The following is a 43,411-nucleotide window of genomic DNA, read 5'->3' as shown; positions in this document are numbered from 1 at the left end:
CTACGTTGTTCATGGCAATGATCTCCGATGAGCCCCCGGTGAAAGCTTAGTGGGCGATCACAGGGGGGGAGGCGGGGGTAGCCATTTCATTAGGTATGTGTTGTTTTTACTTCTTCATCAGTGCCGAGCACGCCGCCTTGTACGCCTCATGCTGATACTTGTTCAGCGTCTGCGGCAGGGCAAAATCGAACTTCTTGTTCTGCGCATTGATGGTCTGGGGCGACAGCAGCGTCACTTCGCAATTTTCCAGCAACTGGAAAATCCCCTCGATCTTGAACGTGGTCGGCCCACCGGCGAATTCGCCTTTCTTGCTGCGCTTCTTGATCACGACCCGGTCGATGGAATTCTCGCGAACAAACGACGCCACCTGAGCGGCAAAGATTTTGACATTGGCGGCTTCGTCATCCTCGTCGAGGGCGATTTTCCTGGTGGCAAGGGCGACGTGACTGAGCGCCTGACCGTCGAGGGAGGCCACGGCGATGATCGCTTCGCTGCCTTTGATTTCAATGCCGCAGATTCTCATTTCAGTCCCTTTTCCTGGCGTTCAACTTACAACTCTAGTTGGTTGGCAGTAATGCCAAAAGCAGCGGCAATTTTTTCACGGGTTGCCTTGCGGGGCTTGGCGACCGTCTCTTGCTGGGCGAAAGCCGGTTGGGAAATGCCCATGCGCTTGGCAACTTCATCCTGCGTAAGGTTCAGGTATTCGCGCCAGGCGCGAATGGGTGTCGCGCCATCGACGATGCGACTGACCACTTCGTGGGGGATCAGATCGGGCTCGATCTTCTGCGCCACATACTGCGCGTAAGGAATGACCACGAATGCCGGTTTTCCCTCCGCGTCGTTGATGATTTGAATTTCAGTAGGTGCGTTCATCGCGTTTTTTGACCTCTTGAATACTGACCACTTTGATCGCGCCATCCCAGTTGAACATGACCCGATAACGACCGACTCGCAGTCGATAGGCGTAATCATGACCAACCAGTACTTTGACATTGCCTACATCAGGCATGCCAGCTAGCGCCGTGATGGCATCACGAACCTGGATCTGATGAACGGAATGCAATTTCAAGAGCTGCTTTACGGCCTTTCGAGTCCAGTGAATGCTGTTCATGGAGAATATAAGTCTTTTATAAGATTTTGCGAATCTTTACTTATATTTTTCAGGTGGCCAATAAACGAAATTTGTCGGGATGTTGCTCGAAAAAAACTGCTTTAACCCTTACTCAGCGAGAGTTGTAGGCATGCTCGGTGACACCTGTGGGAAAGATCTTAATTGAAGGTAAAAAAGCTGGTGGGGCTACCAGCTTTCGACGGACGATTCAGGATCACTCCTGCCCAATCGACTCCAAAAACTCCGACCGCTCGTCACTCATGCGTGCCACGCAATCATTTTGCGCGATGGTGAACGCCTTGCTACCGCTCGTCGCCGGGAATGCTTCGACTGCACAATCCGCGTCGCGGGTTTTCAGCCATTGCTGTTGCGCGGTTTTGATTTTGGCGGTGATGTCGGTCAGTTGCGTCTTGTTGTTGCCGTAAAGCGTTTGCATGCGCTCGGTCAGGCTTTGGTAGTTTTCGCTCAGCAGTTGTTCGGCGGTGGTTCTGCTGTAGGCGGAGCATTCCAGGGTCTGGATTTCGTTTTCGACGGCGTCGCAGGGGTTGTCGTCGGCTTCTTCAGCGGCTTGTACGCCCGTCGCTATCAGTGCCAAAGCCAGGAAGATCGATTTCATTACGCCGCCGCCCCTTAATCCAGTCATGCATTCAGTAAACATCCAGTGCGGCGAATTCTGGCCCAAGCGGGCGACATTGGATAGGTAGGCAACGACGCCTATTGACGACCCTTTGTCGCGGATTGACGCTTTCGGCAAACCCCCTGTCGTTTTTGCACCCGGCTACCCCTGCACCGAGGCATATGCTGGCCCCAAAGCGCCGGCACACGATTCGGCGCATGAATCGCTAATAGGGGACAGCCTGATGAGCCCAGCCGAATTGCACGCCGACAGCATCGTTATCGACGGGCTGATTATTGCCAAGTGGAACCGCGAGTTGTTTGAAGACATGCGCAAGGGCGGTCTGACCGCGGCCAACTGCACCGTGTCGGTGTGGGAGGGCTTCCAGGCCACTGTCAACAACATCGCCGCCAGCCAGAAGCTGATCCGCGAGAACAGCGACCTGGTGATTCCGGTGCGCACCACCGCCGATATCCGCAAGGCCAAGGAGCAGGGCAAGACCGGCATCCTCTTTGGTTTCCAGAATGCTCACGCGTTTGAAGACCAGATCGGCTATGTCGAGGTGTTCAAGCAGCTCGGCGTCGGTATTGTGCAGATGTGCTACAACACCCAGAACCTGGTCGGTACCGGTTGCTACGAGCGCGATGGCGGCCTGTCGGGCTTCGGTCGTGAAATCGTCGCCGAGATGAACCGTGTCGGCGTCATGTGCGACCTGTCCCACGTTGGCTCGAAAACTTCCGAAGAAGTCATCCTCGAGTCCAAGAAGCCGGTCTGCTACTCCCATTGCCTGCCGTCGGGTCTGAAAGTGCACCCGCGCAACAAGTCCGATGAAGAGCTGAAATTCATCGCCGATCACGGCGGTTTCGTCGGCGTAACCATGTTCGCGCCGTTCCTGGCCAAGGGTATCGATTCGACCATCGACGACTACGCCGAAGCCATCGAATACACCATGAATATCGTTGGCGAAGACGCCATCGGCATCGGCACCGATTTCACTCAAGGCCATGGCCAGGACTTCTTTGAATACCTGACCCATGACAAGGGCTACGCCCGCCGTCTGACCAGCTTCGGCAAGATCATCAACCCACTGGGCATTCGCACCGTGGGCGAGTTCCCGAACCTGACCGAAACCCTGCTCAAACGCGGCCACTCCGAGCGGGTGGTGCGCAAGATCATGGGCGAGAACTGGGTGAATGTCCTCAAGGACGTCTGGGGCGAATAAGCCACCGCATTTCTGAATCCTTTCCCCCGGCCGTCCGTGCCGGGGGCAACACAACGAATTTTCTGGAGTTAAGTTTCCATGGCCAAGATCGCCCCGCAATTGCCAATCGAAGTCGACAGCGAAACCGGTGTCTGGACCTCCGACGCCCTGCCGATGCTGTACGTGCCGCGCCATTTCTTCGTCAACAACCACATGGGCATCGAGGAAGTACTGGGCGCCGACGCTTACGCCGAAATCCTTTACAAGGCCGGCTACAAGTCCGCCTGGCACTGGTGTGAAAAAGAAGCCGAATGCCATGGCCTGGAAGGCGTCGCAGTGTTCGAGCACTACATGAAGCGTCTGTCGCAACGCGGCTGGGGCCTATTCAAGATTCAGGACATCGACCTCGACAAAGGCACCGCCAGCGTCAAGCTCGAACACTCCGCATTTGTCTACGTGTACGGCAAGGTCGGGCGCAAGGTCGACTACATGTTCACTGGCTGGTTCGCCGGTGCCATGGACCAGATTCTTCAAGCCCGTGGCAGCTCGATCCGCACCGTTGCAGAACAGGTTTACGGTGGCTCCGAAGAAGGCCACGACGACGGTTTGTTCACCGTCAAGCCGTTGTAAGTCGAGGAACCCGCCATGGCTTTCGAAGCAATGTTTCAACCGATTCAAATCGGCAAACTGACCATCCGCAACCGCGTGCTCAGCACCGCGCACGCCGAGGTCTACGCCACCGACGGCGGCATGACCACCGACCGGTACGTCAAGTATTACGAAGAGAAAGCCAAGGGCGGGATCGGCCTGGCGATTTGCGGCGGTTCTTCCAGCGTGGCCATCGATAGCCCGCAAGGCTGGTGGAAGTCGGTCAACCTGGCCGACGACCGGATCATTCCGCACTTCCAGAATCTGGCCGACGCCATGCACAAGCATGGCGCCAAGATCATGATCCAGATTACCCACATGGGTCGTCGTTCCCGTTGGGACGGCGAGCACTGGCCAACGCTGCTGTCGCCGTCGGGCATCCGCGAGCCGGTGCACCGTGCCACCTGCAAAACCATCGAGCCGGAAGAAATCTGGCGGGTGATCGGCAACTACGCAAGCGCAGCCGCGCGGGCCAAGGCCGGTGGCCTGGACGGCGTCGAGCTGTCTGCCGTGCACCAGCACATGATCGACCAGTTCTGGAGCCCGCGGGTCAACAAGCGTACCGACGAATGGGGCGGCAGCTTCGAAAACCGCATGCGTTTCGGCCTGGAAGTGATCAAGGCTGTGCGCAAGGAAGTGGGGCCGGACTTCTGCGTCGGCATCCGCCTGTGCGGTGACGAATTCCACCCGGACGGCTTGTCCCACGAGGACATGAAACAGATCGCCAAGTACTACGACGACACCGGCATGATCGACTTCATCGGCGTCGTGGGCTCGGGTTGCGACACCCACAACACCCTGGCCAACGTTATTCCGAACATGAGTTATCCACCGGAGCCGTTCCTGCATTTGGCCGCCGGTATCAAGGAAGTGGTGAAGGCTCCGGTTTTGCACGCGCAGAACATCAAGGACCCGAACCAGGCGACTCGAATTCTGGAAGGCGGTTACGTCGATATGGTCGGCATGACGCGCGCCCACATTGCCGACCCGCATTTGATCGCCAAGATCAAGATGGGCCAGGTCGACCAGATCAAACAGTGTGTCGGCGCCAACTATTGCATCGACCGTCAGTACCAGGGCCTGGACGTCTTGTGCATCCAGAACGCCGCGACTTCCCGTGAATACATGGGCGTGCCGCACATCATCGAGAAATCGACCGGTGTGAAGCGCAAAGTCGTGGTGGTCGGTGCCGGTCCTGCCGGGATGGAAGCCGCTCGGGTGGCGGCCGAACGTGGTCACGACGTGACCCTGTTCGAGAAGAAAGAATTCATCGGCGGGCAAATCACTACCGCATCGAAAGCCCCGCAACGGGATCAGATTGCCGGTATCACCCGCTGGTTCCAGCTGGAACTGGCACGTTTGAAAGTCGACCTGCGCCTGGGCGTGGCGGCGGATGCGGCGACCATTCTCGACCTGCGTCCGGACGTGGTGGTGCTCGCCGTTGGCGGTCATCCGTTCCTGGAGCAGAACGAACACTGGGGCGCGGCTGAAGGCCTGGTGGTCAGCAGTTGGGATGTGTTGGACGGCAAAGTCGCACCGGGCAAGAACGTGCTGGTATACGACACCATTTGCGAGTTCACGGGGATGTCGGTTGCCGACTTCCTTGCTGACAAGGGCAGCCAGGTCGAGATCGTCACCGACGACATCAAGCCGGGCGTGGCCATCGGCGGTACGTCGTTCCCGACTTACTACCGCAGCATGTACCCCAAAGAAGTGATCATGACCGGCGACATGATGCTGGAGAAGGTCTACCGCGAAGGCGACAAGCTGGTGGCGGTGCTGGAAAACGAATACACCGGCGCCAAAGAGGAGCGGGTGGTGGATCAGGTGGTCGTCGAAAACGGCGTGCGCCCGGACGAAGAAATCTATTACGCGCTGAAGGAAGGCTCGCGCAACAAAGGCCAGATGGACATCGAAGCCCTGTTCGCGATCAAGCCGCAACCTTCGCTGAGCCAGGCGGGCGACGGCTACTTGCTGTTCCGCATCGGCGACTGCGTGGCGCAGCGCAACACCCACGCCGCCATTTATGACGCACTCCGGCTCTGTAAGGATTTTTGACGGCGTAGCTGCAAGCCGTAAGCTGCAAGCCGCAAGTAAAAGCTCAGCCTCGCCGCTGCTCTTTCTTGCAGCTTGTAGCTTGTAGCTTGCACCTCGCCAGAGGTGACTCTGATGTTGAACACCCTTCTTCCAATCCTGTTGTTCGCTGCCTTGGGCCTGGCTGTCCTGGGCGCGTTGCGGCGGGTGGCTATGTGGCGCCGAGGCCGGGCTTCGAAAGTCGACCTGATCGGTGGCCTGTTCGCCATGCCCAAACGCTACATGGTCGATTTGCACCATGTCGTCGCGCGGGACAAATACATTGCCAATACCCACGTCGCCACGGCTGGTGGTGCGGTGGCTTCCATTGTGCTGGCGATTCTGGTGCATGGTTTTGGCCTGCATAACCGCATCCTCGGTTATGCACTGCTGTTGATGTCGGCGGTGATGTTTGTCGGCGCGATCTTCATGTTCCTGCGCCGTCGCAACCCACCGGCGCGCTTGTCCAAAGGGCCGTGGATGCGCCTGCCGAAAAGCCTGATGGCGTTCTCGGCATCGTTTTTCCTGCTGACCCTGCCGGTCGCCGGCATCCTTCCGGAAAACTTCGGTGGCTGGCTGGTCGCCGCGATCCTCGGCGTCGGGGTGCTCTGGGGCGTGTCGGAACTGTTCTTCGGCATGACCTGGGGCGGGCCGATGAAACACGCCTTCGCCGGGGCCTTGCACCTGGCCTGGCACCGTCGCGCCGAGCGTTTTGGCGGCGGCCGTTCCACCGGTTTGAAGCCGCTGGACCTGAATGATCCGGACGCGCCACTGGGCGTGGAAAAACCCAAGGATTTCACCTGGAACCAGCTGCTGGGCTTCGACGCCTGCGTGCAGTGCGGTAAATGCGAAGCCGCGTGCCCGGCGTTTGCCGCTGGTCAGCCGCTGAACCCGAAAAAACTGATTCAGGACATGGTCGTTGGTTTGGCGGGCGGTACCGACGCCAAATTCGCTGGCAGCCCGTATCCAGGCAAAGCCATCGGCGAACACGGCGGCAATCCGCATCAACCGATTGTCAATGGTCTGGTGGACGCTGAAACCCTGTGGTCCTGCACCACTTGCCGTGCCTGCGTCGAGGAATGCCCGATGATGATCGAGCACGTCGACGCCATCGTCGACATGCGCCGTCACCTGACGCTGGAAAAAGGCGCAACCCCGAACAAGGGCGCCGAAGTCCTGGAAAACCTGATCGCCACCGACAACCCGGGCGGCTTCGCGCCGGGCGGGCGGATGAACTGGGCGGCGGATTTGAACCTGAACCTGCTCAGCGAGAAGAAATCCACCGACGTGCTGTTCTGGGTCGGCGACGGGGCCTTCGACATGCGCAATCAGCGCACCTTGCGTGCCTTCGTCAAAGTGCTGAAAGCGGCCAAGGTCGACTTCGCGGTGCTGGGGCTTGAAGAGCGCGACAGCGGTGACGTGGCACGACGCCTGGGCGATGAAGCGACCTTCCAGCTGTTGGCCAAGCGCAACATCCAGACCTTGGCGAAGTACAGCTTCAACCGCATCGTCACCTGCGACCCGCACAGCTTCCACGTGCTGAAAAACGAGTACGGCGCCTTCGACGGCAACTACCTCGTGCAACACCACAGCACCTACATGGCGGAGATCATTGGCGATGGCGCCCTGAACCTGGGTCAGCACAAAGGCAACAGCGTGACTTATCACGACCCGTGCTACCTCGGCCGCTACAACGGTGAATACGAGGCGCCGCGTGAAGTGCTGCGTGCCCTGGGCATCGAGATCAAGGAAATGCAACGCTCCGGTTTCCGTTCGCGCTGCTGCGGCGGTGGTGGCGGTGCGCCAATCACCGACATTCCGGGCAAACAGCGGATTCCCGACATGCGCATGGAAGACATCCGCGAAACCGGCGCCGAACTGGTGGCCGTGGGTTGCCCACAGTGCACCGCGATGCTCGAAGGTGTGGTCGAACCGCGCCCACTAATCAAGGACATCGCCGAACTGGTGGCTGATGCGCTGCTCGAAGACGCCGCGCCGGGAAAGCCATCGGCACCGGCCAAACGTGAACCTGCGGAGGTGCATTGATGAGCGACATTATCCGCCGCGACCCACGCGCCGAATGGATCGCCCGCAACCGCCTGCACCCGCTGCATGCGGCCATGCAACCGGCGCAACACAGCTGGATGGGGCCTAACGGCATCATCCGCAAGAACCCTCACGGGATCGGTTTTATCGGCCCCAACGGTATCAAACGGATCGACCGCAGCGGTGCTCAGCAGGGCGGGGCGACCAAACGCTCGGCCGCGGTTGAAGTGCAATTGCCGCTGCATCAAGTGGCTGCACCTGCGTTCTACATCAGCGTGGTACCGGACATGGTCGGCGGCCGCTTGAGCAGCCACGACCGCGACTTGCTCGGCCTGGCCCATCAGTTGGCCGGCAAGGACGGCGCGGTATTGGCTGTGGTGTTCGGTGAGCACAAGGAAAACGCCTTCGCCACGGCTGGCGTTGACCGCTTGCTGGTACTGGAAGGCGACGAGTTCAGCGGTTATGCACCGGAACAACGGGTTCAGGGCCTGCGAGCTGTGGATAACCAGTTCAGCCCCCGCCACTGGTTGCTGCCGGACAGCCGCAGCGGTGGTGGCGAATTGGGTCGACGCTTTGCCGCCGCATTGGGCGAACGCCCGGCCACGCGGGTCTGGCAGGTCAAGGATCAGGAGTGTATCGGCCGCGCCGGTGCTGGTTTGCAAGACCTTGCGCGTCCGGTCGCCCGCCTGATTCTGGCGGCTGCCGAATGCGCCGAACCGGTCAGCGAAACCCGTCACGAAGCTTTGCCAGTGGAGTTATCCACAGCGGTCGCCCGCAGCCTGTCGCGGATCGAAGATCTGGGCGCGGTGGCGGTGGACCCGGCGGCGATTCCGATGGCTGAAGCGGAGTTCATCTTCTCCGGGGGCAACGGGGTCAAGGACTGGGAACTTTTCCACAGGACGGCCGAGGCGTTGGGCGCGACCGAAGGGGCATCGCGGGTGGCGGTGGACGACGGCTTCATGGCTCGCGACCGTCAGGTCGGTGCGTCCGGCACTTGGGTCACGGCACGGGTTTACGTGGCGGTGGGCATTTCCGGGGCGATCCAGCACCTGCAAGGTATCGGTGCCTGCGACAAGGTGGTGGCGATCAACCTCGATCCTGGTTGCGACATGATCAAACGGGCCGACTTGTCGGTGATCGGCGAAAGCGCCGAGCTTCTTCAAGCCTTGATCGATGCGGTAGCGGCTTACCGTAATGAAGCCAAGCGCGATGCGGCTTAAGGAAAGGAAAGGGTTATGAGCACGAAAATCATCAGCCTGGTGTCCATCGGCGCCCACCCGACCTCCGGCCGGCCACGTCGCGCCGAGCAAGATGCGCGGGCGGTTGAACTGGGTTTGCAACTGGCTGGGGATAACCTGCAAGTGTTGCATGCCGGCGACGTCGCGGAGCCGGCGCTGCGCGCTTATCTGGGCATGGGCCTGGAACAGCTGCATGTGCTGGAGCAACCGGAAGGCGCGGATGCGCTGCCGGCGTTGACCGCGTATTTGCGCGATGCGGGCGCTCAAGTAGTGCTGACCGGCAGTCAGGCGGAAACCGGCGAAGGCTCGGGCATGTTGCCGTTCCTGTTGGCCGAAAGCCTTGGCTGGCCGCTGGTGGTGGGGTTGGCCCAGGTCGAATCCATCGACGGTGGCTCGGCGCTGGTGCTGCAGGCGCTACCTCGCGGGCAGCGTCGGCGCTTGAAAGTGCGCCTGCCCTTTTTGGCGACTGTGGATAACGCCGCCCCCAAGCCTCGGCAGAGCGCCTACGGTCCGGCACGTCGCGGGGTATTGCAGGCGGATGAAGTCGAAGTGATCGACGATGAACTGCTGGCGATGGCCACACTGCAACCGGCCAAGCCACGGCCCAAACGCTTGAAAGTAATCAAGGCCAAGAGTGGTGCGGACCGCATGAAAGCCGCGACGGCCAAGGCCAGTGGTGGCGGTGGGCAGGTGCTGAAAGGCGTGACCGCGCAAGCGGGCGCTGAAGCCATTCTCAAGTTGCTGATTGAAGAAGGCGTGGTTCGCTGATAAGTCGTCACCATAGATGTAGGAGCCTCTGTGGCGAGGGGGCTTGCCCCCGTTGGGCTGCGCAGCAGTCCTGAAATCTCTGATGTACCAAAGATCATGTGAGTGCTGCGCACTCAAACGGGGGCAAGCCCCCTCGCCACAGAGGTTCGCTCCCACAGAGTGCTCGTGCCGGGCAGATGAAATACCGGAAACGCAGAACCTGAAAATCATCTCACCGAAGTTTATTGGGGAAATAATGGCTGTTGAATTTCGTCCGGCGGTGCGTGCGGATGCGCGGGAAATTGCTCGCTTGTTTCAGATTTCATCGGAAGGTGCGGCGGATTACATCTGGAGCCAACTGGCGCAACCCGGCCAGGACCTGCTGGAGGTTGGTGCCAGTCGTTACGCTCGTGAAGACGTCGACTTCTCCTATCAGAACTGCCTGATCGCGCAGGCCGAGGGAGAGGTCATCGGCATGCTGCACAGCTATGCGATGCGCCACGATCCTCAAGCCGCTCCCGTGACCGATCCGGTTTTGGCGCCGTACGCCACGATGGAAATCCCCGACACCCTCTATATTTCGAGCCTGGCCCTGCATGAGGGCTGGCGCAATCAGGGCTTGGGTCAACAATTCCTCGCCTACGCCTACGACCGTGCCAATCAGCTGGGGCTCAACGGCTTGAGCCTGATCGACTACGCAGTGAACACCGGCGCCCGACGATTTTATGAGCGCCATGGCTTCCGGATCGTCGATACTTGCCAGATCACGCCCCACCCGATGATTCGGGTGACGGGGGAGGCGTATTTGATGTATCGGCCGTAAGAATATCGAACACCTGCGACAAGCGAGCCTGCTCGCGATGACAGACTGACATTCACCATCGATGTTGCCTGACCCAGGGTTGGGCATTTACCCACAATCCCTGTTAGCGCTTCTGTGGATAACATGTTCGCCCCTCGCTACACCCCATGCCCAGCAAGCCCTGCAGCCTTCCGTACAAAAAATAACCAGCCTAAGCCACGGTTTCTTCGAGCTTTTTCCACAGAGTGATGGCGCTTGCAAGCTGATACTTGCCCCCAATCTCTGTTGGCGCTTCTGTGGATAAGATGTTCGCTGTCCGCTACAAGCTATACAAACCGTGGCTTACAGCGAGTTGATCAAATAATGTTCAATTGCTCGTTTTCCTTCATTGATTCTTGCGCAAACCCGCAATTCTTGCGGCTTTCAGCGGTTTTCCACAGAACCTGCAAAGTTGCCCCCAAAGTCTGTTGGCGCTTCTGTGGATAAGGTGTTCGCCGTCGTCTACGCGCCATATAAACCGTGCCTTGCAGGCTTCTGATTAAAAAATGATCATCGCCTGCATAAAACCCTGCTTGCGGATAAGTCACGGTTTTTCTTCCTTTTTTGTGAATAAATTTGCGCTCTCGTCCACAGTTGTCCCCAATAGCTGTGGGTGGAGATGTGGATAACTTGTTCGCTAAACCCTGCAAGCCACGGCCCCTATAGGCCACAACGCGATAGATCAGATTTCATACAGTTCTAAGGCGCTTCTTGACTTCGATCTGTCGCCTGTCTTCACTCTCATGGCACAAAGGATAGCCGTCACTTATCCACATCTGGTTCAGGGAGAACGCGTGATGGATAGCCAGCCACGTCAGCACCCAAGCCCTTGCGTGACCTGTGTCCCGACACCCGCCACCTTGCTGCGTAAACGGATTCACCGTCGCGCTACCAATCAGCGCGCTCGCCTATAGCACCCGAAGCCTTTCCATACCCTGACGCCGCTGCCGTTGAGGCTCGACCGTGCCCGGCGACCAGGTGTTTGTTCGTTTATCGATTGCAGGCAACCACAGAGTTGCCCACCTGCCTGAGAGGAAATGACCCATGCCACGGATCGCCACGCCCATCAGCGACATCAAGGAACATTACGACGTGATTGTCATCGGCTCCGGCTACGGCGGCGGGATCGCGGCCTCGCGACTGTCCCGGGCCGGCAAGCGGGTGTGCCTGCTGGAGCGGGGCCGGGAAATCCAGCCCGGCGAATACCCCAATACGATGTTGGCGGCCACCGAAGAGTTGCAAGTCCATGACCCGGACGGGCACATCGGTTCGCGTACCGGGCTGTTCGACCTGCACGTCAATGCCCAGCAAAACGTGGTGGTCGGTTGCGGCCTGGGCGGCACGTCGCTGATCAATGCCAACGTTGCGCTGGAACCGGAGCCCGGCGTGTTCGACGATCCGCGCTGGCCGCTGGCAGTGCGTGAACACCGGGACACGTTACTCAAGGATGGGTACGCCCGCGCTCGGGAAATGCTCAAGCCCAATCCCTACCCAAGCACCTCGCCGGTGCTGCCGAAACTGGAGGCCAACAAAAAATCTGCGGAGTATCTCAAGCAAGGGGCGCATTTCTACAAACCGCCGATCAACGTGACCTTCGACAAACTGCCGAACAATCTCAACCACGTCGGCGTCGAGCAACTGCCATGCAACCACTGCGGCGACTGCGTGTCGGGCTGTAACAACAAGGCCAAGAACACCACGCTGATGAATTACCTGCCGGATGCCTGGAACCACGGCGCAGAGATTTTCTGTCAGGCCGAGGTGCGACATCTGGAACGCGACGCCGACGGCTGGGTCGTGCATTTCCAGTACCTGGACAGCGGCCGCGAGAAGTTCTCGGCACCGACGCTGTTCGTCAAGGCTGACGTCGTCGTGGTTTCGGCGGGCACCCTGGGTTCCACCGAAATTCTCCTGCGCTCGCGGGACAAAGGTTTGTCGACGTCCAATCAGCTCGGCGAGAACATGAGCGGCAACGGTGACATTCTCGGCTTTGGCCACAACTGTGACCAAGCGATCAACGGCATCGGTTTCGGCGCCCATCCGGCCAGTGAAATGAAACCGGTCGGCCCGTGCATCACCTCGATCATCGACATGCGCACCGAAGGCGACTGGCGCAGCCGCATGGTCATCGAAGAAGGCTCGATCCCCGGCGCACTCGGCCGGCCGATGGTGCCAAGCATGGCCGCATTCGCCGGTTTGATCGGCAAGCCCACCGATGACAGCTTCGCCGGCAAGCTCAAGTACGCCGGGCGCGAAACCGAAAGCTTCCTGCGCGGCCCGTATCACGGCGCTCTGCACAACATGCAGACCTACCTGATCATGAGCCACGACGACGGCAAGGGTCGCATGGTGCTCGACAGTAAGGATCAGTTGCGCATCGACTGGCCGGGTGTTGGCGAGCAGGAAAACGTCAAACTCGGTAACGAGCGACTGCACCAGAGCACCAAGGCATTAGGCGGGATCTGGGTGGAGAATCCGATCTGGACCGAGCTGCTCAAACACAGCATCGTTTCCGTTCACCCGTTGGGCGGTTGCGTGATGGGCGAGGACGCGGAGCAGGGCGTGGTCAACCACAAGGGGCAGGTATTCAGCAGCACCCGTGGCACCGATGTCTACGCCGGGTTGTACGTGGCCGACGGTGCGGTGATTCCGACTTCCCTGGCGGTCAATCCGCTGCTGACCATTTCTGCCGTGAGCGAGCGCAACATGGGGCTGCTGGCGGCCGATCGCGGTTGGCACATCGACTACACGCTGCCTTCGGCACCGCGCAAACAGGTGGCGCCGCCGACCCTCGGCGTGCAGTTCACCGAAACCATGAAAGGCTATTTCTCCAAAGCGTTCACTCAGCCTCAAGGCACAGATCTCAAGCTCTACGAAGCGGCGGCCAAACGTGGCGAGTCGGAGAACTCGCCGATCGAGTTCACTTTGACCATCACCGCCAACGACCTCAACCGCATGATCAAGGAACCGGAACACGCCGCAACGTTGGTCGGCACGCTCGATGCGCCGGCTCTGTCACCGGAACCGCTGACCGCCAGCAATGGCGTGTTCAACCTGTTCGAGGAATATCAGGAACAGGTGGGCGTGCGGCACATGAATTACGACATGAAACTGACCGCCGAGGACGGCAGCGATTATTTCTTCAGTGCGTTCAAGACCGTGCCCGAAGACAACGGCGTGCTGAATGTCTGGCACGACACCAGCACCCTTTACGTGACGCTGTATCGCGGGTCGGCCAAGAGCGGTGAAGTGCTGGGCTCGGGGGTGATGCACATCCATCCCGCCGATTTCGCCAAGCAGATGACCACCATGAAGGTGCTCAACGCGCGCAACGAACGCGAGCGCATCGAAGGTCTGGCGCGGTTCGGCAAGTTCTTCGCCGGCATCTTGTGGGAGAGCTACGGCGGGGTATTCGCTGGCGACATTTACTTCAATCCCGATGCACCGCCGCGGCAGAAACGCCCATTGGATGCGCCGGTGCCCAGCGTGCAGTTCTTCCAGACCGAAGACGACGTACAGCTACGCCTGACCCGCTATCAGGGTGGCAGCAAAGGGCCGGTGATGCTGGTGCATGGCTTGGGGGTGGGTTCGAATATTTTCTCCACCGACACCATCCAGACCAACCTGCTGGAGTACTTGTGCAAGCATGAATACGACGTCTGGTTGCTGGATTTCCGGGTCAGCATTCTGATACCGGCCAGCAAGCACGAATGGAACGGCGATCAGATTGCGCAGTACGACTTCAAGGCCGCCATCGCGCAGATCCAGCAAGCGACCAAGGCCGCGGACGTGCAATGCGTGGTGCATTGCTACGGGGCGACGACTTTCTTCATGTCGCTGCTGGCCGGGTTGCAGGGCGTGCGGTCGGTGGTGTGTTCGCAGATTGCCGCGGATACGGTGGTCGCCACGGCAACCGGGCTCAAGGCCGGCCTGCACCTTCCGGGGATGCTTGACGCCATCGGCATCAAATCCCTCACCGCGTATGCCGACAACAAGGAGAGCTGGTTCAACAAACTTTACGACAAGGCCCTCAACGGCTACGCCCGCATCGAGGCCCAAGGCTACTGCACCAACCCTGTGTGCCATCGCATCACTTTCATGTACGCATCGCTGTACCGCCACGACACGCTCAACGACACCCTGCACGACAACCTGCATGAGCTGTTCGGCGAATCGAACATGCAAACCTTCGAGCACCTGGCGTTGATCCTGCGCAAAGGCCATCTGGTGGATTTCAAAGGCCAGGACGTCTACATGCCGCACTTCGACCGGCTGACCATGCCGATCTGTTTCATCAGCGGCGAAGACAACCAGTGCTACCTGCCGGAAAGCACGCTCAAGACCTATGAGCGCGTGTGCAAAGCCCATGGACCGGAGCGCTACAGCCGGCATGTGGTGCCGGGTTACGGGCATATCGACTGCATGTTCGGCAAGAATGCGGTGCTCGATGTGTACCCGATCATCCTGCAGCATCTGGAGAAAACCGCCCTCGGCTAGCACTGCTTACCTGTGGCCGGGTGCTTGTTGTGGCGAGGGGGCTTGCCCCCGTTGGGCCGCGAAGCGGTCCAAAATTGGCAAATGCGGTCATTCAGGAACACCGCGATTGCAGGTTTCACGACTGCTTCGCAGCCGAACGGGGGCAAGCCCCCTCGCCACAAAAGCCTCTAGCCACAGGTATGTGCCCACTCAAGATTTGTTGGTGGATTGGGTCAAAAGGAAATGGATGCCATGGACAGTTACATCCGCTGGTTTCAACGCTTCATCTGGCTAGGCATTGTGATGAACATGGTCTTCGCAATTCCGGCGCTGTTCGCGCCGGCGTTGCTGACCTCGATGCTCGGGATGCCGCCGCAACTCTCCGATCCATGGCTGGAAAACGCCGGCATGCTGCTGGTGGGGATCAGCCTGTTCTACATGCCGTCAGGTTTCAACGCGCCAAAATACGTCGTGCATTCATGGCTGTGCGTGCTGTCCCGATTGGTTGCCGTGGCGTTCTGGATCTACCTGATCAACACCAGCAACCAGGCTCAGGTATTCGTGCCAATGCTGCTGGGCGATCTGAGCCTGTTCCTGATCCTGGGGGGTCTGCTGTACCTGGGTAGCGCGCCGGCCAATCGACCCTGGGCATTGCTCCGCGACGGCTGGCATGCGTGGCGCGCAGCCTGGGCGCGACGCTGGCAGCGGCACAGCTTCAAAGTCGCCACACTGGTCGTGGTGCTGGCGCTGGGATTTATCGGTTACGAAACCTGGTACCAGATGCTGCGGGTGGTGCCGGCAGAGCAATACGCCTCCGATGAGGACCACTACAAATACGGCGCCATCGGCCTGGGCATCGAAGCGCGGATTCCCTATTACCTGTTCGCCGTATTGCCACAGATGTGCCCGGATAAGCTGCCGAAACCCGGCGGCTACGAAGTTTTTGGTTTCCTCTATGAGAACGGCAAGGACCTGCCGATCGGCATGGCCAAGCGGCAGATCGGTTACCCGACCGTGGAACCCAACTGTGCCCTGTGCCACACCGGTTCCTACCGGGCCACTACCAGCGACGTCGCCATCCCGGTGGCCACCGCGCCGGCCAATACCCTGCAGCTGCAGGCCTTCCAGTGGTTTGCCTACAATTGCGCCAGTGACCCGACATTCACCCCTGAGGCGGTGATGACGGCGATCAACAGCAAGTTCCAGCTCGGATTCTTCGAGCGCCTGTACAACCGCTACGTGATCATTCCGATGGCCACGAGCGCGCTGGTCAAGCAGAAGCAGGCCTATGCCTGGCAACGCCTGCGCGCCCCGCAAGGGCCGGGGCGCACCGACACGTTCAACCCGACGAAAATGGTGGTGTTCGGCTTCCCGGATGACTCGACCATCGGCACCGTCGACTTGCCGCAAGTCTGGAACCAGAAGCCTCGGGAATCGCTGTACCTGCACTGGGACGGCAACAACAACGACATCCATGAGCGTAACTACGCGGCGGCCATGGCCGTGGGCGCAACGCCCGAGTCGGTGTTGCCGACCAGCTTCAATCGAGTGACCAACTGGCTGCTGGGCCACAAGGCGCCGGCCTGGCCGTTCGCGCTGGATCAGGCCAAGGTCGCACGGGGCAAACCGGTCTGGGAAAACAACTGCGCCGGTTGTCATGATTTCGGCCGCACCGACACCGGCCAGGTCACCACCAACATTGAGGAACTGGGCACCGATCCCCATCGGCTGAACTCGTTCACCAATGGTTTGGTGACGGCTTTCCATGGCTTCAAGAAATCGCCGTTCGACTTTGGCGCCTACCGCAAGACCCAGAGCTATAGCAACACACCCACCGACGGCGTCTGGTTGCGCGCGCCGTACTTGCACAACGGTTCGGTGCCGACCCTGTGGGATTTGTTGCAACCACCGGAAAAGAGACCGCTGGTGTTCTTCACCGGCTCCGATGTGTACGACCAGGACAAAGTCGGTTTCGTCACCAGTGGCCAGCAGATGAAGGCCTCGGCGGACTTCAAATACGACACGCGCCTGGAGGGCAACCACAACGGCGGCCACCTGTACGGCACGCAACTGTCGGAGCTCGATAAGCGGGCGCTCATCGAGTTCATGAAAACCCTGTAATTCCACTACGGATGGAGGAACGCGACATGTCATTGGTCAGTCATTGGGAGCACGAGTACGATAAGGTCAAGCTGCGTCTGCACGGCGTGGTCACTCGTCTGGAAATGGCCTGGAAGAAGCTCGTCAGCGAGCTTGAACCCAAGGAGTACGAGGCCATCGTCGCGCTGTTGAAACGGGGCCACGATCAGGCGCACTACGTCCTCAAAAACGGCGACTTGCCCGACGATCAACCGAGTGTGCCGTGGGAGTTGGCCCACGGATTGTCGATCCTGCATATCGGTAACGCCACTCCCTTGCCGCAATCGGCAGACGAGCTGCAAACCCGAGTGCTCAAGGACGGCAGCTTGCTCGGTTGTCGCAAATGGGAACTGCTGGATCTGTTGTGGAGCGAGGCGCTGCTCAAGTGGATCGAGAACCTGCGGCATCACGCACCGTTCGCCACCAACCCGGCGTTGATGCGCATGGACAGTGACGTGACCCTGGCCATCGCCGGCGACTGGGGCACCGGGCCGTTCGACAGCCATGCGCCGGCGGTATCGGTGGCCAACCAGATGCAACTGGCCCAGGCCGATTTCACCGTTCATCTGGGGGATGTGTATTACGCCGGCACCCACTCCCAGGAAGACGTCGACATGGTCGGCTGGCCCATGGGCAAGCAGGGCTCGTTCACCCTCAACTCCAACCACGAGATGTACAGCGGCGCGCATGGTTATTTCAAGGAATTGGCCAAGCGTTTTCCGGCGCAGCAGGGCACCAGTTATTTTGCGTTGTACAACGATGACTGGCTGGTGATCGGCCTCGACACGGCGTATGCCTCGGATCCGATTAACCTGTACATGGACGGTGCGCTGAACCAGGAGCAGATCGACTGGATGAAGGGGCTGCCTCAGCGCAAGAAAATCATGGTGCTCAGTCATCATCAGGGGTTCGACATTACCGGGCACAACAAGACGGCGCTGTACCAACCGGTGTGCGATGCCTTGGGGCGTGAGCCGGATTACTGGTATTGGGGGCATCTGCACAACGGCATCTGCTATGCCGCACAAGGCGGGCTGCATGCGCGCTGCGCCGGGCACGGAGCGATTCCCTACGGCAATGCCAGCGAGCTGAACGGGCATTCGCGGGTGCTGTGGTCGGAAACGCAAAATGCGCGGGATGAGGCGTACCCGGATCGGGTGTTGAACGGTTATGTGAAGGTGCGGCTGGTGGGGGAAAACATCGAGGAGACGTTTATTGGCGAGGATGGATCGGTGCGGTGGTGTTCGTCAGCCCATTGATCATTCCCACGCGGAGCGTGGGAACGATCAGCGTGACAGGTCAGCCTTGAACCGGAACCCCTTTGAGGTACGGCGCAGGCTCGGCCCCAAGGTTGTTCAGCATGCGCTCGCTGTACCAATCCACAAAGTTCACCACGCCAAACTCATAGGTCTTGGAGTAAGGCCCTGGCTGGTACGCGGTGGAGTTGATGCCGCGCTGGTTTTCTTCGGCCAGGCGACGGTCCTGGTCGTTGGTCGCATCCCAGACCTGGCGCATGCGCTCCACATCGTAGTCCACGCCTTCGACCGCGTCCTTGTGCACGATCCACTTGGTGGTGACCATGGTTTCCTGAGCGCTGATCGGCCACACGGTGAACACGATGATGTGGTCGCCCATGCAGTGGTTCCACGAGTGCGGCAGGTGCAGGATGCGCATCGAGCCCAGATCCGGGTTCTTGATGCGGCCCATGAGTTTGGCGCAGCCCTGTTTGCCATCCATGGTCATCGACACGGTGCCCTTGAGCAGCGGCATGCGCACGATGCGGTTACGCAGGCCGAAACTGGCGTGAGCGTAAGGAATCTTCTCGGCTTCCCAGGCGGCGGCCGACGCAGCGACGTGGTCCTTGAAGGCCTGGTCGGCACGCGGGTCGGTGACGTCGTCCCATTCCAGCAGGGTTTTCAGCAGTTCCGGGTGCGACGCGTTGCAGTGGTAGCACTCGCGGTTGTTTTCCAGCACCAGTTTCCAGTTGGCTTTCTCCATCAAGGTGGTTTGCACCGCCACCTTGGTGTTTTCCATGTCGTACGGTTCCATGTAATGGTTCAGCGTCGACAGGAAGTCATCAATGGCCGGCGGGTTTTCCGACAGGCTGATGAAGATGTAGCCACCCGCGGTCTTTACGTTTACCGGCTTGAGGCCGTATTGCTTCATGTCGAAGTCGGCGCCCATCTCGGTGCCGGCGAACAGCAGGCGACCGTCCAGCTCATACGTCCACTGGTGATAGTGGCAGACCAGCTTGGCGACTTTGCCTTTTTCGCTGGTGCACAGCCGTGAACCACGGTGACGGCAGACGTTGTGGAACGCATGGACCACGCCATCGGCGCCACGAATCACGATGATCGGGTTCTTGCCGACTTGCAGGGTCAGGTAGTTGCCCTTGGTCGGGATCTCGCAGGTCATGCCGGCGATCAACCACTCTTTCTGAAAGATTTCCTGCATGTCGATATCAAACAACCGCTCGTCAGAGTAAAACGGCTGCGGCAGCGAGAAAGTGCGCTCGCGCTCTTGCAGCATCTGCGCGGTGGCCTTGCGTGCGGGTTCCAGTGGATCGCCCAGGCTCAGGGTAGTGGTGACGTCCATCGTGTGTTTCCTCAAGGCCATCTGCGTGGCCGCGAAAGTGGCTGATCAGGTTTGCTACGCAAGGTGTAAAGGTTATCTCTTGGTATGGGGCGAGTGTGGGGCCGGCGCTCGCCAGAACCTTATCCATGGGCGACATGGCCCAATCTGTTCCCGACGCGTAACCCCCGGTAATTGGGGGCTGGTCGCGATAAGTATGTGAATGTCGCAGATAGGTAAATGGAGGGGCTGCGCTATAAGCAGAATCGCCAACATAAAGGCCGGTAGTCGGCCGTGGAGAACAGCATGTCCAACAGCTTCCTGAATCCGGTAACCACCCAGACCTGGGCCAATGGTCGACACATCGTCCGTTGCGTCAAAGTCATCCAGGAAACCTGGGATGTGCGCACCTTCTGCTTTATGGCCGACCAGCCGATCATGTTCTTTTTCAAGCCGGGGCAATTCGTCACCCTGGAGCTGGAAATCGAGGGCGTGCCGATCATGCGTTCGTACACCATTTCGAGCTCGCCGTCGGTGCCATACAGCTTTTCGGTGACCATCAAGCGCGTGCCGGGGGGCAAAGTCTCCAACTGGCTGCACGACACTCTGCATGAAGGCCAGGAGCTGGCGGTGCACGGGCCGGTCGGGCTGTTCAACGCCATGGACTTCCCTGCGCCGAAAGTGCTCTACCTCAGTGGCGGCGTCGGTATTACGCCGTGCATGTCCATGGCCCGTTGGTTCTACGACACCAACGGCAATGTCGACATGGTATTCATCCACAGCGCCCGTTCACCGAAAGACATCATTTACCACCGTGAGCTGGAACACATGGCGTCGCGGATCGACAACTTCAGCCTGCACCTGATCTGCGAGAAGCATGGTCTGGGCGAGCCGTGGGCCGGTTATCGCGGTTACCTGAACCACAAGATGCTCGAACTGATGGCGCCGGACTTCCTTGACCGCGAAGTCTTCTGCTGCGGCCCGACCCCGTACATGAACGCGGTCAAGCGCATGCTTGAGGCGGCGGGTTTCGACATGAAGCGTTATCACGAGGAATCCTTCGGCGCGACGCCGCCGGAAGCCCGCGCTGATGCAGTGGAGCAAGCCGAACAAGCAGCGGATGCTCCGGAAGTCGATGCGGCGGATCTGCATCAGGTGGAATTCACCGCCTCCGGCAAGAGCATTCGCGTGGCGCCGGGCGAAACCGTGCATGCGGCGGCGGCCAAGCTTGGCTTGCTGATCCCGAAAGCCTGCGGGATGGGGATCTGCGGGACGTGCAAGGTAATGAAGCTGGGCGGCGAGGTCGAAATGGACCACAACGGCGGGATTACCGAGGAAGACGAAGCCGAAGGGTTCATCCTGTCGTGCTGCAGCGTGCCGAAGGGCGACGTGCGGATCGAGTACTAAATAACGCTTCATCTTTGATGGCTGCCGACCTGTAGGAGCTGCCGAAGGCTGCGATTTTTTGACCTTTTTTAAGATCAAGATCAAAAGATCGCAGCCTTCGGCAGCTCCTACAGGGGCCGGCAAAAAAAGGGGGGCGCTTCAATCAGTCGACAAACAGATCCGTCATCAGTTTGTCGGTGGAATCAGGCGCAAACCGATACCCTTCAAAATCCGTCACGCCATGCTCCCGCAGAATCTCCTCATCGATCAGCAACCGCCCGGTGATGCTGCGACCACCGCTGTCCAGAATCACATGGGCGGCATCTGCCATGATCGCCGGTGTGCGCGCATGTTTGAACGACTCGCGTGACCCCAACTGAAATTCAATGGCCGCCGTGGCAATCATGGTCTGTGGCCACAGGGAATTGACGCTGATGCCGTAGTTGGCGAACTCCTCGCTCATGCCCAGGGTCAGCATGCTCATGCCGTATTTGGTCACCGTGTAGGGGCTGTATTGGGCGAACCACTTGGTGGCCAGATTCAGCGGCGGCGACAGGTTGAGGATGTGGCCGCCAGTTATTTTCAGATAAGGCAGGGCGGCCTGGCTGCACAGCAGCACGGCGCGGGTGTTGATCTGGTGCATCAGGTCGAAGCGCTTGAGTTCAATGTGTTGCACGCCGGTCAGCTTGATTGCCCCGGCATTGTTGATCAACGCATCGATGCCGCCGAAATGCGCGCTGGCGTCGGCCATGGCCTGGCGCACGGTAACTTCATCACGCACATCCACCTGCAAGGCCAGTGCCTTGCCTCCCGCGGCTTCAACTTCCGCCGCCACGCTGAAAATGGTGCCGGGCAGTTTGGGATGAGGGGCGGCACTTTTGGCGGCAATCACGATGTTGGCCCCATCGCGGGCGGCCCGCAGCGCAATCTCACGCCCGATACCACGGCTGGCGCCGGTGATGAACAGGGTTTTGCCTTGTAATGACATGCGTACGCTCCTGATTGTTGTATCGATGCGGATCGAAACGGCTCGCCAGTCAATGTAGACCAACCTTGCGGGATCATTGATCGTTCCCACGCTCCGCGTGGGAATGATCAGGTTTGGGGGGCTATGAGCCTCAATACCAACGCTGTATTTCGATCAGCCCCTCCATCCCTGCATGATTCCTCGCACTGGAATAGCGCCAATGCTCCGGCAGATCTACGTACCCACGCTTAACCGGGTTGTAGTGGATGTAATCCAGCTTTTGGCGCATCACCGTTTCGCTGTACACCATCTCTGCGTGTGAACCTTCCTGCCACAACTGATAAACCCGATCTTTCTTATGAGCGCGCTTGCTGAAACGCAGGCGCTGCAACGCGCGCTCTGCGCCTTTGTTTTGCAGATCGTCGATGATTTGGCGGGCGGTGAAGGATTTGAACTGGCGCAGGCATTTGCTCAGGTCTGGAGCTTCGGCAACGAAATGCAGATGGTTTTCCAGGACGACGTAACCATACAGCTTTAGACCTTGGCAGGTTTGTTGATAGCGCCAGCAATTGAGCAGGTGATCGACAATGTAGGGGCGGATAAACAGTGGGAGCCATTCCATGATTGTGCAGGTCAGGAAATGGGGTTTGTCGGGTTCGGTGATGGTGTAGCGGCTTCGGCCCATGGATGCATTCCTTTGCGGGGGAATGACTAGGGTGAACGGGGTTGCGTGAGGGGGCTAGAGGACAGCGCCGCGCAGTGAGTAAGAAATTGCGATGCGCCACCGTGATCGTTCCCACGCTCTGCGTGGGAATGCAGCCCGTGACGCTCTGCGTCACTGCGGTATTGGGCATTGCGTCGGCGTTGAGGCAGGAACGCGGAGCGTCCCAAGAGGCATTCCCACGCAGAGCGTGGGAACGATCAGTACAATCAGGTCGACATGACGTGCCGAATATCCGTCGCCAATTCCCGTACGCGTTCTTCTTCGGTGTCCCACGAGCACATGAACCGTGCGCCGCCGTTGCCGATGAAGGTGTAGAAGCGCCAGCCCTTGGCGGTCAGTGCGGCAATGGCCGGTTCCGACAGTTGCAGGAACACGCCGTTGGCCTGCACCGGAAACATGAGTTCCACGCCCGGAATGTCGCTCACCAGTTCGGCCAGCAGCTGTGCGCAGTGGTTGGCGTGGCGAGCATATTTGAGCCAGGCATCGTTTTCCAGAATCCCGACCCACGGTGCCGAAAGGAAGCGCATCTTCGACGCCAGTTGTCCGGCTTGCTTGCAGCGGTAATCGAAGTCTTCGGCCAGTTTGTGGTTGAAGAACAGAATCGCTTCGCCCACCGCCATGCCGTTTTTCGTGCCGCCGAAGCACAGCACGTCAACGCCGGCCTTCCAGGTCAGGTCGGCTGGCGAGCAGCCAAGAAACGCGCACGCATTGGAGAAGCGAGCGCCGTCCATGTGCAGGTTCAGGCCCAGTTCTTTGCACGTGACGCTGATGGCGCGGATTTCTTCCGGGGTATACACGCTGCCGACTTCGGTGGCCTGGGTCAGGGTCACGACACGGGGTTTGGGGTAGTGGATGTCCTGGCGCTTGAGGGCTATTTCGCGGATCGATTCCGGCGTCAGCTTGCCGTTTTCGGTGCGGGCAATGAGCAGCTTGGAACCGTTGGAGAAAAACTCCGGTGCACCGCATTCGTCGGTTTCGACGTGGGCGGTTTCCGAGCAGATCACGCTGTGGTAACTCTGACACAGTGAAGAGAGCGCCAATGAGTTGGCCGCGGTGCCGTTGAAGGCGAAGAACACTTCGCAATCGGTTTCGAACAGTTTGCGGAATTGATCGGCCGCGCGGGCGGTCCACTCGTCGTCGCCATAAGCGCGTTGGTGGCCGTGGTTGGCCTGTTCCATGGCAGCCCAGGCTTCAGGGCAGATACCGGAATAGTTGTCGCTGGCGAATTGTTGGCTCTTGTCGGTCATGGCCGGCTTCCGTGGTCGAGGCTCTTATGGTGAAGAGCATCGTGGTCAATGATGGTGCGCACTTTACCCAAGATCGTCAGGAGAGCACACGGGATGATGCTGTCAGAAAAATACGGGCAATTATGCACATGACGCAACGGGACGGGGCGCTGGATCTGCTCAAATGGCTGGCGCTGCTGAGCATGGTGCTCGATCACCTGCGATATGTCGGTTACTCCGTCGATCTGCTGTATGTGCCGGGCAGAATGGCGTTCCCCTGGTTCTGCCTGGCGATGGCGGCGAACCTGTCGCGGGCTCGCCCGGTAACCACTGACGGGCAGTGGCGCTACTTCGGTTGGTTGTTGCTGTTTAGCGCGGTCAGCGAAATCCCTTATCGGATGTACATTCCGGATCACAACACCTTAAACGTGTTGCCCACGCTGATTCTGGGGCTGTTGGTCGCCCTTGGCTGGCAGAACCGGATGCTTGCGTCGCGTCTGTTGGCGGCCGGTGCCTTGTTGTTGGCGGCACTGTTCCCGGAGCGACTGATGTTCGGTTTCTTTGGCGTGCTGTTGCCGCTGACGATGTTGTGGGTGATTAACCGCCCGTGGTATTTCAGCCTGCTGCCGGGGCTGGTCTGCCTGGCGGCGAATCAGTGGCAAGTGCTGTATTACGCTGCGCGACTTCACAGCAATCCAGCCATCCTCGGGATTGCCGCTTGTCTGATCGCGCCATTGCTGGGGCTGTTGCTATTGCGACACGCCCAAGACATTCGGCCGCCGCCGATGCGCCGTTGGGCGTATGGGCTCTATCCCGCACATTTCCTCGTGCTTCTGGCCTTGCGCCAGCTTATCGCCTGACCCCTGGGCTTCTAAAGAGGGGCGCAAAACCCCGTGGGAGCGGGCTTGTCCGCGATGGCGGCATCCTATCCAGCATTGATGTCAGATGACCCACCGCTATCGCGGGCAAGCCCGCTCCCACAGGGATCCTTTCTGATTTGAAGGTTGTGTTCGGCATGCCATTTCTCGCCATGTCGTAAACGCACCTTTGCGTGGCGTCCATAGGCATTTGACCTGTCTGCGCCGGTCATACCATCGCTTCCAAAGGGCACTGCCGTAATGCCAGGGCCTTACCGAGACGAATGGCGCATAGATGCCGCTGGGAGAGACGCGATGTTCAGCAAGCAAGACCAGATCCAAGGTTACGACGATGCACTGCTGGCGGCGATGAATGCCGAGGAGCAACGCCAGGAAGATCACATCGAACTGATCGCGTCCGAGAACTACACCAGCAAGCGCGTGATGCAAGCGCAAGGCAGCGGCCTGACCAACAAATACGCCGAAGGCTATCCAGGCAAGCGCTACTACGGCGGCTGCGAGCACGTCGACAAGGTGGAAGCCCTGGCCATCGAACGCGCCAAGCAACTGTTCGGTGCCGACTACGCCAACGTCCAGCCACACTCCGGCTCTTCGGCCAACAGCGCCGTGTACCTGGCCCTGCTGCAAGCCGGCGACACCATTCTGGGCATGAGCCTGGCCCATGGCGGTCACCTGACCCACGGCGCCAAAGTGTCGTCCTCGGGCAAGCTGTACAACGCCGTGCAGTACGGCATCGACACCAATACCGGTCTGATCGACTACGACGAAGTCGAGCGCCTGGCCGTCGAGTGCAAGCCGAAGATGATCGTTGCCGGCTTCTCGGCCTATTCCAAGACCCTCGACTTCCCGCGCTTCCGCCAGATCGCCGACAAGGTCGGTGCACTGCTGTTCGTCGACATGGCGCACGTTGCCGGTCTGGTCGCTGCCGGCCTGTACCCTAATCCGTTGCCGTACGCCGACGTGGTCACCACCACCACCCACAAGACCCTGCGTGGTCCGCGTGGCGGCCTGATCCTGGCCAAGTCCAACGAAGAAATCGAGAAGAAGCTCAACGCTGCCGTGTTCCCTGGCGCTCAGGGCGGCCCGCTGATGCACGTTATCGCCGGTAAGGCGGTGTGCTTCAAGGAAGCGCTGGAGCCAGGCTTCAAGGCTTACCAGCAACAAGTGATCGACAACGCCCAGGCGATGGCCGGCGTATTTATCAAACGCGGCTACGATGTAGTGTCCGGCGGTACCGATAACCACCTGTTCCTGGTCAGCCTGATCCGTCAGGGCCTCACCGGTAAAGAGGCGGACGCAGCACTCGGTCGCGCCCACATTACCGTGAACAAGAACGCTGTCCCGAACGATCCACAGTCGCCGTTCGTGACCTCGGGCCTGCGCATTGGCACCCCGGCGGTGACCACTCGCGGCTTCAAAGTGGCCCAGTGCGTTGAGCTGGCCGGCTGGATCTGCGACATCCTCGACAACCTCGGCGACGCCGATGTCGAGGCCAATGTCGCGCAGCATGTGGCAGCCCTGTGCGCGGACTTCCCGGTTTATCGCTGAGCGCGGTTTTGGAGTAAATGACTATGCAACGCTATTCGGGCTTCGGCCTCTTCAAACACTCCCTCAGCCATCACGAAAACTGGCAGAAGATGTGGCGCACGCCGACCCCTAAAAAGGTCTATGACGTGGTCATCGTCGGCGGTGGCGGGCATGGTCTGGCGACCGCCTACTACCTGGCCAAGGAACACGGCATCACCAACGTGGCCGTGGTCGAGAAAGGCTGGCTGGGCGGCGGTAACACCGCGCGCAACACCACCATCGTTCGCTCCAACTACCTGTGGGACGAGTCGGCGCACCTGTACGAACACGCGATGAAATTGTGGGAAGGCCTGTCCCAGGACCTGAACTACAACGTGATGTTCTCCCAGCGTGGCGTTTACAACCTGTGCCACACGCTTCAAGACATTCGTGACTCCGAGCGTCGGGTCAGCGCCAACCGCCTCAACGGCGTCGACGGTGAACTGCTCGATGCCAAACAGGTGGCCGACGAGATTCCGTACCTCGACTGCTCCAGGAACACTCGCTACCCGGTGATGGGCGCAACCGTCCAGCGCCGCGGCGGCGTGGCCCGTCACGATGCCGTGGCCTGGGGCTTTGCCCGTGCCGCCGACGCACTTGGCGTGGACCTGATCCAGCAGACCGAAGTGATCGGTTTCCGCAAGGAAAACGGCGTGTGCATCGGTGTGGAAACCAATAAGGGCTTCATCGGCGCCAAGCGCGTCGGTGTGGTCACTGCCGGTAACTCCGGGCACATGGCCAAGCTCGCCGGTTTCCGTCTGCCGATCGAATCCCACCCGCTGCAAGCGCTGGTGTCGGAGCCGATCAAGCCGATTATCGACAGCGTGATCATGTCCAACGCCGTACACGGTTACATCAGCCAGTCCGACAAGGGCGACCTGGTGATCGGCGCCGGTATCGACGGCTACAACGGCTACGGCCAGCGTGGTTCGTACCCGGTGATCGAGCACACCATCCAGGCCATCGTCGAAATGTTCCCGGTGCTGTCGCGCGTACGCATGAACCGTCAGTGGGGCGGCATCGTCGACACCACGCCGGATGCGTGCCCGATCATCTCGAAAACCCCGGTCCCGAACATGTTCTTCAACTGCGGTTGGGGCACCGGTGGCTTCAAGGCAACACCTGGCTCGGGCAACGTGTTTGCCGCAAGCCTGGCCAAGGGTGAAATGCACCCATTGGCCGCACCTTTCTCCATCGACCGTTTCCATAGCGGTGCGTTGATCGACGAACACGGCGCTGCAGCAGTCGCCCACTAACAGGAGAAATCCCTATGTTGCATATCTTCTGTCCTCACTGTGGCGAACTGCGCTCCGAAGAGGAATTCCATGCATCCGGCCAGGCGCACATCCCGCGCCCACTGGATCCGAACAGCTGCACCGACGAGGAGTGGGGCGACTACATGTTCTTCCGCGATAACCCTCGCGGTTTGCACCACGAACTGTGGGATCACGTCGCCGGTTGCCGTCAGTACTTCAACGTGACCCGTGACACCGTGACCTACGAGATTCTCGAAACCTACAAGATCGGCGCCAAGCCGCAGTTCACCGACAAGACCGACAGCCCGAAAGCGGCCGCCACGGCTCTGGGAGAGAAGGTATGAGCCAGATCAATCGCCTGTCCAGCGGCGGACGCATCGACCGCAACAAAGTGCTGAGCTTCACCTTCAACGGCCAGATCTACAAAGGCTTTGAAGGCGACTCCCTGGCCGCAGCCTTGCTGGCCAACGGTGTCGACATCATCGGCCGCAGCTTCAAGTATTCGCGCCCTCGCGGCATCTTCGCCGCCGGTGCCGAAGAACCGAACGCCGTGCTGCAGATCGGTGCGACCGAAGCCACGCAAATCCCTAACGTACGCGCCACGCAACAAGCGCTGTATCAAGGCCTGGTCGCCACCAGCACCAACGGCTGGCCGAGCGTGAACAACGACATGATGGGGATTCTCGGCAAGGTCGGCGGCAAGCTGATGCCGCCGGGCTTCTACTACAAAACCTTCATGTACCCGCAATCGTTCTGGATGACCTACGAGAAGTACATTCGTAAGGCTGCCGGCCTTGGCCGCTCGCCGACCGAGAACGACCCGGACACCTACGACTACATGAACCAGCACTGTGACGTGCTGATCGTCGGCGCGGGCCCAGCGGGTCTGGCGGCTGCACTGGCGGCTGCCCGTAGCGGTGCGCGTGTGATCCTGGCCGATGAGCAGGAAGAGTTCGGCGGCAGCCTGCTCGATTCCCGCGAAAGCCTCGACGGCAAGCCTGCCACCGAATGGGTCGCCAGCGTCATCGCCGAGCTGAAAAACACCCCGGACGTGCTGCTGTTGCCCCGCGCCACGGTCAACGGTTACCACGACCATAACTTCCTGACCATTCACGAGCGCCTCACCGATCACCTCGGTGACCGTGCCCCGATCGGCCAGGTGCGTCAGCGCGTCCACCGGGTTCGCGCCAAGCGTGTAGTGCTGGCGACCGGTACTCACGAGCGTCCACTGGTTTACGGCAACAACGACGTGCCGGGCAACATGCTCGCCGGTGCTGTGTCGACTTATGTTCGTCGTTACGGCGTGGCTCCGGGCAAGAAACTGGTGCTGTCGACCAACAACGATCACGCCTACCGCGTGGCACTGGATTGGCTCGACGCCAGCCTGCAAGTGGTTGCGATTGCCGACGCCCGCAGCAACCCACGTGGTGCGCTGGTGGAAGAGGCTCGCGCCAAAGGCATCCGCATCCTGACCGGCAGCGCCGTGATCGAAGCCCGTGGCAGCAAGCACGTCACCGCCGCTCGCGTTGCCGCGATCGATGTAAAAGCACACACCGTGACCAGCCCGGGCGAATGGCTCGATTGCGACCTGGTCGCCAGTTCCGGCGGTTACAGCCCGGTGGTTCACCTGGCCTCGCACTTGGGCGGCAAGCCGATCTGGCGTGAAGACATCCTCGGTTTCGTACCGGGCGAAGCACCGCAGAAACGCGTATGCGTGGGTGGCATCAACGGCGTCTACGGCCTCGGCGATTCGCTGGCCGATGGTTTTGCAGGCGGTGCTCGCGCTGCCAGCGAAGCCGGTTTCAGTGTGGTCGAAGGCACCTTGCCGAAAGCCCTGAGCCGTCTGGAAGAACCGACGCTGGCGCTGTTCCAGGTGCCTCACGAAAAAGCCACTGCACGGGCGCCGAAGCAATTCGTCGACCTGCAGAACGACGTCACCGCTGCCGCCATCGAACTGGCGACCCGCGAAGGCTTCGAATCGGTCGAGCACGTCAAACGCTACACCGCACTGGGCTTCGGCACCGATCAAGGCAAGCTCGGCAACGTCAACGGTCTGGCCATCGCCGCCCGTTCGCTGAACGTGACCATCCCGCAGATGGGCACCACCATGTTCCGTCCGAACTACACGCCGGTGACTTTCGGCGCCGTGGCCGGTCGTCACTGTGGGCACATCTTCGAGCCGGTTCGCTTCACCGCGCTGCATCACTGGCATGTGAAGAACGGCGCCGAATTCGAAGACGTCGGTCAATGGAAACGTCCTTGGTACTTCCCGAAAAACGGTGAAGACCTGCACGCCGCGGTAAAACGCGAATGTAAAGCCGTGCGCGACAGCGTCGGCCTGCTGGACGCTTCGACCCTGGGCAAGATCGACATTCAGGGCCCGGATTCCCGTGAGTTCCTCAACCGCATCTACACCAACGCCTGGACCAAGCTCGACGTGGGCAAGGCGCGTTATGGCCTGATGTGTAAAGAAGACGGCATGGTGTTCGACGACGGCGTGACTGCATGCCTGGCCGACAACCATTTCGTGATGACCACCACCACCGGCGGCGCTGCACGCGTGCTGCAATGGCTGGAAATCTACCATCAGACTGAATGGCCAGAGCTGAAGGTGTACTTCACTTCCGTGACGGATCACTGGGCAACCATGACCCTGTCGGGGCCGAACAGCCGCAAGCTGCTCAGCGAAGTTACTGACATCGACTTGAGCAACGAAGCCTTCCCGTTCATGACCTGGAAAGAAGGTCTGGTCGGTGGTGTGCCGGCGCGGGTATTCCGGATTTCGTTTACCGGTGAGCTGTCGTACGAAGTCAACGTGCAGGCCGACTACGCCATGGGCGTACTCGAGAAAATCGTCGAGGCCGGCAAGCAGTACAACCTGACTCCGTACGGCACCGAAACCATGCACGTGCTGCGGGCAGAGAAGGGTTTCATCATCGTCGGTCAGGACACTGACAGCTCGATGACCCCGGACGACCTGAACATGGGCTGGTGTGTCGGTCGCACCAAACCGTTCTCGTGGATCGGCTGGCGTGGCATGAACCGCGAAGACTGCGTGCGTGATCAGCGCAAACAGTTGGTTGGCCTGAAGCCGATCGATCCGACCAAATGGCTGCCGGAAGGGGCGCAACTGGTGTTCAACACCAAGCAAACCATCCCGATGACCATGGTCGGTCACGTGACTTCCAGTTACCTGCACAACTCCCTGGGCTATTCGTTTGCCATGGGTGTGGTCAAGGGCGGCTTGAAGCGCATGGGTGAGCGGGTGTTTGCGCCGCTGGCCGACGGCAGCGTGATCGAGGCGGAAATCGTTTCTTCGGTGTTCTTCGATCCGAAGGGCGATCGCCAGAACGTGTAAGTCGATCGTTCCCACGCTCTGCGTGGGAATGCATCCCGGGACGCTCCGCGTCCCAAGAGCGGACGCAGAGCGTCCATGGCGGCATTCCCACGCAGAGCGTGGGAACGATCAACAAAAGAAAGGTGCTTTATGACCGCAGCCAATGTTTACCAACAACGCCCAACCACCGGGGCCAAGGCCGAGTCGTCGCTGCATCATGCAGACCTCGCCAGCCTGGTGGGCAAGGGCCGCAAGAACGCCGGCGTGATCGTGCGTGAGAAAAAACTCCTCGGCCACTTGACCATCCGTGGCGATGCCCATGACCCAGCGTTCGCTGCTGGCGTGCACAAGGCCCTGGGCCTGGAACTGCCCGCCGCGCTGACCGTGGTGATCAAAGGCGAAACCAGCCTGCAATGGATGGGGCCGGATGAATGGCTGCTGATCGTGCCGACCGGCGAAGAATTTGCTGCCGAGCAAAAGCTGCGCAAGGCACTGGGCGACTTGCACATCCAGATCGTCAACGTCAGCGGTGGCCAGCAGATCCTCGAACTCAGCGGCCCGAACGTGCGTCAAGTGCTGATGAAATCCACCAGCTACGACGTGCACCCCAACAACTTCCCGGTGGGCAAGGCTGTGGGCACCGTGTTTGCCAAGTCGCAACTGGTTATTCGCCACACCGCCGAAGACACCTGGGAACTGCTGATCCGCCGCAGCTTCTCGGATTACTGGTGGTTGTGGTTGCAGGATGCGTCCGCTGAATACGGGCTTAGCGTCCAGGCGTAACACAGGGTAAAGATCGTTCCCACGCTCTGCGTGGGAATGCATCCCGGGACGCTCCGCGTCCCAAAGCGGACGCAGAGCGTCCATGGCGGCGTTCCCACGCAGAGCGTGGGAACGATCAGTTTCGCTACAGGAGTCACCGCATTATGAGCCGCGCCCCAGACACATGGATTCTGACCGCCGATTGCCCCAGCGTCCTCGGCACCGTGGATGCGGTGACCCGCTTTCTGTTCGAGCAGGGCTGCTACGTCACCGAGCACCATTCCTTTGATGACCGGCTTTCGGGTCGTTTTTTCATTCGGGTGGAATTCCGTCAGCCCGACGGCTTTGACGAACAAGCCTTTCGCGCAGGCCTGGCGGAACGCGGTGACGCCTTCGGGATGGTCTTTGAACTGACCCCGCCGCATCACCGGCCCAAAGTGGTGATCATGGTCTCCAAGGCCGATCACTGCCTCAACGACTTGCTCTACCGCCAGCGCATCGGCCAGTTGTCGATGGACGTGGTCGCCGTGGTTTCCAACCATCCGGACCTCAAGCCGTTGGCTGACTGGCATCAGATTCCGTATTACCACTTTCCCCTGGACCCGAACGACAAGCCGTCCCAGGAGCGTCAGGTCTGGCAGGTGATCGAGGAGGCCGGTGCCGAACTGGTGATCCTTGCCCGTTACATGCAGGTTCTGTCGCCGGAGCTGTGCCGCAAACTCGACGGCAAGGCAATCAACATTCATCACTCCCTGCTGCCGGGTTTCAAGGGTGCCAAGCCCTATCACCAGGCTTACAACAAGGGCGTGAAACTGGTCGGCGCCACGGCGCATTACATCAACAACGACCTGGACGAAGGCCCGATCATCGCCCAGGGCGTGGAGGCTGTGGATCACAGTCATTACCCCGAAGATCTGATCGCCAAAGGGCGGGATATCGAAGGGCTGACCCTGGCGCGGGCCGTTGGTTATCACATTGAACGACGGGTGTTTTTGAACGCCAATCGCACCGTCGTTCTGTAGATCGCCATCGCGGGCAAGCCCGCTCCCACAAGGTTTTGTGTTGTTCACAGACCTTGCGTACCCCCCGATCCACTGTGGGAGCGGGCTTGCCCGCGATGGCGGCATAACAGACAACACAAGATAGCAACAACCCGAGCAATCAACGTGCCGCCCCTTCCTGGCGACGCGACCGCTACATAAAAACAACAGCGAGGTGAAAGCATGTCTGGCAATCGTGGTGTGGTGTATCTCGGCGCTGGCAAGGTCGAAGTACAGAAAATCGACTATCCGAAAATGCAGGACCCGCGCGGCAGGAAGATCGAGCACGGTGTCATCCTGCGCGTAGTTTCCACCAACATCTGTGGTTCCGATCAGCACATGGTGCGCGGGCGTACCACGGCTCAGACCGGTCTGGTGCTGGGCCACGAGATCACAGGTGAAGTGATCGAGAAGGGCAGCGGTGTCGAGAACCTGCAGATCGGTGACTTGGTGTCGGTACCTTTCAACGTAGCCTGTGGCCGTTGCCGTTCGTGCAAAGAGCAACATACTGGCGTCTGCCTGAGCGTTAACCCGGCGCGTCCGGGCGGTGCCTATGGTTATGTCGACATGGGTGACTGGACCGGTGGCCAAGCCGAATACGCGTTTGTGCCGTATGCCGACTTCAACCTGCTGAAACTTCCAGATCGCGACCGGGCCATGGAAAAAATCCGTGACCTGACCTGCCTCTCCGACATCCTGCCCACCGGTTACCACGGCGCAGTGACTGCCGGCGTTGGCCCAGGCAGCACCGTGTACATCGCCGGCGCCGGCCCGGTTGGCCTGGCAGCTGCCGCTTCCGCTCGTCTGCTGGGTGCTGCGGTGGTGATCGTCGGTGACGTCAACCCGATCCGCCTGGCCCATGCCAAGGCTCAGGGTTTCGAAATCGCCGACCTGTCGACAGACACCCCACTGCACGAACAAATCGCTGCACTGTTGGGCGAACCGGAAGTGGACTGCGCCGTCGATGCCGTAGGCTTCGAAGCTCGCGGTCACGGCCATGCCGGCGTGAAGCACGAGGCTCCGGCCACCGTGCTCAACTCGCTGATGGGCGTGGTTCGCGTGGCCGGCAAAATCGGTATCCCTGGCCTGTACGTGACTGAAGATCCGGGTGCTGTGGATGCAGCCGCGAAAATGGGCAGCCTGAGCATCCGCTTCGGCCTGGGCTGGGCCAAATCCCACAGCTTCCACACCGGCCAGACGCCAGTGATGAAGTACAACCGCCAACTGATGCAGGCGATCATGTGGGACCGCATCAAGATTGCTGACATCGTGGGTGTTGAAGTCATCAGCCTGGATGACGCGCCACGTGGTTATGGCGAGTTCGATGCGGGCGTGCCGAAGAAGTTTGTGATCGATCCGCACAAGATGTTCAGCGCGGCGTAAGGCTTCACGCAAAACAAAACGGCGACCTTCGGGTCGCCGTTTTTGTTTTGCGTCACACTGACCCTGTGGCGAGGGGGCTTGCCCCCGTTGGGCTGCGAAGCAATCCCAAACCATTCCCCACGGTGTGTCAGACAACATGCAATGCCTGTGTTTACGACGGCTGCGTCGCCGAACGGGGGCAAGTCCCTTCGCCACAAAAGTCGTCCTCTCAGGAAAAATGCCTGCGCACACGAGGAACATGCCACTCGATACCCGGTCAAATCGGCAGTTTTGCTGCCCTCCCGGGTGGTTCTCATGGCACAAGAGGATGTCTGGATGAATGTTTCACGCGGTTTTGTGCTGGCATCGCTCCTGGCTGTCGTTTCGTTGACAACGCTGGCCGCCAATCCGGCCTTTGCACAGTTCAGCCTCAGCGATGCAGCCAGTGTGATTTCGGCGATGCAGGGCGACCCAACCAATGAGGGCGAAGGCGCTGTGGCGGCGGCGCCCAAGGCGGCCGGTTTGCTCAATACCCTGGGCTCGCAGCTCGATATCACGCCGGAGCAGGCCGTGGGCGGTGCCGGTGCGATGTTGGGCCTGGCCAGGAATCAACTCAGCGGCGAAGACTTCTCCGAGCTGAGTAAAAACGTGCCGGGCCTCAGTCAGATCGCTGGCAACAGCGCCATCGGTGGCCTGAACGGGCTGGGTGGGCTGCTCGGCGCGGGTTCGGACAAGAATGCGTTGCTTGATGGCTTGCTGGGTAACGTCAAGGACACCAATGACCTGAACAATGCCTTCAGCGCGTTGGGCATGGACACCGGCATGATCGGCGTGTTTGCCCCGGTGATTCTGCAATACCTGGGTCAGCAAGGCGTCGCCGGTTCGCTGCTGCAAAATCTTGGCGGGATCTGGGGTACCGGCACCGGCACCGGCACCGGCATAGGTACTGGCACCGGCACCGGTATAGGCAGCTGAATCAGCCCTCGGCGCGTAGCGCCTTGATGCGCCGGTCCTTCTCGATCCAGAGCTGGTTGACCCAGTTCTGGACCTTCTCGCGAAATACCGGGTCGTTTTCGTAATCGCCTTGCCACAGCGCCGGGTCCAGTTCGCGGGTCTGGATGTCGATGATCACCTTGGGCACGTTGCCGCTGATCAGATCCCAGAACCCCGGAATCTGCTGCTGTGGATACACCACTGTCACATCGAGAACGGCATCCAGCTGTTCACCCATTGCCGCCAGCACAAAAGCCACGCCGCCAGCCTTGGGCTTGAGCAGGTGGGTGAAGGGTGACTGCTGTTGGGCGCTTTTCGCCGAGGTGTAGCGGGTGCCTTCCAGATAATTGACCACCGTCACTGGCTGACGCTTGTACAGCTCGCAGGCCTTTTTGGTGATTTCCAGGTCCTTGCCGGCCAGCTCCGGGTTCTTTGCCAGAAACGCTTTGGTGTAGCGCTTCATGAACGGATAGTCCAACGCCCACCAGGCCAGGCCCAGGAACGGCACCCAGATCAGTTCTTTTTTGAGGAAGAATTTGAAGAACGGTGTACGCCGGTTAAGCGCCTGGATCAGCGCCGGAATATCGACCCAGGACTGATGGTTGCCGATTACCAGATACGAGGTGTCGCGGCGCAGATCATCGCCGCCGCGAATGTCCCATTGGGTGGGAATGCACAGACGGAAGATCAACTTGTCGATTTCGGCCCAGGTTTCGGCAATCCACATCACCGCCGCCGAAGCGTGATCGCGAAAGCGCCCGGGCAGGATCAGTTTGAGCACGGCGAACACCATCAAAGGCCCGAACAGCACCAGGGTGTTGAGCAATAGCAGCAGGGTAACGAAACAGCCGGTGAGCAGGCGGCGCATAAGTCACTCTTGAAAACGTATGGGCGCGCCATGATAAGCAGCTTCAGGCGGCAGGCCAAATCGGTGGTGACGAATGTTTCACGTTTGCGGCGGTATGCTTGAGCGAATTTGAATAGCGATCGTTCCCACGCTCTGCGTGGGAATGCAGCCCGGGACGCTCCGCGTCCCCAAAGCGTGACGCAGAGCGTCACCATGAGGCATTCCCACGCAGAGCATGGGAACGATCATCCAACGAACGAATTCAAAGGCCGGGGTTCTAAAATCCCGCTGCCCACTCTTCAAGGAAGCCCGTTACGTGAAATCTCTCCTTGCACTGCTTTCCCTCGTGGCCCTGCCGGTCCTGGCCGCTGAACCGACCCTCTACGGGCGTTACGAATACATCGCGCTGCCGGAAATCGGCGGCGAAGTCCTCAAGGCCAAAATGGACACCGGCGCCCTGACCGCATCCCTGTCGGCCAAGGACATCGAAACCTTCACCCGCGACGGCGACGAATGGGTGCGTTTCCGCCTCGCCACCAAAGGCGCGAGCAACAAGGTCTACGAACACAAGGTCGCGCGGATCAGCAAGATCAAGACCCGCGCCGAAGAAGACGACGATGACAAGGAAGCGATCGAACCCACCAAGCGCCCGGTGGTCGATCTGGAGCTGTGCCTGGGTAACGTCAAGCGCACCGTCGAAGTCAATCTCACCGACCGCAGCAGCTTCAATTACCCGCTGCTGATCGGCGCCAAAGCACTGCGTGAATTCGGTGCGGCGGTGAATCCGGCACGGCGTTTCACGGCAGACAAACCCGACTGCTGATACTCGCGATGAGGCTGCTGGGGTCAGTAAAGACCTAGGCCTTGGGCATCGTCGCAATCATCGATGGCCGCTGACTCACCTCAAAATACCAGTCCGCCAGTTTCGGATTGTCTTTGCGCCATTGCAGATCCGGATGGCGCAGATCCAGGTAACCCAAGGCACAGGCCACACTGATCGCCGCCACATCGAAATGGCTGGTCAGCTCGGCAATCGCGTCGGCTTCCAGTGATGCCAGCGCGCGACGAATCTTGTCGCGCTGATTGTCGAGCCATTCGTCCCAGTGCTTTTCCGGGGTGCGCAGGGCCACTTCGTAGCGAACCATCACCGCGGCATCCATGATCCCGTCGGCCAGCGAGGCCAGGGTCAGACGCCGCCAGCGCGCCGAGCCCTCACGAGGAATCAGCGGGTTGCCGACGTGCTGGTAATCGAGATAGTCGAGAATCACCCGACTGTCATACAACACGTTGCCGTCGGCCAGGCGCAGGGCTGGAATCTTGCCTAGCGGGTTGTCTTTGTTGAGGGCCTGATCCGGGCTGACCGGCGTGAGCTGGCTGGCTTGCAGCGCCACTCGGTTCATTTGACCGGTTTCGTGCAGCAGCACCATGACTTTGCGAACGAAGGGCGACGCGGGGTTGTGGAACAAGGTCATGCTGGGAGCGGACATGGCAACAATCTCGATCATGGGCAATGTCGGCAGCATAGCGCGTTGACCCGATAGCTCAAGATGGCTTTAACCTTTGCAGGAGCGAGGCTTGCCCGCGAAAGCGGAGTGCCAGTCGGCATCAGCGTTGAATGACACTCCGCTTTCGCGGGCAAGCCTCGCTCCTAGCGTTTTTAGCGGTGTTGCAGAAATCCGCGCAAGGCGAGGACGGCGGGGATGCCCAGCCCGAGCCAGCTCAATGCATCCCACACGCCATCGCCCAGCAACGCGGCAAACAGCCCCGCGGCGCTGAGCAGGGCGATGACGGTGGGCGTGGCGAAGACCTTCCAGAAGCTCGACTGTCTCGGTCTCATGCCGGACTCTCCACGTTTTCGAGTACCGGTTTCGCCACCTTGCGCCGCACCACCCACAAATAGACCCCACTGCCGAGCACAATGATGGTCAGCACATCGAGGGTCGCCCAGAGGATTTTCATCGGCATACCGCCGTAATCCCCGAAGTGCAGCGGCTGCGACATGCCCATGGCGTCCATGTACCACGGCCGCTCGGCAACCGCGGTGACTTGCAGAGTGCTAGCGTCGATCAGCACCGGGGTCAGCAGGTGCGAGGTCAGGTGGGTACTGCCTTTCATGAACACGGCGTAATGGTGTTCGCTGGAAAACCGCGTACCGGGGAAGGCGATGAAGTCGGGCTGCATGCCCGGTGCGACTTCCTTGGCGATGTCGAGCAAGCGGGTGGCGGGTGCCAGTTGTGTCAATGGCGGCGCGTCGCGATACGGCGCAACCATCGCACTCAGGCTGTCGTTGCGCCACGCTTCGATCAACAGGTCGGCACAGGCGCTGATCACGCCCGTCACGCCGACCACCAGCGCCCAGGTCAGCGTCACCACGCCAATCAGGTTATGCAGGTCGAGCCAACGCAGGCGGGTGGATTTGTCGTGGCGCACGGTGGCGAATTTCAAACGGCGCATGAACGGCAGGTACAGCACCGTCCCGGAAACGATCGCCAGCACAAACAGAATTCCCATGAACGCCAGCAGCAACTTGCCCGGCAGGCCGGCGAACATGTCCACGTGCAAACGCAGCATGACCATCATCAGCCCGCCATTGGCCGAGGGCATTTCCAAGGCTTCACCGGTGCGAGCGTCGAGCATGAAGGTGTGGGACGAATTCGGCTCGGTGCCGGCGGTGGGCGCCATGATCGCGATCATGCCGTTAGGGTCTTCGTCGTCGTAGCCGAAATACTGCATCACCTCGCCGGGGCGATGCTTTTCAGCCGCTTGCACCAGCTGCGCCAAATTCAACTGCGGGGTGTCCGCCGGCATTTGCTTCAGTTCAGCAGCATCGCCCAGCAAGTGGTCGATCTCGTGGTGGAAGATCAGCGGCAGGCCGGTCAGCGCCAGCATCAGCAGGAAGACCGTGCAGATCAGGCTGGTCCAGGTATGAACGAATGACCAGCGGCGGATGGTTTTACTTTTCATTTCACTTCATAGCCTTCAGAAATACCAAAGCCGTCCAGGCAGGACGGCTCGGGTCTTGGGCGTGTCAGTTCAGGCGATCACCACTTGTACGTAGCACTGGCGACAACGCTGCGTTGGTCGCCGTAGTAGCAGTAGAAGCTGTCGCAAGTGGAGATGTAGTCCTTGTCGAGCAGGTTGGTGGCATTCAATGCCAGTGACGCGCCTTTCAGACTGTTATCCAGACGGCCCAAATCGTAATGAACCGCCGCATCGAACACCGTGTAGGCATCAGCCTTGCCCAGCCAGGTGTTGCCCTGGTCGCCATAAGTGTTTCCGGTGTAGCGTGCGCCGGCACCGATGCCGAAACCATTCAGTACACCGTTGTGCCAGGTGTAATCAGCCCACAGAGAAGCTTGCTGGTTAGGCATCAGCTGCAGACGATTGCCCTTGTAGTCACCCTTTTGCACTTCGGACTTGGCCAAGGTATAGGCGGCGATGACTTTCAGGTTGTCGGTGACGTCGGAAACGGCTTCCAGCTCCAGGCCCTTGACCTTCACTTCGCCGGTCTGGCTGGTAATCGAGACGTTGTCCGCGTTGGTCGTGGTGACGGAGACGTTTTTCTGGGTCAGGTCATAAACCGCAGCCGTCAGCAGGGTGTTGCTGCCTGGCGGTTGGTACTTGATGCCCAGCTCCCATTGCTTGCCTTCAGTGGGCTTGAATGACTCGGTCGGCGATGCCGTGGCTTTGCTCGTCGGCTGGAACGACTCGGCGTAGGACAAGTAGGGCACGAAGCCCGAGTCGAACACATAGCTGATCGCTGCGTTGCCGCTGAATTTCTTGTCCCGTTCGGTATTGGTGGCATCACCCTTGTTGAAGAATTTGGTGCCCGTGTGGACCCAGTCCTCACGACCGCCGAGGGTCAGACGCCATTGGTCGAGGGCCATTTGGTCCTGGACGTACAAACCGGTCTGGTAGGTCTTCTGGTCATAGTCATAGAACGCCGTCGAGCGCGGCGGGCGAACGATTGGCTGGCCATAGATCGGGTTGTTGACGTTAGTCGTCAGACCGTCACCGTAGATCGAGAGGTAATTGGTATTGGTGCGCTGGTGATCGAGGCCGATCAACAGGGTGTGACGGATGTCGCCGGTCGCGAAGTCGCCCTGCAAGTTGTTATCCACGGCGAACTGGCTGATGTCCTCCTCGACACTGGTGCTCGAGCGGCCAACGTTGCCCTCGGCATCCACTTGGGTGAACGGGTAGGCGCCGGGGGTGAGGGCCTGGAAGGACAGGTCCGACTTGGTGTAACGCAGGTTCTGCTTGAACTGCCAGACATCATTCAAGCGATGTTCAAAGGCGTAACCCAGTGCGTAATAGGTGCGGTCGTAGTATTCCCAGTCCGGGTCACCGAGGTTTTTGTGATGGGAAATATCGCCGAGCGGCGAGTCGATCTTCGTGCCTTGCACTGGCAGGAACTGGCTGGTGATGCCTGTGTCGTCGCGGGTAAATTGCGTCAGCAACGTGAACTTGGTGTCCGGGTCGATGTTCCAGGTCAGGCTCGGTGCAATGTTGTAGCGTTTGTCGTCGATGTGATCGATCTGTGTGCCGCTGTCGCGCAGTACACCGCTCAGGCTATAGATAAACCGACCTTCGTCATCGATCTTGCCGGTGCTGGCGAAGTTGATTTGACGATGGTTGTCGCTGCCGTATTGCAGCTGGATTTCATTGCTCGATTCGGCGCTGGGACGGCGGCTGACCATGTCCAGCAAACCGCCCGGCGGGGTCTGGCCGTAAACCGAAGAGGCCGGCCCGCGCAACAGGGCGAGGCGCTCAAGGTTCCAGGTTTCCTGTTTCGGATTGGCGTACACGCCTTTTGGCAGTGGCAGGCCATCGAGGAATTGCGTCGGTTCGAAACCGCGCACGAGCAACCAGTCGGCGCGGGCGTCGCTGCCGTAGCTGCTGGCAACGATGCCAGGCATGTAGCGCACAGCGTCATCGAGGTTTTGTACACCGCGATCTTCCATTTGCTGGCGGGTAGCGACGGAAATCGAACGCGGCGCTTCGACGAGCGCGGTGTCGGTCTTGGTGCCCGCGGCGGTGCGCGTGGCCACGTAACCTTCGACCGGGCTCCAGGCAGTTTCCGCATTTTCCAGGCCAATGACGGCGGTTTCCGGCAAGGCCATCACGCCCTCGGGCACGGCCACCAGGCTGAAGGTGCCGGCGCTGCTCTGTTCCAGTTGCAGACCGGTGCCACGCAGGGCTTCACGCAGGGCGCCGGTGGCGTCGAACTGGCCCTTCACCGGGGCCGAGCTCTTACCCGCCGCCAGCGACGGATTCAACGACAGCGCCAGACCGGCCTGGCTGGCAATCTGGTTCAGGGTGCTGGCCAATGGCGCAGCCGGCAGGTTGTAGGCGCGAACGCTGGACGCCTGTTCGGCGGCCATCAGTGGAGCGCTGGCCAAAGGGGCGCAAAGGGCGATGGCGATTGCCAATAAACGGGGGCGCAACACAGTGTCTAGCGAACGGGACATACAGCGGCTCCTGAATGGAAATATTTCTCAATTGCCTGTGTGCCGGACGAAAAACCAAAAGTGATAGGGCAAGATGAAAATAATTTCTATTCAGTAAACCAGTCACTAAGGGATCGTTCCCACGCTCTGCGTGGGAATGCCTCAATGGATGCTCCGCGTCCGCTTCGGCATGTGACGCGGAGCGTCACGGGCTGCATTCCCACGCAGAGCGTGGGAACGATCATTTAACGATCATTTAGCGTCAGTTTTTGCTGCAACCGTTACCCACCACGGCGTGTGCTGTTCGATCTGCACCGGCAGGGTCGGTAAAAGTGCACTCAGCGCCTTGTCGGTATCGTTTAGCGGAAAGCTGCCGGTGATGCGCAGGTCGGCGATGTCTGGGGCAACACCAAGATGCCCGCGACGATAGCGCGCGAGCTCCTGGACCAGATCTTCCAGCCGCGCGTTGTCCACCACCAGCATGCCGCGAGTCCAGGCATCGGCGCCGAGGTTGAGGGCGATGATCGGGTCCAGGCCATTGCTGCGCATCAGTACTTGCTGGCCTTCGCGCAGAATCTGTTCCTCGGGGCTCGATTCGGGATGGGCGGCGACCGCTGATTTCAGCACGCTCAGGCGCGTGCCTTGGTCTTCACGCTTGACCAGGAACCGTGTCCCCAGTGCTCGCATGCTGCCTTCGCGGGTCTCGACAATAAACGGCCGCGGATCGCCATGACCGGTTTCGACGAGGATTTCCCCTTCCAGAAGGACGATCAACCGCTGCTTCTCATCGAAGCGCACATCCACTGCGCTGTGGGTGTTGAGGTTGATCAGCGTGCCGTCAGTCAGGCGCAAGGTTCGCTGCTCGCCGGTGGCGGTGCGCTGGTCAGCCAGCCAATAGTCGATCGGCAGATACCGATCACCGGCGAACAGCGCCAGGCCAATCACCGCGACAATGCTGGCCAGACCGCTGCCGAGCTTGCGTACGCGCCTGCGAATGCTTTCACGCGATTGCAGCAAGGCGGTGCGGGCCGGGCCGTTGGCGACGCTGAAACGCTGGTCGAGCATCCCCAATTGACGCCAGGCCCGCGCATGTTCTTCGTGGGCGGCATGCCATTTGGCGAACTCTTCCCGCTCGACTGCATTGCCGGAGTCCAGCGACAGTTGCCAGGCAATCGCGGCGTCCAGCACCTGGGCCGACACGGGCCTGGAATTGACCGGGCTCATACCGGTTCACCGTAAAGCGCGATGTAGCACTGGCGAATGCCCTGGGCCAGATATTGGCGAACCCGCGGCACCGATACTCCCAGCCGCTGAGCGATTTCGGCGTGACCGAGACCGTCGAGACGGTTATAGAGAAACGCCGCCCGAGCCTTGCTCGAGAGCTTGCCCAGCAAGTGGTCGATGGCTTTGAGGTCTTCGAGGATCAGTTGCTGTTCCTCCACAGACGGTTGTTCGCCTTCGGGGATCAGCATCAATTCGGTGAGGTAGGCCTGTTCCAGTGCGGCGCGGCGGAAATAGTCGAACAGCAGGCCCTTGGCGATCGCCACCAGAAATGCCCGAGGTTCGCGAGGCGCCTTCAGCTCGTCACGGCCCAGCAAGCGCACGAAGGTGTCCTGGCTCAGGTCTTCGGCCCGTTGCGGACAGGCCACGTTGCGCCGCAGCCAGGCTAATAGCCAACCGCGATGGTCGCGATACAACGCACCAACGAGCTCACTCTGGGGGCTTTGGACTGACGACACGCAACATCACCGAAGGGGAAGTGTTAAGTAACGAGAATTGTTCGCGATTGTGGCAGAGGCGGGGGAGGTAAGCAATTGGCGCTGGTCGGGCGGTTTTTGCGAGGAGTGAATTCAAGTCAGACCGAGTTATCGTTCATCGCGGGCAAGCCACGCTTCCACAGGTTTCGTGCG

General features: G+C 60.1%; 37 protein-coding genes. 21 read left to right on the top strand and 16 right to left on the bottom strand.

The window, feature by feature from the left end:
* Nucleotides 1–106: 106 nt before the first annotated feature.
* From FHW68_RS22745 to FHW68_RS22730, 4 genes are all read right to left on the bottom strand, one after another.
* Nucleotides 107–523 (bottom strand): DUF3010 family protein, encoded by a 417-nt coding sequence (locus FHW68_RS22745; protein ID WP_183683200.1) that lies wholly within the window; start codon nucleotides 521–523, stop codon nucleotides 107–109.
* Nucleotides 524–549: 26 nt separating this feature from the next.
* Nucleotides 550–873, bottom strand: coding sequence for a helix-turn-helix domain-containing protein (locus FHW68_RS22740; protein WP_095633684.1), 324 nt, complete (start codon nucleotides 871–873; stop codon nucleotides 550–552).
* Nucleotides 857–1,111 (bottom strand): type II toxin-antitoxin system RelE/ParE family toxin, encoded by a 255-nt coding sequence (locus FHW68_RS22735; RefSeq protein ID WP_095633683.1) that lies wholly within the window; start codon nucleotides 1,109–1,111, stop codon nucleotides 857–859. The genes FHW68_RS22740 and FHW68_RS22735 overlap by 17 nt, the downstream gene beginning before the upstream one ends.
* Nucleotides 1,112–1,325: 214 nt before the next feature.
* Complete coding sequence (locus tag FHW68_RS22730) at nucleotides 1,326–1,727, bottom strand: lysozyme inhibitor LprI family protein (RefSeq protein ID WP_095633682.1); 402 nt, start codon at nucleotides 1,725–1,727, stop codon at nucleotides 1,326–1,328.
* 244 nt (nucleotides 1,728–1,971) lie between these two features.
* On the opposite strand from FHW68_RS22730, the gene FHW68_RS22725 reads away from it, so the two are divergent.
* The 7 genes from FHW68_RS22725 to FHW68_RS22695 all read left to right on the top strand — a co-directional run bounded on the left by FHW68_RS22725 (nucleotide 1,972) and on the right by FHW68_RS22695 (nucleotide 10,503).
* A complete protein-coding gene (locus tag FHW68_RS22725) occupies nucleotides 1,972–2,949 on the top strand; it encodes a dipeptidase (RefSeq protein WP_007907542.1) in 978 nt (325 codons plus the stop codon).
* 78 nt (nucleotides 2,950–3,027) lie between these two features.
* The gene (locus FHW68_RS22720) at nucleotides 3,028–3,558 is read left to right on the top strand and encodes a DUF5943 domain-containing protein (protein ID WP_007907543.1); all 531 of its coding nucleotides are present in this window, start codon (nucleotides 3,028–3,030) and stop codon (nucleotides 3,556–3,558) included.
* Nucleotides 3,559–3,573: 15 nt separating this feature from the next.
* On the top strand, nucleotides 3,574–5,634 hold the full coding sequence (gene dgcA, locus FHW68_RS22715) for a dimethylglycine demethylation protein DgcA (RefSeq protein WP_095633680.1): 2,061 nt from the start codon (nucleotides 3,574–3,576) through the stop codon (nucleotides 5,632–5,634).
* Nucleotides 5,635–5,745: 111 nt separating this feature from the next.
* A complete protein-coding gene (gene dgcB, locus FHW68_RS22710) occupies nucleotides 5,746–7,695 on the top strand; it encodes a dimethylglycine demethylation protein DgcB (protein ID WP_183683198.1) in 1,950 nt (649 codons plus the stop codon).
* Nucleotides 7,695–8,915 (top strand): electron transfer flavoprotein subunit alpha/FixB family protein, encoded by a 1,221-nt coding sequence (locus FHW68_RS22705; protein ID WP_095633678.1) that lies wholly within the window; start codon nucleotides 7,695–7,697, stop codon nucleotides 8,913–8,915. The genes dgcB and FHW68_RS22705 overlap by 1 nt, the downstream gene beginning before the upstream one ends.
* A gap of 15 nt (nucleotides 8,916–8,930) precedes the next feature.
* Nucleotides 8,931–9,701: an electron transfer flavoprotein subunit beta gene (locus FHW68_RS22700; protein WP_183683196.1), complete on the top strand. Its 771-nt coding sequence runs from the start codon at nucleotides 8,931–8,933 to the stop codon at nucleotides 9,699–9,701.
* Between the two features lie 235 nt (nucleotides 9,702–9,936).
* Complete coding sequence (locus tag FHW68_RS22695) at nucleotides 9,937–10,503, top strand: GNAT family N-acetyltransferase (protein ID WP_095633676.1); 567 nt, start codon at nucleotides 9,937–9,939, stop codon at nucleotides 10,501–10,503.
* 335 nt (nucleotides 10,504–10,838) lie between these two features.
* Here FHW68_RS22695 and FHW68_RS22690 read toward each other — a convergent pair whose 3' ends face one another.
* Nucleotides 10,839–11,069, bottom strand: coding sequence for a hypothetical protein (locus FHW68_RS22690; RefSeq protein ID WP_183683194.1), 231 nt, complete (start codon nucleotides 11,067–11,069; stop codon nucleotides 10,839–10,841).
* Between the two features lie 496 nt (nucleotides 11,070–11,565).
* Here FHW68_RS22690 and FHW68_RS22685 point away from each other — a divergent pair, with 496 nt between their 5' ends.
* The 3 genes from FHW68_RS22685 to FHW68_RS22675 all read left to right on the top strand — a co-directional run bounded on the left by FHW68_RS22685 (nucleotide 11,566) and on the right by FHW68_RS22675 (nucleotide 18,395).
* Nucleotides 11,566–15,018 carry a GMC oxidoreductase gene (locus FHW68_RS22685; RefSeq protein ID WP_183683192.1) on the top strand — a complete coding sequence of 1,151 codons (3,453 nt, stop codon included), beginning with the start codon at nucleotides 11,566–11,568 and terminating at the stop codon, nucleotides 15,016–15,018.
* A gap of 231 nt (nucleotides 15,019–15,249) precedes the next feature.
* The gene (locus tag FHW68_RS22680; RefSeq protein ID WP_183683190.1) at nucleotides 15,250–17,118 is read left to right on the top strand and encodes a hypothetical protein; all 1,869 of its coding nucleotides are present in this window, start codon (nucleotides 15,250–15,252) and stop codon (nucleotides 17,116–17,118) included.
* A 26-nt stretch (nucleotides 17,119–17,144) separates the two neighbouring features.
* Nucleotides 17,145–18,395 carry a metallophosphoesterase gene (locus FHW68_RS22675; RefSeq protein ID WP_095633673.1) on the top strand — a complete coding sequence of 417 codons (1,251 nt, stop codon included), beginning with the start codon at nucleotides 17,145–17,147 and terminating at the stop codon, nucleotides 18,393–18,395.
* A 40-nt stretch (nucleotides 18,396–18,435) separates the two neighbouring features.
* Here FHW68_RS22675 and gbcA read toward each other — a convergent pair whose 3' ends face one another.
* Nucleotides 18,436–19,731 carry a glycine-betaine demethylase subunit GbcA gene (gbcA, locus tag FHW68_RS22670; protein WP_095633672.1) on the bottom strand — a complete coding sequence of 432 codons (1,296 nt, stop codon included), beginning with the start codon at nucleotides 19,729–19,731 and terminating at the stop codon, nucleotides 18,436–18,438.
* Nucleotides 19,732–20,013: 282 nt separating this feature from the next.
* On the opposite strand from gbcA, the gene gbcB reads away from it, so the two are divergent.
* The gene (gene gbcB, locus FHW68_RS22665) at nucleotides 20,014–21,114 is read left to right on the top strand and encodes a glycine-betaine demethylase subunit GbcB (protein WP_183683188.1); all 1,101 of its coding nucleotides are present in this window, start codon (nucleotides 20,014–20,016) and stop codon (nucleotides 21,112–21,114) included.
* Between the two features lie 142 nt (nucleotides 21,115–21,256).
* Here gbcB and FHW68_RS22660 read toward each other — a convergent pair whose 3' ends face one another.
* From FHW68_RS22660 to FHW68_RS22650, 3 genes are all read right to left on the bottom strand, one after another.
* Entirely contained in the window at nucleotides 21,257–22,081 is an 825-nt protein-coding gene (locus FHW68_RS22660) for an NAD(P)-dependent oxidoreductase (RefSeq protein WP_183683186.1), read from the bottom strand.
* Nucleotides 22,082–22,211: 130 nt separating this feature from the next.
* Nucleotides 22,212–22,745 (bottom strand): REP-associated tyrosine transposase, encoded by a 534-nt coding sequence (locus FHW68_RS22655; RefSeq protein ID WP_183683184.1) that lies wholly within the window; start codon nucleotides 22,743–22,745, stop codon nucleotides 22,212–22,214.
* 245 nt (nucleotides 22,746–22,990) lie between these two features.
* Entirely contained in the window at nucleotides 22,991–24,031 is a 1,041-nt protein-coding gene (locus FHW68_RS22650) for a low specificity L-threonine aldolase (protein WP_095633667.1), read from the bottom strand.
* Between the two features lie 122 nt (nucleotides 24,032–24,153).
* Between FHW68_RS22650 and FHW68_RS22645 the strand changes: the two genes are divergently transcribed.
* From FHW68_RS22645 to FHW68_RS22605, 9 genes are all read left to right on the top strand, one after another.
* Nucleotides 24,154–24,870, top strand: a complete 717-nt coding sequence (locus tag FHW68_RS22645; RefSeq protein WP_095633733.1) for a TraX family protein — start codon at nucleotides 24,154–24,156, stop codon at nucleotides 24,868–24,870.
* Between the two features lie 312 nt (nucleotides 24,871–25,182).
* Nucleotides 25,183–26,436 carry a serine hydroxymethyltransferase gene (glyA, locus tag FHW68_RS22640; protein ID WP_095633666.1) on the top strand — a complete coding sequence of 418 codons (1,254 nt, stop codon included), beginning with the start codon at nucleotides 25,183–25,185 and terminating at the stop codon, nucleotides 26,434–26,436.
* A gap of 23 nt (nucleotides 26,437–26,459) precedes the next feature.
* Nucleotides 26,460–27,710: a sarcosine oxidase subunit beta gene (locus FHW68_RS22635; RefSeq protein WP_095633665.1), complete on the top strand. Its 1,251-nt coding sequence runs from the start codon at nucleotides 26,460–26,462 to the stop codon at nucleotides 27,708–27,710.
* Between the two features lie 14 nt (nucleotides 27,711–27,724).
* Nucleotides 27,725–28,054 carry a sarcosine oxidase subunit delta gene (locus tag FHW68_RS22630; protein WP_008008142.1) on the top strand — a complete coding sequence of 110 codons (330 nt, stop codon included), beginning with the start codon at nucleotides 27,725–27,727 and terminating at the stop codon, nucleotides 28,052–28,054.
* On the top strand, nucleotides 28,051–31,068 hold the full coding sequence (locus FHW68_RS22625) for a sarcosine oxidase subunit alpha (RefSeq protein WP_095633664.1): 3,018 nt from the start codon (nucleotides 28,051–28,053) through the stop codon (nucleotides 31,066–31,068). The genes FHW68_RS22630 and FHW68_RS22625 overlap by 4 nt, the downstream gene beginning before the upstream one ends.
* Nucleotides 31,069–31,197: 129 nt before the next feature.
* Complete coding sequence (locus tag FHW68_RS22620; protein WP_095633663.1) at nucleotides 31,198–31,830, top strand: sarcosine oxidase subunit gamma; 633 nt, start codon at nucleotides 31,198–31,200, stop codon at nucleotides 31,828–31,830.
* A 143-nt stretch (nucleotides 31,831–31,973) separates the two neighbouring features.
* Nucleotides 31,974–32,831 carry a formyltetrahydrofolate deformylase gene (gene purU / locus FHW68_RS22615; RefSeq protein WP_095633662.1) on the top strand — a complete coding sequence of 286 codons (858 nt, stop codon included), beginning with the start codon at nucleotides 31,974–31,976 and terminating at the stop codon, nucleotides 32,829–32,831.
* A gap of 201 nt (nucleotides 32,832–33,032) precedes the next feature.
* Entirely contained in the window at nucleotides 33,033–34,232 is a 1,200-nt protein-coding gene (gene fdhA / locus FHW68_RS22610) for a formaldehyde dehydrogenase, glutathione-independent (protein WP_095633661.1), read from the top strand.
* Nucleotides 34,233–34,547: 315 nt separating this feature from the next.
* Entirely contained in the window at nucleotides 34,548–35,186 is a 639-nt protein-coding gene (locus FHW68_RS22605; protein ID WP_183683182.1) for a DUF2780 domain-containing protein, read from the top strand.
* A gap of 1 nt (nucleotide 35,187) precedes the next feature.
* On the opposite strand, the gene FHW68_RS22600 is transcribed toward FHW68_RS22605, so the two are convergent.
* Complete coding sequence (locus tag FHW68_RS22600) at nucleotides 35,188–36,072, bottom strand: acyltransferase (RefSeq protein WP_095633659.1); 885 nt, start codon at nucleotides 36,070–36,072, stop codon at nucleotides 35,188–35,190.
* A gap of 295 nt (nucleotides 36,073–36,367) precedes the next feature.
* Here FHW68_RS22600 and FHW68_RS22595 point away from each other — a divergent pair, with 295 nt between their 5' ends.
* Complete coding sequence (locus tag FHW68_RS22595) at nucleotides 36,368–36,874, top strand: ATP-dependent zinc protease (RefSeq protein WP_095633658.1); 507 nt, start codon at nucleotides 36,368–36,370, stop codon at nucleotides 36,872–36,874.
* Nucleotides 36,875–36,908: 34 nt separating this feature from the next.
* Here FHW68_RS22595 and FHW68_RS22590 read toward each other — a convergent pair whose 3' ends face one another.
* The 6 genes from FHW68_RS22590 to FHW68_RS22565 all read right to left on the bottom strand — a co-directional run bounded on the left by FHW68_RS22590 (nucleotide 36,909) and on the right by FHW68_RS22565 (nucleotide 43,240).
* Nucleotides 36,909–37,538: a glutathione S-transferase gene (locus tag FHW68_RS22590; protein ID WP_095633732.1), complete on the bottom strand. Its 630-nt coding sequence runs from the start codon at nucleotides 37,536–37,538 to the stop codon at nucleotides 36,909–36,911.
* A gap of 170 nt (nucleotides 37,539–37,708) precedes the next feature.
* On the bottom strand, nucleotides 37,709–37,888 hold the full coding sequence (locus FHW68_RS22585) for a hypothetical protein (protein WP_095630600.1): 180 nt from the start codon (nucleotides 37,886–37,888) through the stop codon (nucleotides 37,709–37,711).
* Entirely contained in the window at nucleotides 37,885–39,015 is a 1,131-nt protein-coding gene (locus tag FHW68_RS22580; RefSeq protein WP_095630601.1) for a PepSY domain-containing protein, read from the bottom strand. The genes FHW68_RS22585 and FHW68_RS22580 overlap by 4 nt, the downstream gene beginning before the upstream one ends.
* Before the next feature lie 77 nt (nucleotides 39,016–39,092).
* On the bottom strand, nucleotides 39,093–41,522 hold the full coding sequence (locus FHW68_RS22575; protein WP_183683180.1) for a TonB-dependent siderophore receptor: 2,430 nt from the start codon (nucleotides 41,520–41,522) through the stop codon (nucleotides 39,093–39,095).
* Between the two features lie 231 nt (nucleotides 41,523–41,753).
* Nucleotides 41,754–42,725 (bottom strand): FecR domain-containing protein, encoded by a 972-nt coding sequence (locus tag FHW68_RS22570; RefSeq protein WP_183683178.1) that lies wholly within the window; start codon nucleotides 42,723–42,725, stop codon nucleotides 41,754–41,756.
* Nucleotides 42,722–43,240, bottom strand: coding sequence for an RNA polymerase sigma factor (locus FHW68_RS22565; protein ID WP_095630604.1), 519 nt, complete (start codon nucleotides 43,238–43,240; stop codon nucleotides 42,722–42,724). The genes FHW68_RS22570 and FHW68_RS22565 overlap by 4 nt, the downstream gene beginning before the upstream one ends.
* Nucleotides 43,241–43,411: the final 171 nt, after the last annotated feature.

This window comes from Pseudomonas sp. Tn43, assembly GCF_014192635.1.
Taxonomy (GTDB): Bacteria; Pseudomonadota; Gammaproteobacteria; order Pseudomonadales; family Pseudomonadaceae; genus Aquipseudomonas.
This window is presented reverse-complemented; position numbering and strand designations above follow the sequence as displayed.

Coding starts and splice junctions, on each gene's coding strand:
- FHW68_RS22745 (WP_183683200.1), bottom strand. CDS start 523: ATGAGAATCTGCGGCATTGAAATCAAAGGCAGCGAAGCGATCATCGCC.
- FHW68_RS22740 (WP_095633684.1), bottom strand. CDS start 873: ATGAACGCACCTACTGAAATTCAAATCATCAACGACGCGGAGGGAAAA.
- FHW68_RS22735 (WP_095633683.1), bottom strand. CDS start 1,111: ATGAACAGCATTCACTGGACTCGAAAGGCCGTAAAGCAGCTCTTGAAA.
- FHW68_RS22730 (WP_095633682.1), bottom strand. CDS start 1,727: ATGAAATCGATCTTCCTGGCTTTGGCACTGATAGCGACGGGCGTACAA.
- FHW68_RS22725 (WP_007907542.1), top strand. CDS start 1,972: ATGAGCCCAGCCGAATTGCACGCCGACAGCATCGTTATCGACGGGCTG.
- FHW68_RS22720 (WP_007907543.1), top strand. CDS start 3,028: ATGGCCAAGATCGCCCCGCAATTGCCAATCGAAGTCGACAGCGAAACC.
- dgcA (WP_095633680.1), top strand. CDS start 3,574: ATGGCTTTCGAAGCAATGTTTCAACCGATTCAAATCGGCAAACTGACC.
- dgcB (WP_183683198.1), top strand. CDS start 5,746: ATGTTGAACACCCTTCTTCCAATCCTGTTGTTCGCTGCCTTGGGCCTG.
- FHW68_RS22705 (WP_095633678.1), top strand. CDS start 7,695: ATGAGCGACATTATCCGCCGCGACCCACGCGCCGAATGGATCGCCCGC.
- FHW68_RS22700 (WP_183683196.1), top strand. CDS start 8,931: ATGAGCACGAAAATCATCAGCCTGGTGTCCATCGGCGCCCACCCGACC.
- FHW68_RS22695 (WP_095633676.1), top strand. CDS start 9,937: ATGGCTGTTGAATTTCGTCCGGCGGTGCGTGCGGATGCGCGGGAAATT.
- FHW68_RS22685 (WP_183683192.1), top strand. CDS start 11,566: ATGCCACGGATCGCCACGCCCATCAGCGACATCAAGGAACATTACGAC.
- FHW68_RS22680 (WP_183683190.1), top strand. CDS start 15,250: ATGGACAGTTACATCCGCTGGTTTCAACGCTTCATCTGGCTAGGCATT.
- FHW68_RS22675 (WP_095633673.1), top strand. CDS start 17,145: ATGTCATTGGTCAGTCATTGGGAGCACGAGTACGATAAGGTCAAGCTG.
- gbcA (WP_095633672.1), bottom strand. CDS start 19,731: ATGGACGTCACCACTACCCTGAGCCTGGGCGATCCACTGGAACCCGCA.
- gbcB (WP_183683188.1), top strand. CDS start 20,014: ATGTCCAACAGCTTCCTGAATCCGGTAACCACCCAGACCTGGGCCAAT.
- FHW68_RS22660 (WP_183683186.1), bottom strand. CDS start 22,081: ATGTCATTACAAGGCAAAACCCTGTTCATCACCGGCGCCAGCCGTGGT.
- FHW68_RS22655 (WP_183683184.1), bottom strand. CDS start 22,745: ATGGGCCGAAGCCGCTACACCATCACCGAACCCGACAAACCCCATTTC.
- FHW68_RS22650 (WP_095633667.1), bottom strand. CDS start 24,031: ATGACCGACAAGAGCCAACAATTCGCCAGCGACAACTATTCCGGTATC.
- FHW68_RS22645 (WP_095633733.1), top strand. CDS start 24,154: ATGCACATGACGCAACGGGACGGGGCGCTGGATCTGCTCAAATGGCTG.
- glyA (WP_095633666.1), top strand. CDS start 25,183: ATGTTCAGCAAGCAAGACCAGATCCAAGGTTACGACGATGCACTGCTG.
- FHW68_RS22635 (WP_095633665.1), top strand. CDS start 26,460: ATGCAACGCTATTCGGGCTTCGGCCTCTTCAAACACTCCCTCAGCCAT.
- FHW68_RS22630 (WP_008008142.1), top strand. CDS start 27,725: ATGTTGCATATCTTCTGTCCTCACTGTGGCGAACTGCGCTCCGAAGAG.
- FHW68_RS22625 (WP_095633664.1), top strand. CDS start 28,051: ATGAGCCAGATCAATCGCCTGTCCAGCGGCGGACGCATCGACCGCAAC.
- FHW68_RS22620 (WP_095633663.1), top strand. CDS start 31,198: ATGACCGCAGCCAATGTTTACCAACAACGCCCAACCACCGGGGCCAAG.
- purU (WP_095633662.1), top strand. CDS start 31,974: ATGAGCCGCGCCCCAGACACATGGATTCTGACCGCCGATTGCCCCAGC.
- fdhA (WP_095633661.1), top strand. CDS start 33,033: ATGTCTGGCAATCGTGGTGTGGTGTATCTCGGCGCTGGCAAGGTCGAA.
- FHW68_RS22605 (WP_183683182.1), top strand. CDS start 34,548: ATGAATGTTTCACGCGGTTTTGTGCTGGCATCGCTCCTGGCTGTCGTT.
- FHW68_RS22600 (WP_095633659.1), bottom strand. CDS start 36,072: ATGCGCCGCCTGCTCACCGGCTGTTTCGTTACCCTGCTGCTATTGCTC.
- FHW68_RS22590 (WP_095633732.1), bottom strand. CDS start 37,538: ATGTCCGCTCCCAGCATGACCTTGTTCCACAACCCCGCGTCGCCCTTC.
- FHW68_RS22585 (WP_095630600.1), bottom strand. CDS start 37,888: ATGAGACCGAGACAGTCGAGCTTCTGGAAGGTCTTCGCCACGCCCACC.
- FHW68_RS22580 (WP_095630601.1), bottom strand. CDS start 39,015: ATGAAAAGTAAAACCATCCGCCGCTGGTCATTCGTTCATACCTGGACC.
- FHW68_RS22575 (WP_183683180.1), bottom strand. CDS start 41,522: ATGTCCCGTTCGCTAGACACTGTGTTGCGCCCCCGTTTATTGGCAATC.
- FHW68_RS22570 (WP_183683178.1), bottom strand. CDS start 42,725: ATGAGCCCGGTCAATTCCAGGCCCGTGTCGGCCCAGGTGCTGGACGCC.